The organism is Agrobacterium leguminum (genome assembly GCF_015704895.1).
Lineage (GTDB): Bacteria > Pseudomonadota > Alphaproteobacteria > Rhizobiales > Rhizobiaceae > Agrobacterium > Agrobacterium leguminum.
This window is the reverse complement of the sequence record NZ_JADQWB010000026.1, coordinates 1-55169: the sequence shown is the minus strand read 5'-3', so window position 1 is coordinate 55169 and position 55169 is coordinate 1. Positions and strand designations below refer to the sequence as shown.

Here is a 55169-nt window from a genome sequence, read left to right as displayed (position 1 = left end):
GGATGGGGGAGACGAGATTGATGACGGGAAGATCTTTTGCGATAACGGCCTGAAATTCCTTGAAGAAGGCGGCGCGTTTTTCGATATCCGGCTCCACCGCCGCCGCTTCCAGCAGCCGGTCCACTTCCGGATTGGCGTAGTGGCTGGCATTGGAGAAGGGCAGGCCGATCTTGAAGTTCTTGCTCCAATAGACGCGCTGCACGCCCGCTGTCGGATCGAAGGTGTTGGAGAGGGATTCCACCGAAAGGTCCCAGGCGCGGTCGGTATAGACCACCTTCACATAGGTGCCGAAATCGAATTTCTGGATATCCGCCTCGATGCCGATCTTCGACAGCGCCTGCGCGATGAAATCCGAATAGGTCTGCGGATTGAACGGGTTGGTGGTAACCCGGAGCTTGAAGCGCTTGCCGCCATCCTTGCGCGGGAAACCGGCCTCATCCAGCAGTTTTTCAGCCTGTGCGACATCGAACTTGGCAAACCCGATATCGGGATTGTGGAACTTCGCAAGGCCGGGGCTGATCGGCGTCGGCGATGGCACGGCGTAACCATAAAGCACGGTATCGATGAGCGCCGGAACATCGATGGCATGGGCGATGGCCTGCCTGACCTTCAATTCCTTGAGATATTCGTTCTCGAGGTTGATCACCAGCTGGTTCTGCTGGCCGGCATAGGCATAGATGCGGTCATCCACCTTCAATGTGGGAATGGATTTCAGCCGCTCCAGATCGGCAAGCGCCACAGGGTTCGGACCAATATCGCCTTCCCCGGTTTCCAGCGCCGCCGCCCGTGCGCCCGCATCGTTGATGAGGCGGATGATGACGCGGTCGAGATAGGGGCGCGGCGCATCCCAGTAGTCCGCATTCTTCTCCAGAAGAATATGACTGCCCGGCACCCATTCCTTGAGCACAAAGGGGCCGCTGCCGATGATCTGGGCGGGTTTTGGATTATCGGTCGGCTTGAAGGTCTCGAAGATGTGCTTCGGCACAATTGGCGATTCCGACGAGGCGAGCGCTGTGATCAGGCCCGGCGCCGGCTTGGAAAGCTTCACTTTCGCGACCAGCGGATCGGAGGTATCGACACTTTCAACATGCGAGAAAGTAGCGCGGCCGCGCGGATGCGCTTCCTTCAGCCGCAGAATGGAAAATTCCACATCTGCCGATGTCACCGGTTTGCCATCGTGAAACTTCGCCTTGGGCTGCAGGTGGAAGACATATTCCAGCCCATCGGCCGAAACGCTCCATTCCTTTGCGAGGCTCGGCTTGGGCGAAAGCTCGTAATCGTAGGTCAAAAGCCCGTCGTAAATCTTCGAGCCGATAAACTGCGGACCGCCCGCACTGGTATTGATCGCCACGAGCTGGGTCGGCTCGGGAAAATAAACGATCTTGAGCGTACCGCCCGAAACCGGCTCTTCGGCAGCGGCAAAGGAACCGCCCGGAAGCGCGACGAACGCCCCGGCGGCGAGTGCAATCTTGTGAAACTGGCGTCTGGAAATGGTCATGTCTGTCTCCGAAAAAGTCCGATAGCGGGCGCGGCAACTCAGTGCAGCTGCGGGAACCCGTGGCGCTCGGCGAGGATTTGCAAAATGCGTTTGGTGTCCTGAATGAAATGTGTCTCGCCCTTGGCCGTAGCATCGCTGGGCGCATCGCCTGCGAAGATGAACAGCGGCAGCGACTGGTTTTCCTCACCCACGGCGGCGATGACAGCCTCACGCGGGCGCTGGAAACCGACACGGCGGATATCGATCCCGGCGGCAAGATCCGGAAAGGCGGCAAGCAGACCTTCGATCTGGTTGCAATGCGGGCAGACGAAGCGGACACCGGGGTGCTTGGGGTCTTCAAAACCGGGGGCGATCAAAAAAAGCGTATCCTTGGCCATGGCATCCATCATGTGAGGGTGAGATTTCCAGCTCACAGTGCAGGCGGCCAGAGCGCGGGTCCAGAAAGCAATTCTTGCTTCGCGGCGAAGAATTGCTTTGTGCTAAATTATTGATGAAACTTATTTTTTCGAAATTTTCACGGCTGGCACCGCTGTTTCGCCCGATCTGTTTCACGCGCAAAGTTTTTCCCTGAAACGGGCCTGCCGCGCGAAGGTGCAAACCGGATGGAAGGCGGATTTCGGCAATAAAAAACCCGGCAGAATTGCCGGGTTAGTGTTACTGATCGCAGACCCCTCCTCCGTCATGCCGGGCTTGACCCGGCATCCAGCCACGGCGCGTCTGCGCCGTGAGACGAGTCTCTCGCGATCAAGGACTTGATCGCGCTGGACCCCGGATCCAGTCCGGGGTGACGGAGTTTGGATGAACCCGCTTTGCCAAACGCTCACTCGTTCTTCCAGGCCGTCGCCAGATCGCCATAGGCAATGTCGATGGTCGTCACGAGCGATTTCAGGCTGGTATTGCGCAAAATGACGGTCGGCAAAGCGACGATGGAGAAATTCGGCAGGTCATCGCCGGTGATCTTCTGGATATCGTGGAACTGCCCCGCCCGTTTCGTTTCATCCACTTCAATCGCGGCCGCACGGAAAAGATCATCGACCTTTGGATTATTGTAGTGAGCGGCGTTGACATAGGGCGCGGGTTTCTTGATGCCGTCGGACCAATAGAGGCGTTGCACGCCTGCCGTCGGATCGAACAGCCGGCTGATGCCGTTCACCGTAAGGTCAAAACCGCGCTCGGTATAGACCCGCTTGATGAAGGTGGCGAGATCGCCTTCCACAATATCCACCTTCACGCCGAGTTTGCCGAAGGATGAGCGGAGATATTCGGAGGTTTTGCGAAAGACGTCGGAAGGCAGGAAGGCCAGCCGCAGCGAAAACCGGGTGCCATCCGCGCCCTTCGGGTAGCCCGCTTTGTCCAGCAGCTCATTCGCTTTGGCGAGATCAAAGGGATAGGTGAAAGGCTTTTCGTCATTATAGGCGGTGAAGACAGCCGGGATGTTCGAACCGGCCGGTTTTGCCGTCCCGAAGAAAATGGCATCGTTGATGAAATCGCGGTCGATGGCATGGGCCAAAGCGTGCCTGACTTCCTTTTTCGCAAGGATCGGATTTTCGAGATTGAATTCGAAGACGGCGGCATTGTTGAGATAGGAGTCGGTATAGACCTCCACCGCAAGCTTCGGATTTTGCCGCAGACGCTCCAGATCGCTATAGGACACATCGGCGGTATAATCCGCCTCGCCGGTTTCCACGGAAATGGTGGTGGAAGCCGAATCCGCGACGAAACGGGCCACGAAACCGTCGAGATAGGGAAGATCGGCCTGCCAGTAGTTCGGGTTCTTTTTCAGCTTCACATAGCTGCCGCGCTTCCATTCCTCGAAGACGAAGGGGCCGGTGCCGACTGGCGCGTTACCATTCGGGCTTTCATTGTAATTTTCCGAAGCATAGGCATGGGCCGGCAGGATGGGCGTTTCGCCGCCTGTCAGCGCCCGCAGGAGATAGGGCGCGGGCTTGGAAAGCACCACCACGGCCGTCAGCGGATCAGGCGTTTCGATATCGGCAACATTGGCGAAGGTGATGCGTCCGCGTGGACCGACCTTCTTGAAGGCCAGCAGCGAAAATTTGACGTCCTGCGACGTGAAATCCTTGCCGTCATGCCATTTGACACCCTTGCGCAGCTTGAAAGTGTGGCGCAGCCCGTCGGCCGATGTTTCCCAGCTTTCGGCCAGAACCGGATGCGGTTTGAACTCGCTGTCGAACCGCACCAGCCCTTCGAGGATTTTCGTGGAAATGGCGCGGGTGCGCGTATTGGAATCGGAAAGCGGCACCAGCGTCGTCGGCTCGCCGAGACCCGCAAGAGTGACGATCCCGCCCTTTTTCGGCGTTTCCGCCGCCAGAGCCGGCAGGGAGGGCAACAGCATTGCACCGGTTAGCGCCGCACTCAAAAGCAATGTCTTACGTCTTGTAATATCCATGGATGTTTCCTCTTGCAGGCTTGTTTTTAAATGTTCACGCGGGTTTCAGCCGGGTTTCCACCAGCCGGGCAAACACAGTGGCGCCGACGGGCAGAATGGCGTCGTCGACGATGAAACCGGGATTATGGGCGGGCACGGTGCCGGAATGGCCGAGGGTGAAAAACGCGCCGGGCGCGTGTTTCAGGAGATCGGCGAAATCCTCACTGCCCATGAAACGGCCGGGCTCGGTGGAAACGCGCTCGTCTCCCAGAACCTCGCGCGCCACGCCGGCGACGATCTCCACCGATGCATCGTCATTGGTGAGAACCGAGAATATGTCGCGAATATCCACCTCGGCGGTGAGGCCGTGAGCCGCAGCAATGTGATCGGAAATCGTGCGGATGCGCTCCCTTATGGTTTCGCGCACGCTGTCGGAAAAAGCCCGCACCGTCCCGGCAATCGCTGACGTTTCGGGAATGACGTTATAGGCCGATCCCGCCTCAATGCGGGTGATCGACAGGACGGCAGGATCGGTCGGCGACACATTGCGGCTGACGATGGTTTGCAGTGCCTGGATCAGTTCACCCGTCGCCGGCACCGGATCACGCGAAACATCGGGGTGAGCGGCGTGGGCACCCCTGCCCTTTAACCGGATATCGAAGAAATCCGCCCCCGCCAGAATGGTGCCGGGCGAAACCTTCAGATGATTGGGCGCAGCATGGGAGGAATTGTGCAACCCGTAAATCTCATCGACGGGGAAGTCCTTGAACAGCCCGTCGGCGATCATGGCGCGCGCCCCGCCGAGACCTTCCTCGGCCGGCTGGAAAATGAACACCACCGTGCCAGCAAAATCGCGGGTTTCCGCCAGATAACGGGCGGTGCCGAGCAGGATGGTGGTGTGCACATCATGCCCGCAGCCGTGGAATTTGCCGGGATAGACCGACGCATAGGGCAGACCGGTTTCCTCCGGCATCGGCAGGGCATCCATATCCGCCCTCAGCCCGATGGAGCGGTTGCCCGCATGGCTACCACGCAGCACGCCGACCACGCCAGTCTTGCCATAACCGCGATGCACCTCGATGCCCCAGGAGGCGAGCTTTTCGGCAACAATGCCGGAGGTGCGGACCTCCTCGAAACCGATTTCCGGATGCTGGTGCAGATCGTGGCGGATGGAGACGAGTTCGGGAACATAGGTCCCGATCCGATCCAGGATTTTAGGTGCAGGCGTTTTGACGGGATCGACGGCGATATTCACGGTATCTCCTCAGGGCAAAAAATATCGTTTTCGCAATCGGGCGATTGCGAAGTGTGGGTTTCGGAACTGGAAAATGCAGCGGGAGAGGCCTCAGAGCCTCAGGCCAGCCTCCTTTATCAAAGGCAGAATGCGCTCGGCGAAATAGTCGAGGTCCTCGCGGAAATCGTAGAAATTCAGCTGAACCCCATCGATCCCGGCCTTTTTCAGACCGACAAGCTGCTCGACCACCTGCTCCGGCGAACCGATGATCTCGATATTGCCGCCAAGATTGCGCCCCTGCTTGTGGCGCGCATCGCCGCGGCCGCGCCAGGCATGGGCGTCGCTGTCGTAATTATTGGTGGCGAAGGCGCGGGTGCCGGGCTGAGGTTTTCCGGCCTCGATGGCATCCGCATAGGCGATCGCCTCTTTCTCCGTATCGCGGCTGACGATGATCGGGTTGATGATCGTCTTCACCTGCCGGCCATAGGCCTTGGCGCGGTTCTTGATGGTCGCAACATGATCGGGAAGCGTTTCCAGCGCGCTGTCTATATGCGCGCCACCGGGCGAGGTGACGAAAACCAGATCGGAATGCCGGGCGGCGAAATCGATGCCTGCGGGCGAACCTGTCGCGGTCACCAGCGGCGGGCGTCCGAAAGCAGGCTTCGGCGTGATCCAGCCATTGTTGATCGCCCAGGGATTGAGCTTGCCTTCATAGGAAAAATTCTCGGTCTCACCCCAAAGGCGATGAAGAACATCGAACAATTCGCCGGCCATGTCGTAGCGCTTGTCGTGGTCGATACGCTGCCAGCCAAACATTTCATGCTCGATGGCGCGGTGGCCGGTGACGATGTTGATGCCCCAGCGTCCCTTGGCGATATGATCCAGCGTCGCGCCATATTTGGCCAGATGCAGCGGATGCAGCGGCCCATAAAGCACATGGATGGTGGAGATCAGCAGAATGTTCTTCGTGACCGCCGCCATGGCGCCAAGCGCGATGAAACTGTCGAGCGAGGATTCGCCATCATAACCGCCCTTGGGCAGCCATTGCGTGCGGCTGAAGGCGATTTCGAAACCAAGCTCTTCCGCGCGCTTCACCAGTTCGACATTGTAATCGAAGGTCCAGCTGTTGCTGGTCGGCAGGCTGGAGAAATTGATGTCCTGCAAATTGAGGAACAGGCCCAGCATCAGCGGCTGCTTCACCGCCCGGCTGAGCGGGCTGTCTTCGAAATCGGCCGGGCTTTTCAAGTCGAGATCTTTCAGCTCGGGACCTTCAGGCAGCGGAACAGTCAGCGCCATGTCTTTTCTCCCTCGGAATGATCCTGCGGGGTGGTTGCCAGCCGGACACGCAGATAGTCCTCCACGCTGCGGGGCGACCGGCCGGTAATCTGCTGGACGGTATTGTTGACGGACGCCGCAAGACCTTTGCGGATGAGTTGGCCGAATTCGCCGATCGCCTTCTGTTCAAACGCGCCTATATGTGGCGGCAAGGCCGGGGCGGTATTGTCCGAAATTCCCACGGGCCGATGCTGGATGCGCGCCGCGATGCGGGCGATTTCCAGCGCCGACAGGGCTTCGCCACCGGTCAGCACCAGGACGCCGGAAACAGGTGCGCTTGTGGTGAGCGCATGAACCGCGACATCGGCAATATCGTCCGCATCGATGAAGGAGACAGCCGCGTCGCCAAAGCGGGCGGGCACATCCTCCCCCTTGCGCAGCGCGGCGACAACGGGTTCCAGCGCAACCTGCATCCAGGCATTCGGCCGCAGCACGGTATACGCGATACCGCTTCCAGCCAGATGCGCTTCCACCTCGGCATGCGCCGCCCCCGAAATGGAATATCCGGCATTCTCAATGGTCCAGTCGGAGCCGGATATTTTCACGATCCGCGACGCACCGGCTGAGAGGGCGGCATCGATGACCGCATTCTGGTCCGCCACCAGCGTTTCACCAATGGGGGAAAGCAGAAAGACGGTCCCGATACCGCGCGAGGCCTCCTTCAGGCTGGCCGGGTCGGAGAAATTTCCCTCCGAGATATCGACCCTGTCGCCCCAGAGCTTGAGCGCATCCTCGCGCCTGCGGGTCAGCACCCGAACCTTCGCCTCTTTCTGCAAGAGACGGCTGACGACACGTCGGCCGAGCTTGCCGGTTGCGCCCGTTACAAGAATGGTGGCTGTCATGACGCCCTCACTTTCCCGCACTGCGTTGCGCAGCATCTTGCTCGAAAGAAAGGGCGCGTGGATCGGCCCAGTCCCGCACATCGAAATCTTCGGGGATAAATTTCCATTCCAGCAGGAAATCCTTGAAGTGGCTCAGCGCATCCAGCTCGTCCGGATCGAGATCGAGCCTCAGATTGCGGTGCACATCCGGGCCATTCGCAGCCAGAACCGCCTCCTCGCTGACGCCGATCTCACGAGCGATGAAACGCACGGCTTCCGCCGGATTGTCATTTGCCCATTGGGCAACCCGCTGTACGGTGGCGACGAGTTCCGCCACCAGATCGGGCCGCTCATCGGCAAAGGTGGCGTCCACCGTCAAGGGGCGCGGGGTGCCGTTGTTGATGCGGATTTTTGGATCAGGGTGGAAGCCTGTCGACACCACGACCTGCGCACCGATGAGATTGGCGACGGTGACGCCTTCCGCACCCTTGACGAAAAACGCATCGATCTGGCCCCGATGCAGCGCTGCAATCTCCTCGCCATAAGGAAACCGCCGGCGCAGACCATGGAACCTGTCGTCAGAGGGATCGAGCAACACCGGCTCTTTCGCCGTGAGATCGACAAGCTCGACATCCGCAACGGCGAGGCCCGAGACCGTCAGCGCCGACACGATGCCCTTTAAGGATGTCGCACGCTGGAAATCGATGGTTTCATTCGGGCGCTTCGGCAGGCCGATGCGCCGCCCCTTCAGGTCACTGCCCTTGCTTATTCCGCTTGCCGGCAAAGCGATGACGGCCTGAAACTCGTCAGTTCTCGTCAGCCCAACCAGCCGTGTTTTCCGGCCGCCTGATTTCGCCCAGATCGGCGGAATATTGCCGCCCTGACGGAAGGACCAGTCCAGACGGTGATCGAAATGGCTCTGGCGAATGGCCGGATCGGCCGCGTCGCGAATGGAGGAAACAGAGATTCCATGGGTGGAGAAACGTTCCTCGATCCAGCCCAGTTGCGCCGCGATGGAAAGCGGCGTGGGCGCCGGGCAGCGTGTGTACCACACGGTTACGGGTTGGGTTATCTGGCGAAGGGCGGCATCAGCCATGGCGTTCGTCCTCGAAATTGCGATCTGGACGGCACGCTACACGCCATAAGATATTTTCTATAGATAAAGTGTACTATTTCAGGCGCGATTGGGGAAATTCGTTTCCATCTTGTGAGCGCTTCGCCAAGACGACGGAATATCCTTTCGAGAATGGCAAGATTTCGGGTCGGTTTCCCCAGCCTGCCTCACTCATCTCTCACATTCGACCGCCGCTTGGGTGCTGTCACGGATGAAAGTTTTTCTTCTCCGTGCAGCAAGGATTTTTAACTCGCGACCGGACCCCCGGCTGTTACGCTTCCCGCAATTGCGCCGGTCATACGGGCCGGCAATCCAACAGACCTGAAAGAAACGTGGCAGCATGAGCAAGACCAAACGCCGGCTTAATCTCAATGTCGGCATCAACACCACCGGATACCTCGCCAATGCCTGGAAATACCGGAGCGGAGACCGGCACGACATCAACGACATAGGCTATTACCGACGGCTGACGGAACTGGCCCACAAAGGCCGGTTCGACGCCGTTTTCCTTTCCGACCACCCGGCATTGCTGACCGACCCGGCAAGCCGCCCGTTTCACACCATCGATCCGCTCATTCTCTCGACATCGCTTGCCGCGCAGGTGCCGGATATCGGCTTTGTGGCAACGGTGTCCTCCACCTATAATTCGCCCTATAACTTCGCCAGACGGACGCAATCCATCGACCTCGTCACCGGCGGCCGGCTGATCGTCAATATCGTTTCTTCCTTCAATCCCAATGTCGCCGCCAATTTCGGCAACGATCCGCTGCCGCCGCGTAGCGAGAGATATGCCAAGGCCACCGAATTTCTCGACGTGGCGAAAAAACTATGGTCGAGCTGGGATCCACGCCGCGAAGGCGAGGTGCCGGAAGAGCGTTTCTGGGATGCGGCGACAGCCGAGACCATCGATCATGAGGGGCAATATTTCCATGTGAAAGGCCCGCTCAACGTTCCGCGCGGGCCGCAGGGGCATCCCGTCATCGCGCAGGCCGGCGCCTCCGAAGGCGGCATCGATCTGGCGGCACGCCATGGCGAGATCATCTATTGCAACATCCTGTCCCGCCCGGCGGGCCAGGCCTTCGGCAAGAAGGTCCGCGACCGCGCCATCTCCCTCGGTCGCGATCCCTCCGGCATCCGCATCGTTCCCGGCCTTGTCGTCATTCTCGGCGAGACCCGTGAGGAAGCGCTGCGCAAGCATGAACTCTTCAGCGGGACAGGCTCGGAAGACGGGCTTCTGGTGCGTTTCGCCAAAGAAAACGGCATTGATCCGCGCGACTTCAACCCGGATATAAAACTCGATGGCGAGCGCTTCATTCCCGACCAGAACCGGCAATGGGCCGTTGGCATGGGGCTTGGCCTTTCCGAACTGCTGACCCACGAAAAGCTCACCGCCCGTGAGGCCGTGCGCCGCTCCGAGGGGCACCACCGGCTGCTGCTTGGCACGCCGGAAGAGGTGGCGGATGGCATTATCGATCTCTGGCAGGACGGCACGGTGGATGGTTACACCCTGCAGCCGCCACGAGCACCCGACGACATTGCTGAATTCGTCGAGAAGGTCGTGCCGGTGCTGCAGGATCGCGGTGTTTACCCGCGCGAATATGAAGGCGCGACAATACGTGACCGCTATGGCCTGCCTTATCCAGATTGAACGGCAGATACGGCACTATTGAAGATGTCCTCCCGCCCTTCCCGCTGGAAACGGGAATGGCGGGAACGGGACATATTATTGGCCCGTCGCCACTTTCAAAACCGGCCGCCCGCCGGAAAGCTGCGGCAGGACGGCGGCGAAATCCGTGACGATCTGGCGATAATCTTCCGGCTGGAATTCATAGGGCAGTTCCAGACGGAATTCCGAGACGTGCGGCAAAACGGGATCGCGCGAAAGCTTCTCCAGAATCTCGTCCGTCGTCCCAACGATATCGGGCAGGAAAAGCGTGCGGCGCGCGCCATGCGGCGTGGTCGTGCGCTTGTCACGCTCGGCGGCGAATTCCTGATAACGGCGGCGGGTCGCAGGGCTGGCGCTATCTGTCGGCAGGATCACGCGGCCAAGAGCGACACGCGGCTGGCGCTCATGCGCCCATTCCTGCCGGAAGCGACTGACCAGTGCCGCCTGCGCGGTCAGAAAATCATCGGTATTTTCGCCGCTGACGATATTCCCTGTCAGAAGATTGAACCCTGCCTTCCCCGCCCAGCGCGCGGAATTCTGCGATCCGCCGCCATACCACAGCCTGTCCGTCAGCCCCTCGGCGACTGGCCGCAGGCGCGGCACCTGCGCACCCGCCGCATTGCCCGCTTCCGTCTCGCCGGATAGCGGTTCCGATCTCAAGGCCCTCGCCAGCTTCTCGGCGCGGGCGTGGCTGTAATTCGCATCGTGAACCGTATCGACATAATCCGAAATGAGATGGGCGAAGGGCGGCGCGCCCACCGAAACCCCGACATTCAACCGCCCACGCGACAGGACATCCACGGTGGCCAGATCTTCCGCCAGCCTGAAGGGATTTTCATAACCAAGCTGAATGACGGCGGTGCCGAGGCCGATCCGTTTCGTGCGCTGCGATGCCGCCGCGAGGAAAGTCGCCGCCGAGGACACGCCCCGTTCCAGATGGCGCTGGCGGACCCAGGCGCTGTGATAACCCAGCGCCTCCCCGGTCTCGAAAAGCTGCAGGGTTTCTTCCAGCCCCCGTGCCGGATCGTCGTCCTGATAATTGCCGGGAACGAGAAAGGCAAAATGGGAGATATGGGAAAGGGGCATGGCTGTACATCCGGAAACGAGTGTTGAAGCTCAGCAGCGAAGATGCGGCCATCCCCGTTCCGGACAGCCGTTCAATGCGGCGCATACCCATGCAGAATGCATGATGAGGGGCACGGCTGGCACGGCATGTTCGTTTATAGTCCCGGCCTTTGTTGAAAGATCATTGCGCGATTCAATAGTCTACTAAAATTATGGATTACTGTACCTCTCCTTTGAATAGGCCGCGCTCACGCCTCCAGTCAGATTTTCTTTTCCGAAGAGGCAAATATCCCCAGTTGCCCTCTCACATTGAAGAGCTGTGCAACACGATGCGCAAATGGCCTTGATTTTCCGCACCAACATGTAATACAGATTACCATACATGTTGACAAATAACGCATACATGTATGACATTGCAGCAATCACAAACGCTGCCATACCTGCATGAGGGAGGAATTATGATCATCACCGACGTCGAGGTCCGTGTTTTCCGCACGACGACCCGTCGGCACTCGGACAGTGCCGGTCACGCGCATCCGGGTCCGGCGCATCAGGTGGAACAGGCCATGCTGACCATCCGCACCGAGGACGGTCAGGAAGGTCACTCCTTCACCGCGCCGGAGATCGTTCGCCCGCATGTCATCGAAAAATTCGTCAAGAAAGTCCTGATCGGTGAGGACCATCGCGACCGCGAACGGCTATGGCAGGACCTTGCCCATTGGCAGCGCGGATCGGCCGCGCAGCTGACCGACCGCACATTGGCGGTGGTGGACTGCGCGCTGTGGGACCTTGCCGGCCGCTCGCTCAACCAACCTGTATACAAGTTGATCGGCAGCTATCGCGACAAGGTGCTCGCCTATGGCTCCATCATGTGCGGTGACGAGCTTGAAGGCGGGCTGGCGACGCCGGAAGATTACGGCCGCTTTGCCGAAACGCTGGTGAAGCGCGGCTATAAGGGCATCAAGCTGCACACCTGGATGCCGCCCGTCAGCTGGGCGCCGGATGTGAAGATGGACCTCAAGGCCTGCGCGGCCGTGCGCGAGGCGGTCGGCCCCGATATTCGCCTGATGATCGACGCCTTCCACTGGTATTCCCGCACCGATGCGCTGGCGCTTGGGCGTGGCCTCGAAAAACTCGGCTTCGACTGGATCGAAGAGCCGATGGATGAGCAATCTCTGTCCTCCTACAAATGGCTTTCCGACAATCTCGATATTCCGGTCGTCGGCCCGGAAAGTGCGGCCGGCAAGCACTGGCACCGGGCCGAATGGATCAAATCCGGCGCCTGCGATATTCTGCGCACCGGCGTCAATGATGTCGGCGGCATCACTCCGGCGCTGAAGACCATGCATCTTGCTGAAGCCTTCGGCATGGAATGCGAGGTGCATGGCAACACGGCCATGAACCTGCACGTTGTCGCCGCCACCAAGAATTGCCGCTGGTATGAGCGCGGCCTTTTGCACCCCTTCCTCGAATATGATGACGGCCACGATTATCTGAAGTCGCTGTCCGACCCGATGGATCGCGACGGCTTCGTCCATGTCCCTGATCGGCCGGGCCTTGGCGAGGACATCGATTTTACCTTCATCGACAACAACCGGGTGAGGTAACGGGCGATGAAAACGGTGCTCGCCTTCGGAGACAGCCTCACCTGGGGCGCGGACCCGGCAACGGGTCTGCGGCACCCCGCCGAACACCGCTGGCCGGAGGTGCTGGAGGCCGCGCTTGCCGGGAAGGCTAAGGTTCACCCCGAGGGGCTTGGCGGGCGCACCACCTGTTACGACGACCATGCCGGCCCGGCCTGCCGCAATGGCGCACGGGCGCTGGAGATCGCGCTGTCCTGCCACATGCCGCTCGATCTCGTCATCATCATGCTCGGCACCAACGACATCAAGCCGGTGCATGGCGGGCGGGCGGAAGCGGCCGTTTCCGGCATGCGGCGGCTGGCGCAGATCGTCGAGACCTTCATCTACAAACCGCGCGAGGCCGTGCCGAAACTGCTGATTGTCTCCCCGCCGCCCTGCGTCGCAGGCCCGGGCGGAGAACCGGCAGGCGGGCGGGACATCGGGCAATCGCTCAGGCTTGCGCCGCTTTACCGCAAACTCGCCGTCGAACTCGGACATGCCTTTTTCGATGCCGGATCGGTCGCCAGCGCCTCACCGGTGGATGGCGTGCATCTGGATGCGCCGGCAACGGCGGCAATCGGCCGGGCGCTCGCAGCTCCGGTCAGAGAGATTCTTGGCTGATCCTGCAACACCCGAGGAGGAACCGGGCGTGTGGATCAAAACGTGGAAAGGCCGTATGCACCGGCCGTATTGGGAGGAAAGATGAAACATTTTCTTGCAACCGCAGCACTTGGCGCCCTGCTGATCGGCGCCATGCCGCTCAGCGCCTTTGCCGAAACGCCGAAGGACCAGCTCATCGTCGCCACGACCATGAGCAATATCCTCACCCTCGATCCCGCCGCCATTACCGGCCGCGAGACCGTGCAGGTTCTGAACAACGTCTATGACACGCTCGTCGTGCTTTCCCCGAAAGACCGCAGCGTTCAGCCACGCCTTGCTGAACGCTGGGAAATTGCCGAGGACCGGAAATCCATCCGTTTCCATCTGCGCGGCGATGCCAAATTCGCTTCCGGCAACGCCGTGACGGCAAAGGACGTGGCGTGGAGCTTGAAGCGGCTGCTTGCCCGCAACCTGGCGCAATCGTCCTTCCTGAAAACCCGTGGTTTCAAGCTGGAGGAAGCCGACAAGCTGTTCGTTGCCGAAAACGACCAGACCTTCGTGCTGAATATCCCGAAGCCCGACGACCCGAACCTGCTGCTCATGATCCTCGCACAGAACGGTCCCGGCTCGATCATCGACAGCAAGACGGCGCTTGAGAACGAGAAGGACGGCGATCTGGGCGGCGCATGGCTGACGCTGAATTCCGCCGGCTCCGGTCCGTTCAAGCTGACGCAATGGAAATCCAACGAATATATCATCCTCACCCGCAACGACGATTATTGGGGTGAGAAGGCAAAGATGAAGCGCATCCTGATGCGCCATCTGCCGGAATCGCAGTCGCAGCGGCTGATGCTGGAAAAAGGCGATATCGACGTTGCCTATTCCCTGCAGGCCCCGGACCTGAAATCGCTCGAGGCCGACAAGGCCGTCACCATCGAATCCACACCCGGCTCCGGTTTTTATTACCTCAGCGTTTCGATGAAGGATGAGAAGTTCGCAAACAAGAAGGTACGCGAAGCCCTGCGTTACCTGATCGACTACGACGGTCTCGACAAGGCGGTCATGCCCTATTACGGCAAGCTGCATCAGCGCTCCCTCAGCACCGGCGTGATGGGTGCGCTGCCGGATCAGGGCTACAAGCTCGACATCGAAAAAGCCAAGGCGCTTCTGGCCGAGGCCGGTTATCCGAACGGTTTCAAGACCACGCTGCGCGTTCTCTCTGAAGACCCCTTTATGAAGGCGGCAACGGCGATCCAGAACACGCTGGCGCAGGCCGGCATTCAGGCCGAGCTGATCAGCGGCTCCGGCGACCAGATCTACGGCGCCATGCGCGAGCGGAATTTCGAACTGCTGCTCGGCCGCGGCGGCGGCGGCCAGCAGCCGCATCCGGACAACAACCTGCGCTCCATCGCCTATAACCCCAACAATGCCGATGACGCCAAGCTCACCAATTACCAGAGCTGGCGCACCAGCTTCTTCGATGAGAAGCTGAACAAGATGATCGAAGAAGCGCTGGTCGAGCGCGACGTGGCGAAACAGACGAAGCTTTATGAGGACCTGCAGGGTTATATGGACGAGACCGTCATGTCCATTCAGCCCTTCTCCGAAGTCATCGACACCGCCGCCTTCCGCAGCGACGTCAAGGGCATGATCGTCAGCCCCTGGCTTTCGCGGTTTGAAGAGGTGAGCAAGGAGCGGTGAGCCCGCTGCGTATGCTCGAACAAGAAAAGGCGCGGCTAACCCCGCGCCTTTTTGCTTTAACAAAGCCCCACTCACCCAAGGTGTTAGGCGCAAGCGAAGCCTCCGCACTCCGTCACCCCGGACTAGATCCGGGGTCTAGTGCGATCAAGTCCTTGATCGCGAGAGAGTCCGTTCACGGCGCAGACACTCCGTGGCTGGATGCCGGATCTAGTCCGGCATGACGGAAGGAGGGGCTCGCACTATGTCAGCAGCCGAGGCGCAGTTGGCGGCCCGCCATCCCCGCCGTAGCCATCCCAAAAAAATGCCCGACAGGGGGGCCGGGCAAGGAAGGAGGATGTTATTATCCGTGACGCCCCGGAGGAGGACGGTCACGTTCTTGGAGCCCTCACGCGCCTTCATATTCCAACGAGGCGCCGATCAATTCGCGCGCATAGGGATGCGTCGCGCCATTGCCGGCGATGGCGTCGCGCGGCAGGATTTCGGTGATTTTGCCGCGCAGCATCACCGCGAAACGGTCGCACATGTGATCGACCACGGCGAGATCGTGGGTCACCATTATGTAAGTGAAGCCGCGCTCTTCCCGCAGGCGCTGGAGGAGGTTGAGGATTTCCGCCTGTACCGAGACATCGAGCGCCGAGGTCGGCTCATCGAGCAGCAACAGTGACGGTTCGAGGATCAGCGCCCGGGCAATCGCCACGCGCTGCCGCTGGCCGCCGGAAAGCTGGTGCGGGAAGCGATCCAGAAAGGCGACGGGCAGGCCGACATCCGTGATGACCTTGCGCATGCGCTCTTCCCGGTCGCCGAGCTTGTGGATCGCAAGCGATTCCGAGAGCACGGTGCGCACCGACTGGCGCGGATGCAGCGACCCGTAGGGGTCCTGAAACACCATCTGCAGCATGCGGCACCGCTCGATCAGCGGCATATCGCGCACCGACCTGCCATCGATGAGAATATCGCCGGTCCAGAAATCGTTGAGCATGGAGACGCAACGAAGCACGGTGGATTTGCCCGAGCCGCTTTCGCCGACCAGCCCGAAACACTCGCCCGGCTCGACGCGGAAGGATACGGAAGGCAGCACTTTCAGCGCGGTATGGCCGCTGCCGAAGGTGATGGAGAGATCGCGGGTTTCAACGGAAACGGCCATTATACGTTCTCCTCCAGCCATTCGGGGCGGCGATCCAGCACCGCAAGCGGAGCACGCGTGCCGCCGATGCGCGGCTGCGCCGCCAGAAGGCCGCGCGTATAGGGGTGCTGCGCCTGATCGAGATCGCGTGCGGCGAGCGTTTCCACCACCCGGCCGGAATACATGATGAGCACCCGGTCGCAGAAATTGCGCACGAGATTGAGATCATGGCTGATCATGATGAGGCCGATGCCGCGATCGCGCACCAGACCGTCGAGAATATTCAGCACCTGCAGCCGCACCGTCACATCGAGCGCCGAGGTCGGCTCATCCGCAATGACGAGATCGGGATCGGCAAGCAGCATCATGGCGATCATGACACGTTGACCCATGCCGCCGGAAATCTCATGCGGATATTGCTCATAGACACGTTCGGCATCGCGAATCTTCACCGCATCGAGCATGGCCAGCGCCTTTTCCTTGGCCTCGGCTTTCGACGCCTTGAAGTGGCGCAGATAGGTCTCCGTCACCTGATCGCCGACCCGGCGGATGGGGTTAAGGGAGAATTTCGGATCCTGAAGGATCATCGACATGCGCCGACCGCGGACCTTCAGCATCTCCTTCTCATCGAGCGAAAGAAGATCGAGGCCATCGAAATCCAGCCTGTCGGCGGTGATTGTCGCCGACGGCAGAAGGCGCAGCAGGGCGCGGCCGACGGTGGACTTGCCCGAGCCGCTTTCGCCGACGATGCCGAGCCGTTCCCGGCCAAGGGTGAAGGAGATGCCGCGCACGGCCTCGGTGGGCGAGCCGCCATAACGGATGCGGAGATTTTCGACGTCGAGGATTGGTTTTTCCATGGCCCTATCTCCGGTTCATCTGCTTCGGATCGAGCGCATCCCGCAGGCCATCACCCAGAAGATTGAAGGCGAGGCTGACGGAGAGGATCGCAATGCCGGGGAAGGTGACGAGCCACCAGCTATCCAGCATGTAACGCCGGCCGGTGGCGATCATCGCTCCCCATTCCGGCAAGGGCGGCTGCGCGCCGAGACCAAGAAAGCCGAGGCCGGCGGCGGTGAGAATGACGGTCGCCATGTTCAGCGTCAGGCGGATGAGGACCGAAGGCAGGCACATGGGCATGATCGACTTGACGATGATGCGTAGCGGCGATGCGCCCTGAAGCCGTGCGGCGGCAATGTAATCCGCCTTGCGGAAAGTCATGGCTTCGGCACGGGCAAGGCGCGCAATCGGCGGCCAGGAGGTGAGCGCAATCGCGATGATCGCATTGTTGAGGCTCGGGCCGAGCGCTGCGACGAAGGCGAGCGACAGGATGAGGCTCGGGAAGGACAGGAAAATATCCGTGATGCGCATCATCACCGTATCGAACTTGCCGCCGAGATAACCGGAAGCCGTGCCGACCAGAAGGCCGACGGGACCGACGATGATCGAGACCAGCGAGATGATGGTGAGCGTGATGCGTGCGCCCCAGAGAAGGCGGCTGTAGATATCGCGTCCCAGCTCATCCGTGCCGAAGACGTGGCCATTACCCGGCGCCTGCAGCGTATTGGCGAGATCCTGCGCGTAGGGGTCATGCGTCGCAAGCCAGGGCGCGAAAATCGCGGCGATGACCAGAAGCAGCAACACAGCCAGACCGAAGGCCGATGTCGGACTTTTCAGGAGGAAAACGACGATGTTCTTCAGCGCGTTCAAGGGCACCGGAAGGCGGAAGGGGGTTTCTGTACGGGCCGTCATCAGCGGGTCCTCGGATCGAAAAAGCGGTAGAGAATGTCGGACAGGAGATTGAGCCCGATGAAGATGACGCCGACGATGAGCACGCAGGTCATCACCGCATTCATGTCGCCGATGATAAGATTGCTGGTGAGATATTGCCCGAAACCCGGCCAGGCGAAGACTGTCTCGATTAGAACCGCCCCTTCCAGCAGCGAGCCGTAAGCAAGCGCAATGATGGTGACGAGCTGCACGCGGATATTGCCGAAGGCATGCAGCCACACCGTCTGTCGCTGCGACAGGCCTTTAACGCGGGCGGTCGTCACATATTCCTGGCCCAGCTGGTCCAGCATGAAGCTGCGCGTCATGCGGGTGATATAGGCCGAGGAGGAATAACCGAGCAAAGCGGCGGGAAGGATGAGGTGGTTGATGGCCGACCAGAAGACCTCCATGTCACCCGCAAGCAGACTGTCAATCAACAGAAAGCCCGTCCGCTCCTCGACCAGACCGATATAGAACTGATCCATGCGTCCGCCGCCGCCGACAAGGCCGAGATGGGCGTAAAAAACGATCAGCGCGATCATGCCGGTCCAGAAGATCGGCATGGAATGGCCGAACAGGCTGAGCACCCGCACCAGATGATCCTGCCAGCGATCCTTGTTAACGGCGGCATAAACGCCCATGGGAATGCCGAGGCCGGCACCGATCAGGATCGCGAAGGTCGCCAGCTCCATCGTCGCCGGCATGACCCTGATGATATCCTCGATGACCGGACGCCCGGTGCGGATCGAGGTTCCGAAGTCGCCGGTGAACACATCTCCCAGATAATAGAAGAACTGTTGCCACAGCGGACGGTCGAAACCGAGCGCGTGATAGACCTGTTCATAGGTTTCGCGCGTCGCATCCTCGCCCACAATCGCGCGCACGGGATCGGCGGGCATCAGGCGGCCGATAAAAAAGGTCAGCAGCAGCAATCCAAGCAGCGTAACCGCAATACTTCCGATCTGGCCGGACAGGCCATACAGCGAAAGGCGTCTTTTTGACATGATTCCTCCCTTGCCAGAGATCGACCGCGCAAGTGACCAAGGCGCAATCCTGTCTGACAACTATCTGCAAGTTGTCACAGGTGTTGGAAGCTGTCAAGCGCATGCCAGCGAAATCCGCATTGGCCGGGGTTCCGAAATATGTGTCCGGGGTGGAAATTTCAGACCGGGCTCACCCCGCTTTCGTTTTTGTTTTGGGGAAAGGTGCCTGCGTTGCCGCAACCGCAAAAGCCTGTATTCTCCGTCTTGCAGAATGCGCGGATACCTGTCCCCCGGCTATGATGCCGATGACGTCCGTGCCTTCAGGGTGAGGAAAATATGGCTGAGATGACGCTTCTGGCATTTGCCGTCGTCGCCTTTATTGGCATTGCGACACCCGGCCCCACCGTTTTGCTGGCGCTTGCCAATGGCTCGAGATTCGGAATACGCCGCGCCATGATCGGCATGGCCGGCGCTGTTCTCTCGGATTTCGTCCTGATCGGCGCGGTTGCACTGGGATTGGGCGCCCTGCTCGCGGCCTCCGAATTCTGGTTCGGCGTCGTCAAATGGGTGGGCGTCTGTTATCTTGCCTTCCTCGGCCTCATGCTTTTGCGCTCCAGAGGCACGCTCGATGGCGCCCTTCAACCGGCAGAAGCCAGCGGTGCCGCCTCCGCCCGCTCGATTTTCCTCAAGAGCTTTCTCGTGGCGGTGACCAACCCCAAGGGATATCTGTTCTTTTCGGCTTTCCTGCCGCAATTCATCGATCCCGCCGCACCGCAGCTCCAGCAATATGCGGCGCTTGCGCTGATCTTCGCCGGCATCGATTTCATCGTGATGTTCGGATATGCCCTGCTCGGCTCGCAGGCCGTCCGGCTGTTGCGGAAATCCGGAGCCCTGTGGCTCGACCGGATTTGCGGCGGCGCGCTTCTGACGCTCGCCGCCTCGCTGGCCTTCTATCGGCGGGCAACTGCGTAAACCATTGGCCTATAGGCCATTTCCGGATCACTCCACCGCGGTGCGGGAGCGCAGAAGCACCTTGTAGCGCTCAAGACTGCCGCGCAGATGTGCCGCCATATATTGGCGGGCGCCATCGGCATCGCCTTCGATGATGGCGTCGACGATCTTCGCATGCTCCTCCTGGAGATGCAGGTTGTAGTCCTTGGGACGCGACCCGGGTGCCGCACCCTGCAATTCGCCGCGGGGAATGATGCCGGAGCGAATGAGCTGAAGGAATTCCGGGAAACGCCTGTTCTGCGTCGCCTGTGCAATGGCCAGATGGAACTCGAAATCGGCGTCCCGCGTCGGCAGGCCGGCGGCGAGACAATCACCGACGCGCCGGTGCGCGTCCACAATCGCCTCCACCTGCACGGCGGAACGGCGCGATGCCGCAAGCCCGGCGGATTCGACCTCGAAAACGGTGCGCAATTCCAGCAATTCGATCACCGAGGAAATTCGCCCCACGGCCAGATCGTTAAAGGGCAGCTCCTTGGCCGGTTTTACTTCGACGGCAAAAACGCCCGCACCCTTGCGGGCTTCAACGAGGCCATCGGCGCGCAGAATGGCGATGGCCTCGCGCACCACCGTTCGGCTGACGGAATATTCACGCGTCAGTTCGCTTTCGCTCGGAAGACGGTCGCCGGGGCGGAACACACCCTCCGACAGATCCCGCCGCAATGCCGAACTGATTTTCGCCGCGAGCGATACCCCCTGCTTCGTGCTGCTCTCAACGTCCATTCCGGCCCACCTGTTTTAAACTTGTCTGGCATGTTAGCAAACACCCGCCACATTGCAAGGGCCGGGCCTCTGCCCCCCCGGCCGATTGGCCGCCCTCACGCCGCAGCCATGGCCGAACTGCTGGAAAAGCGGCTTCTATATTCACCCGGTGAGAGGCCGAGAATGCGGTGAAACACCCGGCGAAAGGCGGCTGAATCCTCATAACCCACCGACCAGGCGATCTGATCGACCGAACGGCGGGTGAATTCCAGCAATTCGCGCGCCTTGCCGACCCGCAGATGCTGGACATATTCGATGGGCTTCATGCCGGTCGCCGCCTTGAAGCGGCGCAGGAAGGTCCGCTCCTCCAGCCCGGCATGGCCGGCCATGTCGGTAACGCTCGTCGCCCGCCCGGCGCGGGCCTGCAGCCAGTGCTGCACCTTCAGGATCGGCTCATCGCCATGCGTCAGCCTCGGGGCGAAACTGCTATAATGGCGCTGTTCACGCCCCGAAGGGTCGATCAGCAGGAACTTTCCGGTCTCGATCATCACCGAAGGTCCGAGCAGCCGGTCGACGATGCGCAGGCCAAGATCGGTCCACGCCATCAGCCCGCCAGCCGTGATGATATCGCCATCCTCGATGACGATCTTGTCGATCTCCAGCCGGATATCGGGAAAGCGGTCACGGAACCGCTCGGCAAACAGCCAGTGGGTGGTGGCCGGGCGGCCGGACAAAAGACCCGTTGCGGCGATGATGAAGGAACCGCCGCAACTGGCGGCCAGCGTCGCGCCCTGTGCATGCCGATCCAGCAGCCAGCGGGCGTAGGGCTCCGCCTCGTCGATTTCAGCAGGCCCGGTCAACCGGCCGGGTACGACGAAAATGTCGGGATGTCCCGGCCTGTTGGGCTCGGTGTCATGGCAGCGGGAAAATTCACCGCCCTCGCCCATGCTCCAGTGGCTGACCCGCAATTTCGGTCCGCCGCGATCCTGTGAAAATACCGACGCGATGGCAAAAAGATCGGTGATGCCATGCACCATGGCGACCTGACAGTCCCGATAGAGAACCAGACCGACTTCAATCGCGCTTCCCGTTACACCTGCCATGCGCCCCACACCCCGTTTTGTCAGTTTCGGCTCGTTTTCTGTCAGAAGCGCCAATCCAACCCCGGCGGCCTCCAGAGTATCTCTATTCCCACGGGACGCAAGCAAGCTCCCTGCAACAGGAGAGAGAGCCATGACAACGATCACCACCAGAGACGGAACGCATATTTTCTACAAGGACTGGGGCCCGAAAGACGGACAGCCCATCATCTTTTCCCATGGCTGGCCGCTCAGCGCCGATACATGGGATGCGCAGATGGTGTTCTTCGCCAATCACGGTTTCCGCACCATCGCCCATGACCGCCGCAGCCACGGCCGCTCCGATCAGGTCTGGCATAACAATACCATGGATCAATATGCCGACGATCTGGCCGAGCTGATCGAACAGCTCGATCTTCACGACATCATTCTGGTCGGCCATTCCACCGGCGGCGGCGAGGTCACCCGCTATATCGGCCGCCACGGCACGGCCCGCGTCGCGAAAATCGCCCTCATCGGCGCGGTGCCGCCGCTGATGCTGAAGACGGAAAGCAATGCCATCGGCCTGCCGATCGATGTTTTCGACGGCATTCGCAAGGGCACCTATGACAATCGCAGCCAGTTCTTCAAAGACCTGACCATTCCCTTCTACGGCTACAACCGCGAAGGTGCCGTGATATCCGAAGGCATCCGCGACGAATTCTGGCGGCAGGGCATGATGGGCGGCCTGAAAGGTCAGCTCGACAGCATTCGCGCCTTTTCGGAAAGCGACTTCCATCAGGATTTGAAGGCCTTCGACAAACCGACGCTGGTTCTGCACGGCGATGACGACCAGATCGTGCCGGTCGGCGCTTCCGCGCTTTCCACGGTCAAAATCGTCAAACATGCGGTCCTCAAAATCTACGAGGGCGCCGACCATGGCCTGACGCAGACCCATCAGGACCGCTTCAACACCGACCTTCTCGCCTTCATCAACGCCTGAAACCGCCGCACAAAGGAGACACGGACATGACACAGAATACATTTCTCATCACCGGCGCATCGGATGGCATCGGCGCGGTCTATGCCGAACGTCTGGCAAAACGCGGCCATGATCTCATTCTCGTGGCGCGGCGTGCCGAAAAGCTGAAGGCGCTCGCCGCACAGCTGGAAAAGGATCATCACATCGCGGTCGAGGTTCTCTCCGCCGATCTTTCCAGGGCGGAAGACCTCGAAAAGGTAGAGGCACGACTGCGTGACGACCGGCGGATTACCGGCCTCGTCAACAATGCCGGCATTGCCGGCGAGGGCGTGATCACCACGCTGGACCCGGCCTATGTGACGACGATGATCAACCTCAACATTCTTGCCGTCACCCGGCTTGCGGCGGCCATCGCACCGCGCCTTGCCGCCGATGGCAAGGGTACGATCATCAACATCACTTCGGTCACGGCGCTGATGCCGGCGGCGTTCACCGCTGTCTACCCGGCCACCAAGGCCTTCGTGCTTGCCTTCACCGAGGCGCTGCAGGCGCAGCTTTCGCCTTCCGGCGTGCGGGTTCAGGCCGTCCTGCCCGGCATCACCCGCACGGCGATCTGGGAAGAGGAACGGCTCGACGCCATTCCGGCCGCCATGGTCATGGATGTTTACGAGATGGTGGATGCGGCCCTTGCCGGCCTCGACCTCGGCGAAGCACTGACCATTCCTTCCCTGCCGGATACGGCCGATCTCGAAAATTTCCTTGCAGCGCGCGCGGCGTTAAGGCCCAATCTGTCGCATGCACTTGCCGCCAGCCGGTATCGTGCAGCCAAAACCGAATAGAGGGAGACGTATCATGATCCTCGGACTGACCATTCCCCAATTCACGGCATTGCATGTGGGCTTAAGCTTCATCGGCATTGCCACCGGACTGATCGCCCTGCCCGCTTATGCGGCAGGGCGGTGGATGCCCCGCATGATGGCGATTTTCCTCGTCACCACGCTCGCCACCACGCTTACCGGCTTCCTGTTTCCAATCGGAAATTTCACACCGGCACTCGGCGTCGGCATAATCTCGACCCTCGTTCTGGCGATCGCACTGGTTGCACTTTATGGATACGGTCTGAATGGCAGGGCGCGCATCATTTATACGATCACCGCCACGATCAGCCTTTATCTCAATATGTTCGTGTTGATCGTTCAGGCTTTTCTCAAGGTCGAAACACTCAACAACCTGGCGCCGAACGGCAACGAACCGCCCTTCGTGGTCGCCCAGACGGTTCTGCTTGTTGCGGCCATCTGTCTTGGCTGGAAGGCGACGCGCCGCAGGCTCGCGGTCTGAAGCGAGCCTGAATTCGAACCGCTTTTCGCGAAAATGCCTTGTGCCCCAATATTTCGGGCGCAAGGCATGTTTTTGCATGTCAAATACAGGCAATCTCCGCCCACCCGTCACAAAACGAAGAAATCCCGCCTCTAGGATTTCCTTCCGAACCTTTCCTGAAAATGCAGCAGGAGACATTCGGAAACGAGGGCAGTTCGCGCCCTTGCAAACATACAATATACATTATATGATAATATATATTAAATTATTACAATAGGAGATGCCGATGAATGCCGTGAAGATCAACGAGCGTCTGACAGTTGCGGGCCAGCCGATGATCGCCGATTTCCCATCGCTCTCCGCCCAGGGTTATAAAAGCATCATCAACGCCCGGCCTGATGGTGAAGAGCCCGGTCAGCCGGGCAATGCGCAGGAAAAAAGCGCCGCCAGCGCGGCGGGCATGGATTATGGTTTCATCCCGGTCAGCGGTCCTACCATTACCGAAGCCGATATCCGCGCCTTCCAGCAGAAAATGGCGGAAGCGGAAGGCCCCGTTTTTGCCCATTGCAAGGGCGGCACCCGCGCGCTCACGCTTCATGTTCTCGGGGAAGCGCTGGATGGGCGCATCGAAAGGGACGATATTGAGGCTTTCGGCAAGGCGCATGGCTTTGACCTTTCCGGCGCCGCCCGCTGGCTGGAACGGCGCGCAGCGACGGTTCCGCACGTCAAGGCATTCTTCGATCCACGCACATGGAGCGTGCAATATGTCGTGTCCGATCCCTCGACCGGGCGCTGCGCCATTATCGACCCGGTCTATGATTTCGATGAGAAATCCGGCGCAACCGGAACGATGAATGCCGACGCCATTCTGGACTATGTGGAGAGCCAAGGCCTGTCGGTGGAATGGATTCTCGATACCCATCCGCATGCCGACCATTTTTCCGCCGCCCACTATCTGAAGCAGAAGACCGGCGCGCAGACGGCCATCGGCGCGAAAGTCACCGGTGTACAAAAGCTCTGGCAGGAGAAATACAACTGGCCGGATCTCGAAACCGACGGCTCGCAATGGGACCGACTGTTCGAGGCGGGCGACAGGTTCAATATCGGCTCCCTTGAAGCGCGCGTGCTGTTTTCGCCCGGCCACACGCTCGCCTCCGTGACCTATGTGGTAGGTAATGCCGCCTTTGTGCACGATACGCTTTTCATGCCCGATTCCGGCACCGCGCGCGCCGATTTCCCCGGCGGTAGCGCCAGGGAACTCTGGGCGTCGATCCAGGACATTCTCGCCCTTCCCGACGAAACACGGCTTTTCACCGGCCACGATTATCAACCCGGTGGCCGCGCGCCTAAATGGGAAAGCACGGTCGGCGAACAGAAACGCAGCAATCCGCATCTTGCCGGCATGACGGAGGAGGGCTTCATCCGCCTCAGAGAAGCGCGGGATCGCACATTGCCGATGCCGAAGCTCATTCTCCATGCCTTGCAGGTCAATATTCGCGGCGGCCGCCTGCCGGAGCCGGAAGCGAATGGCAAGCGTTACCTGAAATTCCCGCTCGACGTGCTGGAGGGCAGCATATGGTAAAGGAAAACACGCTGGAAAAGCCCCCGCATATTGCAGAAATCCCTCTCCCCGCCATGGAAGAGCGGGCTGTTGAGGTCGCGCTGCTTCTGAAAACGCTTGCCCATCCCGCGCGGCTGATGCTCGCCTGCACGCTGGCGCAGGGGGAATTTTCCGTTGGTGAGCTGGAGGTCAAGCTGGATATTCGCCAGCCGACGCTTTCCCAGCAGCTGGGCGTCCTGCGGGAAGCCGGTGTGGTCGAAACCCGGCGCGACGCCAAGCAAATCTTCTACCAACTGAGCGAAGCGAAAGCGGCGCAACTGATCGAGGCCCTTTACACCATATTCTGCGCGCCGGAGGAGGAGACCCCGTGAGCCCCTACTGGCCCTCTCTTTTCGGTGGCATGCTGCTCGGTCTTGCCAGCATTCTGCTGTTTCTTTTCAACGGCCGCATTGCCGGCATCAGCGGGATCATGGGAAAAATGCTCGGCAGGGAGCGGCGTGCTGCCGATTTCGCCTTCGTCGCCGGCTTGCTGGCCGGGCCTTATATCCATGCCGCCGCATTCGGCCGGCTGCCTGCCGTCACCATAGTTTCACCATGGCCGCTCATCCTCATTGCCGGCCTGCTGGTGGGTTTCGGCACGCGCATGGGCTCCGGCTGCACGTCCGGCCATGGCATTATGGGGCTGGCGCGATTTTCCCGGCGCTCGATTGCCGCGACCGCCACCTTCCTGATCACCGGCATTTGCGCCGCGACGATAACAGGAGCCCTGTCATGAAAAATCCAGCCGTGGCGCGTGTTGTCCTGGCATTGGCCGCGGGAGCGCTGTTCGGCTTCGGCCTCTCGCTCTCCGGCATGGTCGATCCGGCTCGCGTTTCCGGCTTTCTCGACGTGGCGAGCAGCCATTGGGACCCGAGCCTGATGTTCGTCCTCGGCGGCGCGGTGATGGTCGCCGTGCCGGGTGTGCTGCTCAGCCGACGTCTCGCCAAACCGGTCCTCGCAGAGGATTTCAGTCTTCCCGCAAAAACCCGCATCGACCGGCCGCTCATAACAGGCTCGGCCATTTTCGGCGTCGGCTGGGGGCTTGCCGGTTTCTGCCCCGGCCCGGCACTATCGGCTCTCGCCCTCGGGCTGATGCCGGTCGTTCTTTTCGTCAGCGCCATGATTGCCGGGATGCTGGTCCACGACCGCCTCTATTTAAAGCAGCCATAACGCAAACGCTCGTTCGGCGCGCGAGGAACGGGCCGTCGCGCGGGGCTGAAACGCTCCCGCGCGACGGCGTGTGATTAGAGGTCGATCAGGCTCTTGCCCGTCATTTCCGGCGGCAGCGGCACATTCATCAGTTGCAGCAGGGTGGGCGCGACATCGGCAAGAATGCCGTCATGCAGCTTCGCACCTTCAGGGCCACCCAAAAGGATCACCGGCACCGGATTGGTGGTGTGCGCCGTATGCGGGCCACCGGTCACCGGGTCGACCATGGTTTCGCAATTGCCGTGGTCGGCAATGACAAGCATCGCGCCACCCACTTTTTCGAGAGCGGCAACGACCGCACCAAGCCCACGATCCACGGCTTCACAGGCCTTGATTGCGGCCTGCAGATCGCCGGTATGACCGACCATATCGGGGTTGGCGTAGTTGGTGACGATCAGATCGTAACCCTTGCCGATTGCCTCGACGAATTTTTCCGTCACTTCCGGCGCGCTCATCTCCGGCTGCAGATCGTAGGTCGCAACCTTCGGGGATTTTGGCATGAAGCGGTCTTCGCCGACTTCCGGCTCTTCCTTGCCGCCATTCAGGAAGAAGGTGACATGCGGGTATTTTTCGGTCTCGGCAAGGCGGAACTGCGTGAGCCCCTGCTTCGCTACCCATTCGCCCAGCGTATTGACGATATCGCGCTTGGGATAGGCCGTGGTCATGAAATCATTGTGCCGGGAGGAATATTCCACCATGCCGAGCAGCGCCGAAAGGACCGGCTTTTCGCGCGAAAAACCGTCGAAATCGTCCGCCCCGATGGCGAGCAGGATTTCACGGGCACGGTCGGCGCGGAAATTCAGGCAGAACAGGCCGTCGCCGGCCTTGAAGCCCTCATAGCCGTCGATCACCGTCGGCAGGATGAATTCGTCGGTGACGTTGTTTTTGTAGCTCTGGGCAACGGCGCTCACCGCATCCCGCGCGTGCTCGCCTTTCGCCAGAACCATGGCGTCATAGGCTTTTTCGACGCGCTCCCAGCGATTGTCGCGATCCATCGCATAATAGCGGCCGATCACCGTGCCGATGCTTGCCCCCTGCGGCAGGCTTGCCACCAGCGCCGCCACAAATTCTTCAGCCGATTGCGGCGCGACATCGCGGCCGTCGGTGATGGCATGTACCACGACCTTCAGACCGTGGCTGATCATCAGCCTCACCGCCGCCTGGCCGTGGAGGATATGGCCATGAACGCCGCCATCGGAAACGACGCACATCAGATGCGCCACACCGCCCGCGGCCTTCACCGTGGCGGCGAAATCAAGCATCGCCGCGTTGCGGAAAAAGCTGCCATCCTCAATCGCCAGATCGATCTGGCCGAGATCCATGGCGACGATGCGGCCGGCGCCGATATTGGTGTGGCCGACTTCCGAATTGCCCATCTGCCCGGTGGGCAGACCGACATTCGGGCCGAATGTGGTGAGCCTCGCATTCGGGCAGCTGGCGAAAAGCCGGTCCATGGTAGGCGTATTCGCCAGCACCGGCGCATTGCTGGATGTGTCCTCGTTCAGCCCCCAGCCATCGAGAATAGTCAGGACAACGGGTTTGGGAGTGCGCATGGGAGGACCTTCTTCTTCATTCGGTTGCCGGCGGAGGGCGGACCGCCGGGCGCCGGAGCGCCCTCTTCCGCCACTATGATCATGATGAGAAAACATGCTTCTCGTTCTTCTCTTCTATACCCGAAGATGACGAACGCAAGCCTATACCGACAGCGAAACAGTTCCGTGAAGGTTGAAAACGCGAGCTAAGAAATGCGGTCATGACACGCATAAGCCCTCATTCCTGTGCTCGTCACAGGAATCCAGCCGACGCGCGCCTGCGCGGTGGAGAGAGTCCTTTCAGCCCAAAGACTTCGGCTGGCTGGATCCCTGTGACGAGCACAGGGATGAGGGAGCACGGATCGCCTTCACTCGATGAAAATAAGCGCGGGCTTCTCCAGCAATGCCTTGACGGCCTCGATGAAGACCGCCGCATCCCACCCATCGACAACCCGGTGATCGAAGCTCGATGAGAGGTTCATCATCTTGCGCGGCACGAAGCGCGTCCCATCCCAGACCGGACGTGTCATGATCTTGTTGACACCGATGATCGCCACCTCCGGGTAATTGATGATGGGTGTCGAGACCACACCGCCCAAGGCTCCCAGCGAACTGATGGTGATGGTGGAGCCCATCAATTCTTCCCGATGCGCCGTGCCTGTGCGGGCGGCTTCGGCGACGCGTGCGACTTCGTCCGCGCATTCCCAAAGACCGAGCGTTTCCGAGTGGCGCACGACCGGAACGGTGAGGCCCGACGGCGTCTGCGTGGCGATGCCGATATGAACCGCTTCATAGTGGCTGACGACCCCTTTGTCGTCGTCGAAGGTGGCATTCATGCCGGGATGATCGGCAACGGCTTTCACCAGCGCGCGCATCAGGAACGGCAGGATCGTCAGCTTCGGTTGCCCGGAACGGCGATTGCCGTTCATGGTCGCGCGCAAATCCTCCAGATCGGTCACGTCGACTTCCTCGACATAGGTGATGTGGGGAATGCGGAAGGCGGAAAGCACCATCTTCTCGGCAATCTTGCGCCTGAGCCCGGTCACCTTCACCTCCTCGACAGCGCTATCGTGCGGCGCTATCGGCTCGGGGCGTTCCGGCCATCCCCGCACGGTTAAAAACCCGTCGAGATCGGCATGGGTGATATGCCCGTCCGGCCCCGTTCCCTTGACCTTGGTGAGATCGATATCGAGATCGTCGGCGCGCTGGCGAACGGCGGGAGACGCCAGCGGTTTATGATGCGGTTCGGCGGCGGGCGCCGGCGGCGCCTCCTCGGTCTCTCGCGCCGTCGGCTGGGCTTCAACAGGTGGCGGCGTGTCCGTCATGTCGGCAGGCGCTTCCGCTTCCGGCACGCTGCCATTGGGAGCGGCGGCCGCGACATCGGTTTCGATGCGCAGAAGCGGCGCCTTCACCGGCACGGTGTTTCCAACCGTCACGGCGAGCCAGGTGACGACGCCCGCCACCGGGGATGGGATTTCCACCGTCGCCTTGTCGGTCATCACCGCGGCCAGCACCATGTCCTCATGGACGAGATCGCCCGGTTTGACGTTCCATTCCACCAGTTCGGCTTCCGCCACACCTTCACCGACATCGGGCATCGTGAGAACAAATTCCGCCATAATCAGGCCTCCATGACTTCGACAAGGGCGCGCCCGACACGGGCAGGTCCCGGAAAATAGTCCCACTCCTGCGCATGGGGATAAGGCGTATCCCAGCCCGCAACGCGGACGACGGGGGCCTCGAGGTGATAAAAACAATGTTCCTGCACCAGCGACACGACTTCGGCCCCGAAGCCGGAGGTCAGCGTCGCCTCATGCACCATGACGCAGCGGCCGGTCTTGGAGACGGACTTCACGATGGTATCGAGATCGAGCGGCAGCAGGCTGCGCAGATCGATGATCTCGGCATCCACACCCGTCTCTTCCGCCGCCGCCAGCGCCACATGCACCATGGTGCCATAAGCGATGACGGTGACAGCGTTTCCGGGACGGCGTATCTCGGCCTTGCCGATGGGAATGGTGTAGTGCCCTTCCGGCACCTCCCCCATCTCATGCTTGGACCAGGGCGTTACCGGCCGGTCGTGATGCCCGTCGAAGGGACCGTTATAAAGCCGCTTCGGCTCCAGAAACATCACGGGGTCGGGGTCTTCGATGGATGCGATCAGCAGTCCCTTGGCGTCATAGGGATTGGAAGGGACGACCACCTTCAGCCCGCAGACATGGGTGAAGAGCGCTTCCGGGCTCTGGCTGTGCGTCTGCCCGCCGAAAATGCCCCCGCCTGTCGGCATTCTGAGAACGATGGGGCAGGTGAAATCGCCATTCGAGCGATAGCGGATACGCGCCGCCTCCTGGGTGATCTGATCATAGGCGGGATACATGTAATCGGCGAACTGGATTTCGACACAGGGGCGCAGGCCATAAGCGGCCATGCCGATGGCGGTTCCGACAATGCCGGATTCGCTGATCGGCGCATCGAAACAGCGGGTCTTGCCGTATTTTCCCTGCAACCCCTGCGTGGCGCGGAACACGCCGCCGAAATAGCCCACATCCTCGCCGAACACCACCACGTCGTCGCTGCGCTCCATGGACACATCCATGGCGCTGCGGACGGCTTCGATCATCGTCATTCTTGCCATGGTCACCACCCTGCCTTCTGGCGCTGGCGGGCGAGATGCGGCGGCATCTCGGCGTAGACGCCTTCGAAAATATCCTTCTTCGGCGGTTTGCCGCCCTCATGCAGCGTGCCGTGGCTTTCCGCCTCGCGCTGCGCCTCAAGCACCTCATCGGCAATTTCCGCTTCCGTCTGCCGGTGCCGTTCCTCCGACCAGACGCCGCGCAGGATGAGGTGTTTTTTGAGCCTCAAAACCGGGTCGCCCAGCGGCCATGCCTCGGACTCTGTCTTGGGGCGATAGGCGCTCGGATCGTCCGACGTGGAATGGGCGCCGACACGATAGGTCACATATTCGATCAGCGTCGGGCCGAGATTGCGGCGCGCCCGTTCCACCGCCCAGCGCGCCACGGCATAAACGGCGAGATAATCATTGCCGTCGACCCGGAGCGCGGGAATGCCGAAGCCCAGGCCACGCGCCGCAAAGGTGCCGGAGCCGCCGCGCGCAATGCCCTGAAAGGTGGAAATCGCCCATTGGTTATTGACGATGTTGAGAACGACCGGAGCCTTGTAGGTGGAGGCAAAGACCATCGCCGAGTGAAAATCCGACTCCGCCGTCGAGCCGTCACCGATCCATGCTGCGGCGATCTTCGTATCGCCCTTGATGGCCGACGCCATCGCCCAGCCGACCGCCTGCACATATTGCGTGGCGAGATTGCCGGAGACGGTGAAGAAACCATGCTCCTTCGAGGAATAAAGCACCGGCAACTGCCGCCCATGCAGCGGATCCAGTTCGTTGGAATAGATCTGGTTCATCATGGTGACGAGCGGGTAATCATCGGCGATCAGCAGACCCGCCTGCCGGTAGGTCGGGAAATTCATGTCGCCTTTGGAAAGCGCCTTGCGGAAGGCGCAACTGACCGCCTCCTCGCCCAGATGCTGCATATAAAAGGAGGTCTTGCCCTGCCGCTGCGCCATCAGCATGCGCGCATCGAAAGCCCGAAGCCGCATCATGTTTTTGAGGCCCACCAGCAAGTCTTCATCCGAAAGCAGCCCGGCCCAGGGTCCGACGGCCTCGCCCTGGTGGTTGAGGACACGGATGATCGAATAGGCGAGATCGCGCATGCTTTCCGGCGCGGCGTCAACCTCCGGGCGCGGCACCGAGCCGGCCTTGGGTATTTTCACATTGGAGAAATCCGGCTCCCCGCCGGGCCGCACCGCAGGTTCGGGAACATGCAGGCTGAGACGTGGCGTTTCGGTTATATCCATTCTACTCCTCCCGTCGCGGTCTCCTCCAGACCGCGAAACAACTCTCAAAGGTTCCGCGCGATCACCATCCGCTGGACATCGCTGGTTCCCTCGTAAATCTGGCAGATGCGCACATCGCGATAGATCCGCTCCACCGGATAATCCGCCATGTAGCCGTAACCGCCGTGAATCTGGATGGCGTCCGAGCAGACGCGCTCGGCCATTTCGGAAGCAAAGAGCTTCGCCATCGAGGCCTCCGAAAGACAGGGCTCACCCGCTTCCTTCAGCGCCGCCGCATGCAGCACAAGCTGCCGCGCCGCCTCAATGCGCGTCGCCATGTCCGCGAGGCGAAACGCCACCGCCTGATGCTCCACGATTGCCTGCCCGAAAGCCTTGCGCTCGCGGGCATAATCCCGCGCCGCCTCGAAGGCGGCCTGCGCCATGCCGACCGCCTGCGCGGCGATGCCGATGCGCCCGCCTTCCAGATTGGCGAGCGCGATACGATAACCCTGCCCCTCTTCGCCAAGCCGCAATTCGGCTGGGACCGCCATGTCGGTAAAGGCAATCTGGCAGGTATCCGAAGAATGCAGCCCGAGCTTTTCCTCGACCCGGATGACCTCGTAACCCGGCGTATCGGTCGGCACGATGAAGGCGGTGATGCCTTTCTTGCCCGCCGCTGCATCGGTGACGGCAAAAACGATGACGACATCGCCATTTTTGCCCGAGGTGATGAACTGCTTCGCTCCGTCGAGAATATATCGGTCGCCATCGCGCCGGGCTCGGGTCTTGAGGTTGGACGCATCTGAACCGGCCTGCGGTTCGGTCAGCGCAAAACCGCCGATCCATCCGCCGGAGGCCAGTTTCGGCAGGAAACGCTGCTTCTGGTCTTCGGTCCCGAATTTGAGGATCGGCACGCAGCCGACTGAATTATGCACACTCATGATGGTGGAACAGGCCCCGTCGCCGGCAGCGATTTCCTCCAGCGCCAAAGCATAGGCCACAGCGCCGGTTTCCGACCCGCCATAGTCCTCGGAGACAAGCATGCCAAGGAAGCCGAGGTCTCCCATCTCCTTCAGTTCGTCTTTCGGAAACCGGCTTTCCCGATCACGTGAAGCAGCCCCGGGGGCAAGCCGCTCCCGGGCGAAATCGCGGGCCATGTCCCTGATCTGCTGCTGAGCTTCGTTCAGGATCATTGCCGCCTCCCCTTAATATCGCTCTATGCCGAGCGCGGTTGCTTCACCGCCGCCGATGCAGACGGCAGCCACGCCGCGTTTCAGCCCGTGACGCTGCAAAGCGGCCAGCAAGGTGACGACGATCCTCGCGCCGGAAGCGCCGATCGGATGGCCGAGCGCACAGGCGCCGCCATGCACATTCACCTTGTCATGCGGCAGATCGAGATCGCGCATCGCCGCCATCGCCACCACGGCAAAGGCCTCGTTGATTTCGAAGAGATCGACATCCTTCGCCGCCCAGCCGGTTTTTTCAAACAGCTTTTTCATCGCGCCGATGGGAGCCGTTGGATATCCGGCGGGTGCATCCGCATGGGAGGCCTGACCGATAATGGTCGCCAGCGGTGAAAGGCCCCGCCTCTCCGCTTCGGAGCGAGGCATGAGAACGAGAGCGGCCGCACCATCGGAAATCGAACTGGAATTGGCGGCCGTCACCGTTCCGCCATCGCGGAAGGCGGGTTTCAGCTGCGGGATTTTCTCCGGCTTCGCCTTGCCCGGCTGCTCATCCACCGAGATATCCCCGACGGGCGCTATTTCCGCTTCGAACGCACCTTCCGCTATGGCGCGTCGCGCTCGTTCCAGCGAAGTCAGCGCAAAATCATCCTGCATAGCGCGGGTGAACTGGTAAGCTTCAGCGCAATCTTCAGCGAAAGTACCCATCAGCCGGCCCTTGTCATAGGCGTCCTCGAGGCCATCCAGAAACATGTGGTCGGTGAGTTTGCCGTGGCCGAGACGATAGCCGTTCCGGGCGCGGTCCAGGAGATAGGGCGCATTGCTCATGCTTTCCATGCCGCCCGCAAGCACGATGGAAGAGCTTCCCGCCGCAATCTGGTCATGCCCCAGCATGATCGCTTTCATGCCAGAGCCGCACATCTTGTTGATGGTCGTCGCGCCAATCGAATTGGGAATGCCGGCAGCAATGGCCGCCTGTCTGGCCGGGGCCTGCCCCTGCCCGGCCGTAAGCACGCAGCCCATCAGCACATCGTCAATATCAGAAGGCGGAACCGCAGCCCGCTCGACAGCCGCGCGGATCGCAGCCGCACCGAGATCGGGCGCGGCCACCGATTTGAATTCGCCCTGGAACCCACCCATAGCAGTACGGGCGGCCCCGACGATCACGACAGGGTCATGCACAGCCAAATTCACCTCCCTTTGGCCGCACTCCGCTTGAGAGAACGACCAACAGCCACCATCTCCTCCAGACCGCGACTAATGTGAACGCTATCACTATCTCGAATTCATTTCAAAGCTATTTTGATTGACAGTTTTTTGATTGGCGATATCTTTGATCCAATAAATAGTCATATCATAGAGCAAATGATCCATGATTGAGCTCGACAGTTTCGACCGGAAGATTCTGCATGTGCTCGGCGATGACGGGCGGGTGAGCTGGCGTGACCTGGCAGCGCGAATCGGTCTTTCCTTCACACCGACGCTGCGACGCGTGCGCAAGCTGGAAGAGGAAGGCATCATTCGTGGTTATACCGCCGTGTTCGATGAGAACCGGCTGCTCGGCAATATGGGCGTCTTCATTTCCGTCACGCTGGAACGGCAGATCAAAGAGGCGCTGACGACTTTCGAGCACCATGTCGCTTCCATTCCGGAAGTCGTCGGCGGTTATCAGACCAGCGGCAGCTCGGATTATCTGATCCATGCCATGGTGCGGGATCTGCCGCATTATCAGGAACTTCTGGATTTCCTGACCACGGTTCCCGGCGTGTCGCGCATCCAGTCCAATTTCGCCATCAAGACATTCGTGCGCCGTTCCGCCGCCTTCACCGGGGGTGACGCGCCGTAATCGAGGGTTGCCGGCGCGGAGGAGGTGCCGGCTGCTGACAAAAGGGACGGTGGCAAAGGCCGTCCGGAGGAGGAGACGCGATGAGTTTGAACCTCGCCGCCATTTTCGATGCCGATCTCGGCCCGGAAATCGCAGCATTGCGCGACAGCGCAAGCGCATTCGCAGATGATAAAATCGCGCCGCTGGCGGCGGAGATCGACCGCGACGACCGTTTTCCACGTAAGCTCTGGCCGCAAATGGGTGAACTCGGCCTGCACGGCATCACCGTTTCGGAAGAATTCGGCGGTGCCGACATGGGCTATCTCGCCCATTGCGTCGCGATGGAGGAGATAAGCCGGGCTTCCGCTTCCATCGGCCTTTCCTACGGCGCCCATTCGAACCTCTGCATCAACCAGATTCACCGCTGGGGAACGCAAGAGCAGAAGCACAGATATCTGCCGAAACTCGTCTCCGGCGAACATGTCGGCTCGCTCGCCATGAGCGAAACGGAGGCCGGTTCGGATGTCGTGTCGATGCGGCTGAAGGCGGAGCGCAGAGGCGACCGCTATGTGCTGAACGGCGCGAAGATGTGGATCACCAATGGCCATGAGGCCGATACGCTGGTGGTCTACGCCAAGACGGATATGTCCGCCGGCCCGCGCGGCATCACCGCCTTCCTGATCGAAAAAGGCTTCAAGGGGTTTCGCCCAGCCCAGAAACTCGACAAGCTCGGCATGCGCGGCTCCCCCACCTCGGAACTGGTTTTCGAGGATTGCGAGGTGCCGGAAGAGAACATTCTCGGCCGCCTCAATGACGGCGTGACGGTGCTGATGAGCGGGCTGGATTACGAGCGCGCCGTGCTGGCCGCAGGCCCGGTCGGCATCATGCAGGCGGCTATCGATCTGGTGTTGCCCTATGCCCGCGAGCGCAAGCAGTTCGGCAAGCCGATCGGCGAATTCCAGCTGGTGCAGGGCAAACTCGCCGATATTTATTCGGCCATGAATGCATCGCGCGCCTATGTCTATGCCGTTGCCCGCGCCTGTGACAACGGCCGCATCACGAGGCAAGATGCGGCGGGCGCGATACTCTTCGCCGCCGAACGGGCGACACAGGTGGCGCTGGATGCCATCCAGCTTCTCGGCGGTTCCGGCTATGTCAATGAAAGCCCGGCCGGACGGCTGCTGCGCGACGCCAAGCTCTATGAAATCGGCGCGGGCACCAGCGAAATCCGCCGGATGCTGATCGGCCGCGAACTGGTCAAGGGCAACGGGTGAGGACACGCGATGAAGCTAACATCCAGTCTGAACCGCGATCCAACCTTTGCCGCCAATGTCGATTTCATGTCGGGTCTGGTGGATGACCTGCGGCAGCACGTCGAAAAAATCTCCAGAGGCGGCGGCGACAAGGCCCGTGAACGGCATCTTTCCCGCGGCAAATTGCTGGCGCGCGACCGGATCGAAGCCCTTCTCGATCCCGGCAGTCCATTTCTCGAATTTTCGCAATTCGCAGCCTACGAAGTCTATGACGAACCCGTCCCCGCCGCCGGCATCGTCACTGGCATCGGCCGGGTCTCGGGCCGGGAATGTGTGATCGTCGCCAATGATGCGACGGTGAAAGGCGGCACTTACTATCCGCTGACGGTGAAGAAACATCTGCGCGCGCAGGAAATCGCCACGGAGAACCGGCTGCCCTGCATCTATCTGGTGGATTCCGGCGGCGCGAATCTGCCCAATCAGGACGAGGTGTTTCCCGACCGTGATCATTTCGGCCGCATCTTCTATAATCAGGCGAATATGTCGGCGGAAGGCATCGCCCAGATTGCCGTGGTGATGGGCAGTTGCACGGCGGGCGGGGCCTATGTGCCCGCCATGAGCGACCAGTCCGTGATCGTCAAAAATCAGGGCACGATCTTCCTCGGCGGCCCGCCGCTGGTGAAGGCCGCGACCGGCGAGGTGGTGAGCGCGGAAGAACTTGGCGGCGCGGATGTGCACTCCCGCCAATCCGGCGTTACCGATCACTACGCCAATAACGACCGCCACGCGCTGGCGCTGACCCGGCGGATCGTCTCCACCCTCAATCGCCGCAAACAGGTGGAGCTGGATATTCGCGAGCCGACGGAGCCGCTTTATCCGGCTGAAGAGCTTTATGGCATCGTTCCCGCCGATACGAGAAAACCCTTCGACGTGCGGGAGATCATCGCGCGTCTGGTGGACGGTTCCGAATTCGATGAGTTCAAGGCGCTTTACGGCACGACTTTGGTCTGCGGTTTCGCCCATATCCATGGCTATCCGGTTGGCATCGTCGCCAATAACGGCATTCTTTTCTCGGAATCAGCGCTCAAAGGCGCACATTTCATCGAACTCTGCTGCCAGCGCGGTATTCCCCTCGTTTTCCTGCAAAACATCACCGGTTTCATGGTCGGCAAGGCCTATGAGGCGGGCGGCATCGCCAAGGATGGCGCCAAGCTCGTTACCGCCGTCGCATCGGCTAAAGTGCCGAAATTCACCGTCATCATCGGCGGCTCCTTCGGGGCCGGCAATTACGGCATGTGCGGCCGCGCCTATTCACCGCGCTTTTTGTGGATGTGGCCCAATGCCCGTATTTCCGTGATGGGCGGCGAACAGGCGGCATCGGTTCTGGCGCAAATCCGCCGCGACGGCATCGAGGCCGATGGCCGCCACTGGTCGAAGGAAGGGGAAGAGGCGTTCAAACAGCCGATCCGGGAAAAATACGAGCGGGAGGGACATCCCTATTATGCCAGCGCCAGACTTTGGGACGACGGCATCATAGACCCGAAGGATACACGCCTCGTACTTGGCCTCGGTCTCTCCGCCGCACTCAATGCACCGATTGAACCCACCCGTTTCGGCATATTCAGGATGTGAGGCGACCATGTTCTCAAAAATACTGATCGCCAACAGGGGCGAGATCGCCTGCCGCATCATCCGCACCGCCGCCAAGATGGGTATCCGCACCGTCGCAGTCTATTCGGATGCCGACCGTGACGCCATGCATGTGGCGCTTGCCGACGAGGCCATCGCCATTGGCGCAGCACCCGCGCGAGCCTCCTATCTCGACGGCGAAAAAATCATCGCCGCCGCAAAAGCCTGCGGCGCGCAAGCCATTCATCCGGGCTACGGTTTCCTTTCGGAAAATGCCGGTTTCGCCGAAGCCTGCGCCGCCGCCGATCTCGTTTTCATTGGCCCGCCGGCAGCGGCAATCCGCGCCATGGGCGGGAAAAGCGAGGCAAAGGCGCTGATGGCAAAGGCCGGCGTTCCGGTCGTTCCCGGCTATCACGGTAAGGATCAGGCGCAGGAACGGCTGGGCAACGAAGCGGACGCCATAGGTTATCCCGTTCTGCTCAAGGCCTCAGCCGGCGGCGGCGGCAAGGGCATGCGTATCGTCCGGCAAAAGCGCGACTTCGCAGCGGAGCTTGCGGGCGCAAAACGCGAAGCGCTGGCCGCCTTCGGCAATGACCGCATGCTGATCGAAAAATATCTCGAGCGGCCGCGCCATGTGGAAGTGCAGGTTTTTGCCGATGGCCAGGGCAATTGTGTTTCGCTTTTCGAGCGCGATTGCTCGATTCAGCGCCGGCACCAGAAGGTCATAGAGGAAGCCCCTGCCCCCGGCCTGCCCGATGCGCTTCGCCAGCGCATGTATGAAGCGGCGGTCGCCGCCGCCCGCGCCATCGATTATCGCGGCGCGGGAACCGTAGAATTTCTGCTAGACCCTTCCGGCGACTTCTATTTCATGGAAATGAATACGAGGCTCCAGGTCGAACATCCGGTGACGGAATATATTACCGGTCTCGATCTCGTCGAATGGCAGATCCGCGTCGCCAACGGAGAGCCCCTGCCGGAAGATTGGACCGGTCTCAGCATAAACGGCCACGCCATCGAGGCACGGATTTATGCCGAAGACCCGGCGCATGATTTCCTGCCTTCGATCGGCACCATCAGCCATCTTGTTTTTCCCGATCATGGCCCTCATGTCAGGATCGACAGCGGCATACGCGCCGGCGACGCCATCACCGTGCATTACGATCCGATGATCGCCAAGCTGATCGTCTGGGACCGTGATCGCCCATCGGCGGTGCGGCGTCTGCGGTTGGCGCTCGAAAATCTGGCGATCTGCGGTGTCACCAACAATGCCGCCTTTCTGACGCGGCTTGCGGGACTGGCGGCCTTCGCGAACGCCGATCTCGACACCGATTTCATCGCCCGTAACGAAGCGGCGCTGTTTGCTCCGGCAGCAACGGACCGGAACGAGGTAGCCATGGCCGCGCTTGGCCTGCTGCTTGCGCGGCAGAAAAACGGAAAGCCGGGTTCGCAGGCCGATCCCCATAGCCCGTGGAACACGACGGCCGCCTTCCGCCTCAACGCGCCGGCAAGGGAAACGCTGTATTTCGTGTTTGACAACCAGCCGCTTGGCGTCGGCGTCACGCATAAGGCGGATGGTTTTTCGCTGGAGATCGACGGACGGGCGATCCGTGCCCATGGCATCCTCTCGGATGACGGTAAATTCCGTGCGACCGTGGAAGGCAGGAAAAGGCAGGGCCATTTCTTTGCGGAGGATGGCCGGTACGCGCTTTTTCTGGATGGCGAGCATTATCGCATCAGCCAGCCAGACCCCGTCGATAGTGCGGATTCCGCTACCCATACCGGCGGTCTGGAAGCACCCATGCCCGGCGTCATCCGCGCCTTGCTGAGCAGCAAAGGCGCCGCGGTTGAGGCCGGCGAGGCGCTTGTGGTGATGGAGGCGATGAAAATGGAGCACACGATCCGCGCGCCGGCGAAAGGCACCGTCACGGCCATCAATTGCATTGAGGGCGATATGGTCGCCGCCGGTGCGGTGCTGGTGGATTTCGAGTCGGAGGGCGGCTGAGATGAGCTGGCCCCGAAGGGTAAAAATCGTCGAAGTGGGCGCGCGTGACGGCTTGCAGAACGAAAGCGTCGAGGTTCCAGCCGCCATCAAGATCGAGCTGATCGAACGGCTGGCCGCAGCCGGATTGACAGCGGTGGAAGCGGGTGCTTTCGTCTCACCCAAAAAAGTGCCGCAAATGGCGGGTTCGAAAGAGGTGTTCCAGGGTCTCGAACGGCGACCCGGCACCACCTATCCGGCGCTCGTTCCCAATATGAAAGGTTTCGAGGCCGCCCTTGATGCCGGCGTGACGGAAATCGCCGTTTTCGTCTCCGCATCCGAAGGGTTCAGCCAGCACAATATCGGCTGCTCGCGCGCCGAAAGCCTCGAGCGCCTGCACGATGTCGCATCAGCCGCGGCCGGCCGGAACATCCTCATGCGCGGTTACGTCTCCTGCATAGCCGGCTGCCCCTATGACGGTAAGGTTGCACCCGATGACGTGGCGGCGATGGCCGAAGCGCTCATCGCGCTTGGCTGTTACGAAATTTCGCTCGGCGATACGATCGGCGTCGGCACGGCGGACCAGATTCGCAATCTCATCAAGCGGGTGTCTGCCCGCATCCCGCGTGAAAAACTCGCCATGCATTTCCATGATACCTATGGGCAGGGCGTCGCCAATGTGCTTGCCTCGCTGGATGAAGGCATCTCCGTCTTCGACAGTTCGGTGGCCGGGCTGGGCGGCTGCCCCTTTGCGCCGGGCGCCAGCGGCAACGTCGCCACTGAAGACGTCGTTTATCTGCTGCAAGGGCTTGGCATTAAAACCGGTATCGACCTGATGGCGGTGGCGAAAACCGGAGACTGGATCAGCCGGCATCTCGGCAGACCGAATGCAGCCCGCGCCGGCAAGGCGCTGCTTGCGGCAAGACAGGAGGGTGACGCGCATGGCGGATGATTTGCTGAGCGAAAGGCGGAAGGACGTTCTGTGGCTGACGCTCAACCGGCCGGAGGTGCACAATGCCTTGAATGCCGCGATGACGGACGCCCTGACGACGGCCATCCGCGCGGCATCCGGTGATGGCGGCTTGCGCGCCGTGGTGATAACGGCTGCGGGAGACCGCAGCTTCTGCTCCGGGGCCGATCTGAAGGAAAGCGCCGGCGGCATGTTCCTCTCGCGGGATGGAACCAACCCCATTGCCGATGTGATGCGTGCCATCGAGGGCTGCGACAGGCCCGTCATCGCCCGCATCAACGGCCGGGTTCTGGCCGGCGGGCTTGGCCTCGTCGCCGCCTGCGATCTCGCCTATGCCGCCGACCATGCCGAATTCGGTCTGCCGGAAGTCCGTGTCGGGCTTTTCCCGGCCATGGTGGCGACGAAGCTTCTGGCGAAGATACCCTTGAGCCAGCTTCAGGAAATGGCCTATCTCGGGGCCGCGATAAACGCCGCTGATGCGGAGCGCCTTGGCCTCGTCAATCGGGCCGTCCCTTCGGCCGAACTCGATGGCGTGGTCGAGGATGTTCTCACCCGGTTGCGGCAGAATGCACCGGGCGCCATCGCGGCCGGAAAGGCGGCGTTGCTGAAGATGCGCGATATGCCCTCCGGCGAGCGGCTCGCCTTTGCCGAAAGCGTCATCGCCACGATCAGCGGCAGCAACGAGGCGCGGGAGGGGCGATTGGCCTTTGCCGAAAAAAGGAAACCGCTCTGGGTGGAGTGATCGCCGCCATCTGTTCGAGCACCGGTTTTCTTAAAAGTCGTCATAGGGTTAATCGATATAATCCCGATGCGTCCGTTGACCCCGTTCGGCAAATCGAGTTCTATCCAGCACCTTTCGCCGGGCGGTGATCGGGGAAGCCGGAGGAGACCCATGCAGCTTGTAAAAACCGTCGCCGAGTTGCGCGGTCTGACCACCACGTTTCGCCGCGATGGCAAGACCGTCGGCTTCGTGCCGACCATGGGTTTTTTGCATATCGGCCATCTGACGCTGGTTGCCAGAGCGAAAGCGGAGAACGACGTGACGGTGGTCTCGATCTTCGTCAATCCGCTGCAATTCGGAGCCAATGAGGATCTTGCCCGTTACCCCCGCGATCTCGCCCGCGATAGCGCGCTGCTGGAAGAGGCAGGTGTCGACATTGTTTTCGCACCCGAGGTTACGGAGATGTATCCGCGCCCGATGCAGACCGTGGTGGATGTGCCAAAACTGGGCAGCCAGCTGGAAGGCGCGGTGCGCCCGGGGCATTTCGCCGGCGTTACCACCGTCGTGACCAAGCTGTTTAATCTCGTGCAGCCGGATGCCGCCTATTTCGGAGAAAAGGACTACCAGCAGGTAACGCTGATCCGGCGCATGGTGGACGATCTCGCCCAGCCAGTCCGCGTCGTTCCCGTCGCCACCGTACGTGAGGCGGATGGGCTCGCCTGCTCCTCGCGCAATGTCTACCTGAGCCTTGAAGAGCGTGCCGCCGCCGTAATTGTGCCGCGCGCGCTTGATGAGGCCGAGCGGCTGTACAATGAGGGCTGCGACGACCCGGCCACTTTAGAAGCGGCGATAGAAAAATTCATTGCCAAGGAGAAGCTGGCGTTGCCCGAAGTCGTGGCGGTGCGCGATCCCGACACGCTGGCCCCCGTGGCTTCGCTGCAGGCGGGGCCTGTGCTGGTGGCACTGTTCGTGCGGGTCGGCAACACCCGCCTTCTCGACAACCGCGTCATCGGACGTAATAAAACCGGCAAACAGGAGGCTGCACGATGAGCACGCACGCGAAACAGAAGCGGCTGACGACAGCCTCCATCAAGCAAATGAAAGGCGGTGCGCGCATCGTCTGCCTCACCGCCTATACGACGCCGATTGCCCGCCTGCTCGATCCGCATTGCGATCTGCTCCTGGTCGGCGATTCCCTCGGCATGGTGCTTTACGGCATGGACACGACGGTCGGCGTCACGCTGGATATGATGATCGCCCATGGCCGCGCCGTCATGCGTGGCGTCGAACATGCCTGCGTCATCGTCGATCTTCCCTTCGGCACCTATCAGGAATCCAAGGAACAGGCGTTCCGCAATGCCGTGCGGCTGATGCAGGAAACCGGCTGCGACGGCGTGAAGCTGGAAGGTGGCGAGGAAATGGCCGAAACCATCGCCTTTCTGGTGGCGCGCGGCATTCCGGTGTTCGGCCACGTCGGGCTCATGCCGCAGCTGGTGCACACCGCCGGCGGCTTCCGCTCGCTCGGGCATTCGGATGCGGAAACGCAAAAAATCTGGCGTGACGCGATTGCGGTCGATCAGGCGGGCGTCTTCGCCATCGTCGTGGAAGGCACCGTCGAGCCACTCGCCCGCGAACTGACCGAAAAACTCGCCGCACCCACGGTTGGCATCGGCGCATCGCCGGCCTGCGACGGGCAGGTGCTCGTTTCCGACGACATGCTTGGCCTTTTCACCGATTTCAAACCGAAATTCGTCAAGCGTTTCGCCGATCTGGGCCCGGCGGTCTCGGAAGCAGCCGCCGCCTATGCCGATGAAGTCCGCTCGGGGGCGTTTCCCGGGCCGGAGCACACGTTTCAGGTGCGCCGGCAATCGCCTTCGGGGAAGTGACACTATATTTCCGTCATGCCGGACTCGATCCGGCATCCAGCCACGGCGCGTCTGCGCCGTGAAAGACTCTTGCGCGATCAAGGACTTGACCGCACTGGACCCCGGATCAAGTCCGGGGTGACGGGTGTGGAGGACGTCCCCAAAAAAAACAACGCCCCTATACAATCCCGCCGCTGCCGCCAACCGAAGCCGGGCGCTTCGCCGCAACATGGCTGCGATAGCCGCTCGCACGATAAGTCGCGACCGGATCGATAGCGCCGCCCGCCAATTGCCGCGCCTGGGCAAGAATCGGTTCGACATCGGTGCGATAGGCCCGCTTCAGCATATCGGAGGCCATCAGCGCATCATTGTCCTGCTGGTAGCCGTCGAGAGCCGCGCGATCCACCAGCAGCGCCTGCGCATAGGCGCGGCGGATTTCGTTGGCGCTGGAGATCAGACTTTCGATCGGGTCCGTCACATTGTGCGACTGGTCGATCATATGGGCGGGATGGAAACCCTTCACACCGCGATGTTCGGCATCCACCAGCTCGTTGAAAACGAGGAACAGGCGGTATGGCTCGATTGAACCGGCATCCAGATCGTCATCGCCATATTTGCTGTCGTTGAAATGGAAACCGCCGAGCTTGCCGAACTGGATGAGCCGGGCGACGATCATCTCGATATTGGTGTTCGGCGCATGGTGGCCGAGATCGACGAGGCAGAAGGCCTTTTCGCCGAGCGTATTGGCGATGAGATAATTGGTGCCCCAGTCCTGCACGACGGTCGAATAGAAGGCCGGCTCGTACATCTTGTGTTCGGAAAAGATGCGCCAGTCATCCGGCAGCGCCTTGTAGATATCGGCCATGGCGGCGAGATAGCGCTCGAAACTTCTGGTGAAATTGCTCTGGCCGGGGAAGTTCGAACCATCACCCACCCAAACCGTCAGCGCCTTCGAGCCGATGGCATTGCCGATCTCGATACATTCGATGTTGTGCTCGACGGCCTGCTGGCGCGTGGCGGCGTCCGTGTGGCTGAGCGAACCGTATTTGTAGGAATGGCTCTGGCCCGGCGCATCCGAAAACGTGTTGGAATTCATGGCGTCGAAGCCGAGACCCAGCGCATCGGCATGGGCTTTCAATCGCTTCGGGTCTTCCTTGTCCCACGGAATATGCAGGGAAACGTTGGGCGTCGCCCGTGTCAGCTGGTTGATGACGGCGCAATCATCCAGCTTGTCGAAAATGCCGCGCGGCTCGCCCGTGCCGGGAAAACGGGCAAAGCGGGTGCCGCCAGTGCCAACGCCCCAGGAGGGCACGGCGACGAAAAATTCCGCGACCTTGGCCGTAACGGCCTCGATATCGATGTTGCGACGCGCAAGCTGGTTGCCCAGCGCCTCGTAGTCGTCCTTCAGCGCCGCGGCGCGTTTGTCGTTTTCGGCCGCGATCACATCGGCGGCGATTTTCGTCTCGGTCATCTCTTCCTCCCGGGCAATGAACATAACAGGTGCTTCGACCCGCGACGCCACCACCCCGTCATTCCGGCCTTGAGCCGGAATCCAGCCAGCCCAAGTCTTTGGGCTGAGAAGACTCTCTCGCCGCGCAGACGCGCGGCTGCTGGATTCCGGCTCAAGGCCGGAATGACGGAGGTGGGACTTTCGCCACTTCCCAAAGCATCGTGTCTTTTTATATGTCGGTATCCACCGACACCCTAACGCGTAAAACTCTGCGCATTACCAGCATCGACATTGATGATGTTGCCGGTCGACTTGGCGGAGGCGTCGGACGCCAGGAAGTAGATCGCCTCGGCGATATCTTCCGGGAAGACATTGAGCTTCAGCATCGAGCGCTTGCGGTAATGTTCCTCAAGATCGGTCACTTCGATCTTGGATGAGGCCGCGCGCTGTTCGCGCCACTCGCCGCTCCAGATTTTCGAACCGCGCAGCACGGCATCGGGATTGACGGTATTGACGCGAATGCCCGCTTCCGCCCCTTCGAGGGCGAGGCAACGAGCCAGATGAATTTCCGCAGCCTTCGCCGTGCAATAGGCGGAGGCATTGGGCGAGGAAGCGAGACCGTTTTTCGAGGCGACGAAAACGACGTTGCCGCCGAGATTCTGACGCCGCAGCAGCCGGAATGCTTCCCGCGAGACGAGGAAATAGCCGGTGGCGAGAATGTCGATATTTTTGTTCCACATGGCAAGCGTCGTATCTTCCACCGGCGCGGAGGAAGCGATGCCAGCATTGGAAACGAGGATATCCACGCCGCCGAATTCCACGCTCGCTTCCGCGAAGGCCGCGATGACGGCATCCTCTTTCGTCACATCCAGCTTCACGCTGCGCACCGCGTCAGCGCTGTAACGCTTGACGAAATCGCCCTTGGCAGCTTCCAACGCCGCTTCGTCAATATCAGCCAGCACAACGCAGGCGCCCTCGCTCGCCAGCCTTTCCGCCGTCGCCCGGCCGATACCGCCAGCACCGCCGGTGACGAATGCCACCCGGCCGGCAAGGCTCTTCGGCTTTGGCATGCGCTGCAGCTTTGCCTCTTCCAGCAGCCAATATTCGATATCGAAGGCTTCCTGTTCGGGGAGGCCCTGATATTCGGACACGGTGGAAGCACCACGCATGACGTTGATGGCGTTGACGTAAAATTCGCCGGCAATGCGGGCGGTGGCCTTGTCCTTGGCGAAGGACAACATGCCAACGCCGGGGATCAGGAAAATCACCGGATTCGGATCGCGCATCTTCGGCGAATTATCGTGGCGGCAGGCTTCATAGTAGCGGGTATAATCGGCGCGGTAAGCTTCAAGCGCCTTGTCGAGGCCGGCCGTTAGCGCATCCACATCGGGATTGGCCGTATCGAGATCGAGGATCAGCGGGCGAATTTTGGTGCGCAGGAAATGATCCGGGCAGGATGTGCCGAGATGTCCGAGCGGTTTCAGATCCTTGGAGTTGACGAATTCGAGAACCGCATCCTGATCGTCGAAATGGCCGAGCTTGCGTTCCTCACGGCCGATGCGGCCACGGATTTCCGGCATCAGCCGGGCTGCGATGGCACGGCGTTCGGCAACCGGCAAGCTCTTCGCCACCGCGCCGCCGAAAATCGTCTTGCCTTCGGTCTTGGCCGCAAACCATTCGATCGCCTTGTTGATGATGGCAAGCGTCAGCTCGTAACACGCCTTGGCGTCATTATCCCAGGTGAACAGGCCGTGGCTTTCCAGCACGACACCTTTGGCCTTTGGGTTGGCCTTGACGAAAGCTTCGAGATCGAGACCGAGCTGGAAACCGGGGCGACGCCAGGGCAGCCAGCCAATATCGTCACCGAAAATCTGCTGTGTCAGCTCTTTCGAATTATTCGAGGCAGCAATGGCGATGATCGCGTCCGGATGCATGTGGTCGACATGATCGTAAGGCACGAAACCGTGCAGCGGCGTATCGATGGAAGCCGCGCGCGGATTGAGATTGAAGGTGCAATGCGGCAGGAAGCCGACCATGCGGTCTTCATCCGCAACGCCCTTGTAAATGCCCTTCAGCGCGTCCAGCTTGTCGAGATAAAGCGTTGCAAAACCATCGAGCTTGATGGTGCCGACATCGCCGCCGGAGCCCTTCACCCACATGACGCGGACCTTCTCGCCCGTCAGCGGATCGGTCTCAAGCACCTTTGCGGATGTATTGCCGCCGCCATAGTTGGTGATGCGCTTGTCGGCGCCGAGCAGATTGGAGCGATAAAGCAGCTTGCCCGGCTCATCGAGCGTTTTGGCATAGGCATCGTCCCAACGGCTTTCGAGAAGGCGGGATTTTCCCGTCATGTCTTCCTCCCAATATCTGTCTGCATTCGCGGAGCCGATACCGGCCCGCCTCCTTTGATGGCAGATATCGCGCATCCAAAAGCATAATGTCAATCAAAAACGATCATAAATTTTCATGTTGCAGCGCGATATTGATTAATTTGATCGTTCTTGATTGACAACGTAAAGAGATTGCGAATAATCACGATCAGGAGGACCCCATGCACGAACGCGAACGCCATCGCATCATCTTGAGCGCCACGCAGGAAAAAGCTGTCGTGACGGTGCAGGATATTGCCGAACTGACGGATGCGTCGGAAGCGACGATCCGCCGGGATATCGCGTCCCTGCATGTTCAGGGCAAGTTGCGCCGCGTGCGCGGCGGGGCGGAAGCGGTGCATCCGCCGCAGCTCGGCAATCTCGCCGCCCGGCCGTTCCGCGTGTCCGAATCGGTCAATATCGACAAGAAACGCGCAATTGCGCGCAAAGCGGTCGATCTCTGCAACGATGGCGACGCGATCATTCTGAATGGCGGCACGACGACATTCCAGATGGTGCATTACATGGCGGCGCGCCGCCTGCAGGTGATGACCAATTCTTTCGCCATCGCCGAGCATCTGGTCAAGCATTCCAAATGCAATGTCAGCGTGCCGGGCGGCGCGATCTATCGCGACCAGAGCCTTATCCTGTCGCCTTTCGAGAACGATGCGATCCGCAATTTTTATGCGCGGCGGATTTTTCTCGGTGCGCAGGGCGTGGGCGCGCTCGGCATCATGGAATCCGACGCGCTGGTTATCCAGAGCGAGCAGAAGCTGATGCGACAGGCGGAAGAGCTGATCGTGATGGTCGATTCATCGAAATTCAGAAAGCGATCCAGCCTCATTTTATGCCCGCTCGAAAATGTCTCGACCATCATCACCGATGACGGGATTTCCGATGAGGCGGCGAGGATGGTGGAAGATGCCGGCGTGGAATTGCTGGTCGTCGGCGCTGTGAGGGATGGCAAGACAGCCGCCCCTCCGGATGATGAGGATTCTTCTTCGGTCGCCTGAGGAGCACCGGAGGGAGGAAAAGGTTCAAAACGGGAGGAAAAGGGACATGAAACTTACACGCAGAACATTGACGAGCGCTCTGGCGCTTGGCGCGGCGCTCTCCGTCGCAGGGCTGGGCAGCGTTGCCCAGGCCGCCGATGTGAAGATCGCACTGGTGGTCAAATCGCTCGGCAACGGCTTTTTCGAAGCCGCCAACAAGGGCGCGCAGGAGGCCGCAAAGGACCTCGGCGGCGTCGAGATCATCTATACCGGCCCGACCAGCACCACGGCGGAAGGTCAGATCGAAGTCATCAATTCGCTGATCGCGCAGGGCGTCGATGCCATCGCCATTTCCGCCAATGACCCCGACGCCGTGGTTCCGGCGCTGAAAAAGGCGGCCCAGCGCGGCATCAAGGTCATCTCCTGGGATTCCGGCGTGGCGCCGGAAGGCCGCATTCTCCAGCTCAATCCCTCTTCCAACGCACTGATCGGCAAGATGTGCCTGCAGCTCGCCGCATCGCATCTGGAAGGCGGCAAGGGCGATTTCGCCATTCTTTCGGCCACCACCACCTCCACGAACCAGAATATCTGGATCGACGAGATGAAGAAGCAGCTGAAGGATTTCCCCGGCCTCAACCTCGTCACCACGGTTTACGGCGACGATCTTGCCGACAAGAGCTACCGCGAAGCGCAGGGCCTGCTCTCCTCGCAGCCGAATGTGAAGGTCATCGTCGCGCCGACAACGGTTGGCGTTCTCGCCGCCTCGCAGGCCGTGAAAGATGCGGGCAAGATCGGTCAGGTCTATGTGACCGGCCTTGGCCTGCCGTCTGAAATGGCCGGCGCCATCAAGTCGGGCGCAACCAAGGAATTCGCCATCTGGAACCCGATCGACCTCGGCTACTCCGCCACCCAGATCGCCTATCGCCTGGTGAAGGGCGAAACCGATGGCAAGCCGGGCTCGGAAATCGAAGCCGGCCGCATGGGCAAGATCAAGGTTGGCGAAAACAGCGAAGCGGCGATGGCCGATCCGTTTGTTTATGATGCGAAGAATATCGATCAGTTCTCGAAGATTTTTTGATCTGAGTAGTGGCTGACGGCGGGTGGAGGGTTACCCCCCTCTGCCCTGCCGGGCATCTCCCCCTCAAGGGGGGAGATCAGCCAGACGATAATACTCGCTCACTCTCAACTTTAGTGATGGCCTCAACGGTGCCGCATATCGATCTCCCCCCTTGAGGGGGAGATGCCCGGCAGGGCAGAGGGGGGTGCCCTTCACCGCTTCAATCAAACTGACCGGTAAGACGGATGATGCGTATCGAAACGAAAATTTTAGATGTCGTCGAGGCTTCAAATTCAACGCCCATTCTCGAAATGCGCGGCATCAGCCAGATATTCCCCGGCGTCAAAGCGCTGGATGGCGTCGATATCGCGCTTTACCCCGGCAAGGTCACCGCGCTGATCGGCGAGAACGGTGCGGGCAAATCCACGCTCGTCAAAATCCTCACCGGCATCTATCGCCCGAACGAGGGCGAAATCCTTCTTGATGGCCAGCCCGTCCATTTTCACAGCGCGCAGGACGCCATCGATGCCGGCGTAACCGCCATTCATCAGGAAACCGTGCTGTTCGACGAGCTTTCCGTCGGCGAAAACATCTTCCTCGGCCATGCGCCGAAGGGGCGTTTCGGCCTGATCGACTGGAAGACCATCAACACACGCGCCAGAACCCTGCTGGAACAACTCGAAAGCACCATCGATCCGACGATCCGGCTGAAGGACCTGTCCATCGCCCAACGCCATCTCGTCGCAATCGCCCGCGCGCTGTCGGTCGAGGCGCGCATCGTCATCATGGACGAGCCGACGGCCGCCCTTTCCCGCAAGGAGATCGACGATCTCTTTCGCATCGTCGAAAACCTGAAGCGGCAGGGCAAGGCAATCCTCTTCATCAGCCACAAGTTCGATGAAGTCTATGAAATCGCGGAGAATTACGCCGTGTTCCGCGACGGGAAAATGGTCGGTGCGGGCAATCTTGCGGCCACGCCGCAGGACGAGATTGTACGGCTGATGGTCGGTCGCGACGTGACGAACGCCTTTCCCAAGCAGGCCGTCGCCCTTGGTCCGACGGTTCTTTCGGTGCGCGATTATTCGCATCAGACGGAATTCCGCGATATTTCGCTCGAGCTGCGCAAGGGCGAGATTCTCGGCCTTTACGGGCTGATCGGCGCGGGCCGCTCCGAGCTTTGCCAGTCGCTTTTCGGCATTACCCGGCCGGCTTCAGGGCAGGTATCGCTGGAAGGCCAGCCGCTTTCCATCCGCTCACCGGAAGACGCGATCCGCGCCGGCATCGTTTATGTGCCGGAGGAGCGCGGCCGCCACGGGCTGGCGCTCGACATGCCGATCTACCAGAACATGTCGCTGCCATCGCTCACGCGCACCTCGCGCAAGGGGTTTCTCGCCGCCGCCAATGAATTCGCGCTGGCGCGCAAATACGCCTCGCGGCTCGATCTGCGCGCGGCCGCCCTTTCGGTGCCGGTCGGCACGCTTTCAGGCGGCAACCAGCAGAAGGTGGTGATCGGCAAATGGCTCGCCACCCAGCCCAAGGTCATCATTCTCGATGAACCGACCAAGGGTATCGATATCGGCTCCAAGGCCGCCGTGCATGGTTTCATCAGCGAGCTTGCCGCCGAGGGGCTTTCGATCATCATGATTTCATCCGAACTTCCCGAAATCCTCGGCATGTCCGACCGCGCCATCGTCATGCGCGAAGGCCTGATGGCGGGCCAGTTCGAACGCGCCGATTTTTCTCCGGAAAAGCTGGTGCGCGCCGCCACCGGCAATGCCTGAGAGGGGCAAAACCATGCAACGTCTACTTAAAAATCGCGAATGGCTGCTGGCGGGCATCATTATCGTCATGATCGCCGGTTTCGCGCTGCGCGCCCCCGGCTTCGGCCGGCCCGGCAATCTCGTCAATATCTTCAACGATACCTCCATCCTCATCATTCTGGCGCTTGGCCAGATGGCGGTCATTCTCACCAAATCCATCGATCTTTCGGTTGCCGCCAATCTCGCCTTCACCGGCATGGCGGTGGCGATGACCAATGCCGCCTTCCCGGGCATTCCCTTGCCGCTTCTCATCGTCATGGCGGTCGGCATCGGCGCATTTCTCGGCTCGCTCAACGGCGTGCTGGTCTGGTGGCTCGGCATTCCGCCGATCGTCGTCACACTCGGCACGCTCACCATCTATCGCGGCATGGCTTTCGTTCTGTCCGGCGGCGGCTGGGTGAATGCGCACCAGCTTTCGCCGACCTTCCTCAACGTGCCGCGCACCATGATCCTCGGCATGCCGGTTCTTTCATGGGTCGCCATCCTCATCATCGCCGGTGCTTGGCTGGTTCTCAGCCGCACCTCCTTCGGCCGCTCGGCCTATGCGTCGGGCGGTAATCCGAGTGCCGCCGTCTATGCAGGCATCGATGTCGGCCGCACGCGCTTCTTCGCCTTCGTGCTGTCAGGCGCACTTGCCGGTCTCGCCAGCTATCTCTGGGTATCGCGTTATGCGGTTGCCTATGTCGACATCGCCGCCGGTTTCGAACTGGACAGCGTGGCGGCGAATGTGATCGGCGGCATCTCGATTGCCGGCGGCATCGGCTCGGTCGCGGGTGCGGTGCTCGGCGCGTTGTTCCTCGGCGTCATCAAGAACGCCCTGCCCGTCATCGGCATTTCGCCCTTCGCGCAGATGGCGATTTCCGGCGTGGTGATCGTACTCGCCGTCGTCTTCAACGCCCGTGCCGAAGCTCGAAAAGGCCGTATCATCCTGCGTGACCGCGCAGCAAGCGATCAGGCCAGGGAGGCCGCAGCATGAGCACGCCATCTCAACCGACACTTAGCCCACGCGTCATTCCAGACAAGCTCGGCACGCCGCTACGCCGCATCATGGCCAGCTGGGAAGTGCTGCTGCTCGGCGTTGCGATCCTCATCTTCATCGCCAATTCGCTGGCCTCGCCCTATTTCCTCAATGCGTGGAACCTGTCGGATGCGACCTTCAATTTCACGGAAAAGGCGATCATCGCCTTCGCCATGGCGCTGCTGATCATCGCTGGCGAAATTGATCTGTCCGTCGCCGCCATCATCGCGCTCGCCTCCACCGCCATGGGTGCGGCAGTTCAGATGGGGGTAGGCACGCCCGGCCTCGTCGCCATCGGCATCGGCACCGGGCTTTTGTGCGGGGCCTTCAACGGCTTTCTGGTCGCAGGGCTGAAGCTGCCGTCCATCGTCGTCACCATCGGCACGATGAGCCTGTTTCGCGGCATTTCCTATATGGTGCTGGGCGATCAGGCCTATGGCAAATATCCCGCCGATTTTGCCTATTTCGGTCAGGGTTACGTTTTCTGGGTGATATCTTTCGAATTCGTGCTGTTCATCGCCATGGCCATCCTCTTCGCCATTCTGCTGCACGCCACCAATTTCGGCCGGCAGGTCTATGTGATCGGCAATAACCCCTTCGCCGCCCGTTTCTCGGGCATTCCGGTGGAGCGGGTGAAGTTCATCCTGTTCCTGCTCACTGGCCTGATGAGCGGCATCGCTGCCGTCTGCCTCACGTCGCGGTTGGGCTCCACGCGCCCGTCCATCGCTCAAGGGTGGGAGCTTGAGGTGGTGACAATGGTAGTGCTGGGCGGTGTCTCCATCCTCGGCGGCTCCGGCACCATCGCAGGCGTTGTCATCGCCGCTTTCGTCATGGGCCTCGTCACCTTCGGGCTCGGTCTTCTGAATGTGCCTGGTATCGTCATGTCGATCTTCGTCGGTCTGCTGCTCATCGTCACCATCGCCATCCCCATCGTCGTCCGTCGCCTTCGGGCCATGAGAAGTTAAGCCATGCCGGAACTTGAAAAACACGCCTTCAAGATGAAACTCTTTGCCGGAAAAGAGGCCGAATATAAAAAGCGCCATGACGAGATATGGCCCGAACTGGTGACACTGCTGCACGAGGCGGGTGTGAGCGATTACTCCATCCATCTCGACCCGGAAACCAACATCCTGTTCGGCGTACTGACGCGCCCGAAGAACCACGGCATGGCGGCCTTGCCCGATCACCCCGTGATGAAGAAGTGGTGGGCGCACATGGCCGATATCATGGAGAGCAATCCCGATAATTCGCCGGCCGCAAAAGATCTGGTAACGGTGTTCCATCTGCCATGAGCGAGAGCATCAGACCGGGCCGCGTCGCGGTCATCGATATCGGCAAGACCAATGCCAAGGTCGTCGTCATCGACACCGGCAGCGGCGAGGAGATTGCCGGCGAAAAACAGGCGAACCCCGTCCTTCGCGATGGAATTTATCCGCATTACGATGTGGAAATGCTCTGGCGCTTCATTCTCTCCGCGCTTCAGCGGTTCGGCCAGAAGCCCGGTTTCGATGCGATTTCCATCACCACCCATGGCGCTTCGGCAGCACTTCTCGATGGAAACGGCGATCTCGCCATGCCGGTGCTCGATTATGAACACGGCTATCCCGCAGCCATTGAAGAAGCCTATCGCGGCATCAGGCCCGATTTTGCCGAGACCGGCTCACCGCAGCTTCCCGTCGGGCTGAACCTTGGCGCGCAAATCCATTTCCAGAAAACGGCCTTTCCGGACGACTTCTCCAGAGTTCGCAGCATCGTCACCTATGCGCAATATTGGGCGGGACGGCTGACGGGCATTCAGGCGACCGAAACGACCTCGCTCGGCTGCCATACCGATCTATGGAACCCACGGCGGAGAAGTTTCTCCTCGCTCGTCGCGTGTCTCGGCATCGAGCAGTTGATGGCGCCGGTGCGCTCCGCTTTCGATGTTCTGGGAACAATCCGCCCGTCGCTGGCAATGGAAACAGGTCTTTCACCGCATATGCCGGTCTATTGTGGCATCCACGATTCCAACGCATCGCTCCTGCCGCATCTTCTACGCCGGGAGGGTGATTTTTCGGTCGTCTCCACCGGCACCTGGGTGGTGAATTTCGCCATCGGCGGCGCGGCGGGCACGCTCGATCCCACCCGTGACACACTCTTGAATGTCGATGCTTTCGGCCGTCCCGTTCCCTCGTCCCGCTTCATGGGCGGCAGGGAATATGAAATGCTGGCGCAGCAATTCGGGCATGCCCCGGAGGAGGCAATCGAGGCCGCGTTCAAAAGCGTGATTGCCAAAGGCATGATGCTGTTGCCCAGCATTGTCAGCGGTTCCGGCCCCTTCCACGATAAAACAGCGTGCTGGATAGGCGACGACAATGCCACTGTCGCCGAGAGACACGCGGCGGCGGCGCTTTATCTTGCCCTGATGACGGAGTTCAGTCTTTCACTTATCGGGCGAAAAGGTCCAGCGCTCGTTGAAGGCCCCTTCGCCAGCAACACCCTTTATCTGAAGGCGCTAGCGGGTTTTGCCGATACGGAAGTGATCGCAGTCAGCGGTTCCACCGGCACCAGCGCCGGTGCCGCTCTCCTTACCGGCACCAAGCCGCTAGGAGGCCGCGAGCGTCATTTCGCCCCCGGCGTCATTGAAGGACTTGGTTCTTATCACGAGGCTTGGAAGGCAAAGCTCGTCTGATGACATGATGCGGGAAGTACCTCCGTCCGTCTCCCCACACGCAACGTCATCCTCGGGCTTGATGTAAAGACCGGAGACATCCCTGACATGTGTTCGGAGACATCCCTGACAGTCAGAGTTTATCTTCGAGATTGATCTTTGCGATTTGAGTTGCCCCGAAGAAAACGCCGAAGAGACCTGAGCTATTGA

General features: G+C 60.8%; 49 protein-coding genes. 27 read left to right on the top strand and 22 right to left on the bottom strand.

Annotated features, from left to right (window positions below; all coding sequences use genetic code 11):
• The 7 genes from I3J13_RS24060 to I3J13_RS24030 all read right to left on the bottom strand — a co-directional run.
• A partial coding sequence (locus I3J13_RS24060) for an ABC transporter substrate-binding protein (protein WP_196380509.1) occupies nt 1-1498 on the bottom strand: 1498 nt, incomplete at its 3' end.
• A gap of 38 nt (nt 1499-1536) precedes the next feature.
• Entirely contained in the window at nt 1537-1887 is a 351-nt protein-coding gene (locus I3J13_RS24055) for a DUF3088 domain-containing protein (RefSeq protein WP_031234500.1), read from the bottom strand.
• 431 nt (nt 1888-2318) lie between these two features.
• Complete coding sequence (locus I3J13_RS24050; protein WP_196380508.1) at nt 2319-3908, bottom strand: ABC transporter substrate-binding protein; 1590 nt, start codon at nt 3906-3908, stop codon at nt 2319-2321.
• A 34-nt stretch (nt 3909-3942) separates the two neighbouring features.
• Complete coding sequence (locus I3J13_RS24045; RefSeq protein ID WP_196380507.1) at nt 3943-5142, bottom strand: amidohydrolase; 1200 nt, start codon at nt 5140-5142, stop codon at nt 3943-3945.
• Nucleotides 5143-5232: 90 nt separating this feature from the next.
• On the bottom strand, nt 5233-6417 hold the full coding sequence (locus tag I3J13_RS24040; RefSeq protein WP_196380506.1) for an LLM class flavin-dependent oxidoreductase: 1185 nt from the start codon (nt 6415-6417) through the stop codon (nt 5233-5235).
• Nucleotides 6408-7298 carry an NmrA family NAD(P)-binding protein gene (locus I3J13_RS24035; protein ID WP_196380505.1) on the bottom strand — a complete coding sequence of 297 codons (891 nt, stop codon included), beginning with the start codon at nt 7296-7298 and terminating at the stop codon, nt 6408-6410. The genes I3J13_RS24040 and I3J13_RS24035 overlap by 10 nt, the downstream gene beginning before the upstream one ends.
• Before the next feature lie 7 nt (nt 7299-7305).
• Complete coding sequence (locus I3J13_RS24030) at nt 7306-8373, bottom strand: ABC transporter substrate-binding protein (protein WP_196380504.1); 1068 nt, start codon at nt 8371-8373, stop codon at nt 7306-7308.
• A gap of 358 nt (nt 8374-8731) precedes the next feature.
• Here I3J13_RS24030 and I3J13_RS24025 point away from each other — a divergent pair, with 358 nt between their 5' ends.
• Nucleotides 8732-10039 carry an NtaA/DmoA family FMN-dependent monooxygenase gene (locus tag I3J13_RS24025; RefSeq protein ID WP_196380503.1) on the top strand — a complete coding sequence of 436 codons (1308 nt, stop codon included), beginning with the start codon at nt 8732-8734 and terminating at the stop codon, nt 10037-10039.
• 75 nt (nt 10040-10114) lie between these two features.
• On the opposite strand, the gene I3J13_RS24020 is transcribed toward I3J13_RS24025, so the two are convergent.
• The gene (locus I3J13_RS24020; protein WP_196380502.1) at nt 10115-11143 is read right to left on the bottom strand and encodes an LLM class flavin-dependent oxidoreductase; all 1029 of its coding nucleotides are present in this window, start codon (nt 11141-11143) and stop codon (nt 10115-10117) included.
• Between the two features lie 437 nt (nt 11144-11580).
• Here I3J13_RS24020 and I3J13_RS24015 point away from each other — a divergent pair, with 437 nt between their 5' ends.
• The 3 genes from I3J13_RS24015 (at nt 11581) to I3J13_RS24005 (ending at nt 15045) form a co-directional block, all read left to right on the top strand.
• Nucleotides 11581-12729 carry a mandelate racemase family protein gene (locus I3J13_RS24015; protein ID WP_196380501.1) on the top strand — a complete coding sequence of 383 codons (1149 nt, stop codon included), beginning with the start codon at nt 11581-11583 and terminating at the stop codon, nt 12727-12729.
• 6 nt (nt 12730-12735) lie between these two features.
• Entirely contained in the window at nt 12736-13365 is a 630-nt protein-coding gene (locus I3J13_RS24010) for an SGNH/GDSL hydrolase family protein (protein ID WP_196380500.1), read from the top strand.
• Between the two features lie 81 nt (nt 13366-13446).
• Nucleotides 13447-15045 carry an ABC transporter substrate-binding protein gene (locus tag I3J13_RS24005; RefSeq protein WP_196380499.1) on the top strand — a complete coding sequence of 533 codons (1599 nt, stop codon included), beginning with the start codon at nt 13447-13449 and terminating at the stop codon, nt 15043-15045.
• A gap of 385 nt (nt 15046-15430) precedes the next feature.
• Here I3J13_RS24005 and I3J13_RS24000 read toward each other — a convergent pair whose 3' ends face one another.
• Genes I3J13_RS24000 through I3J13_RS23985 form a run of 4 tightly spaced genes read right to left on the bottom strand, consistent with a single transcriptional unit; the run spans nt 15431 to nt 18939 of the window.
• Entirely contained in the window at nt 15431-16189 is a 759-nt protein-coding gene (locus I3J13_RS24000) for an ABC transporter ATP-binding protein (protein ID WP_196380498.1), read from the bottom strand.
• On the bottom strand, nt 16189-17025 hold the full coding sequence (locus tag I3J13_RS23995; RefSeq protein ID WP_196380497.1) for an ABC transporter ATP-binding protein: 837 nt from the start codon (nt 17023-17025) through the stop codon (nt 16189-16191). Before I3J13_RS23995 ends, I3J13_RS24000 begins: the two co-directional genes overlap by 1 nt.
• A gap of 4 nt (nt 17026-17029) precedes the next feature.
• Entirely contained in the window at nt 17030-17917 is an 888-nt protein-coding gene (locus I3J13_RS23990) for an ABC transporter permease (protein ID WP_196380496.1), read from the bottom strand.
• Entirely contained in the window at nt 17917-18939 is a 1023-nt protein-coding gene (locus tag I3J13_RS23985; protein WP_020813122.1) for an ABC transporter permease, read from the bottom strand. The genes I3J13_RS23990 and I3J13_RS23985 overlap by 1 nt, the downstream gene beginning before the upstream one ends.
• Before the next feature lie 315 nt (nt 18940-19254).
• Here I3J13_RS23985 and I3J13_RS23980 point away from each other — a divergent pair, with 315 nt between their 5' ends.
• Nucleotides 19255-19890, top strand: a complete 636-nt coding sequence (locus I3J13_RS23980; protein WP_196380495.1) for a LysE family translocator — start codon at nt 19255-19257, stop codon at nt 19888-19890.
• A 27-nt stretch (nt 19891-19917) separates the two neighbouring features.
• Here I3J13_RS23980 and I3J13_RS23975 read toward each other — a convergent pair whose 3' ends face one another.
• Together I3J13_RS23975 and I3J13_RS23970 are read right to left on the bottom strand one after the other, a co-directional pair.
• Nucleotides 19918-20649, bottom strand: a complete 732-nt coding sequence (locus tag I3J13_RS23975; RefSeq protein WP_196380494.1) for a FadR/GntR family transcriptional regulator — start codon at nt 20647-20649, stop codon at nt 19918-19920.
• Between the two features lie 95 nt (nt 20650-20744).
• The gene (locus I3J13_RS23970; protein WP_196380510.1) at nt 20745-21731 is read right to left on the bottom strand and encodes a GlxA family transcriptional regulator; all 987 of its coding nucleotides are present in this window, start codon (nt 21729-21731) and stop codon (nt 20745-20747) included.
• 130 nt (nt 21732-21861) lie between these two features.
• On the opposite strand from I3J13_RS23970, the gene I3J13_RS23965 reads away from it, so the two are divergent.
• The 7 genes from I3J13_RS23965 to I3J13_RS23935 all read left to right on the top strand — a co-directional run bounded on the left by I3J13_RS23965 (nt 21862) and on the right by I3J13_RS23935 (nt 26755).
• Nucleotides 21862-22689, top strand: a complete 828-nt coding sequence (locus tag I3J13_RS23965; protein WP_196380493.1) for an alpha/beta fold hydrolase — start codon at nt 21862-21864, stop codon at nt 22687-22689.
• A gap of 26 nt (nt 22690-22715) precedes the next feature.
• The gene (locus I3J13_RS23960) at nt 22716-23507 is read left to right on the top strand and encodes an SDR family NAD(P)-dependent oxidoreductase (protein ID WP_196380492.1); all 792 of its coding nucleotides are present in this window, start codon (nt 22716-22718) and stop codon (nt 23505-23507) included.
• 13 nt (nt 23508-23520) lie between these two features.
• Nucleotides 23521-24006 (top strand): hypothetical protein, encoded by a 486-nt coding sequence (locus I3J13_RS23955; protein ID WP_003524730.1) that lies wholly within the window; start codon nt 23521-23523, stop codon nt 24004-24006.
• 265 nt (nt 24007-24271) lie between these two features.
• Nucleotides 24272-25567, top strand: coding sequence for a bifunctional sulfur transferase/dioxygenase Blh (blh, locus tag I3J13_RS23950; protein WP_196380491.1), 1296 nt, complete (start codon nt 24272-24274; stop codon nt 25565-25567).
• Nucleotides 25561-25917 (top strand): sulfite-sensing transcriptional repressor BigR, encoded by a 357-nt coding sequence (gene bigR, locus I3J13_RS23945; protein ID WP_196380490.1) that lies wholly within the window; start codon nt 25561-25563, stop codon nt 25915-25917. Before blh ends, bigR begins: the two co-directional genes overlap by 7 nt.
• Nucleotides 25914-26321 (top strand): YeeE/YedE thiosulfate transporter family protein, encoded by a 408-nt coding sequence (locus I3J13_RS23940; RefSeq protein ID WP_196380489.1) that lies wholly within the window; start codon nt 25914-25916, stop codon nt 26319-26321. The genes bigR and I3J13_RS23940 overlap by 4 nt, the downstream gene beginning before the upstream one ends.
• Nucleotides 26318-26755 carry a YeeE/YedE family protein gene (locus tag I3J13_RS23935; RefSeq protein ID WP_196380488.1) on the top strand — a complete coding sequence of 146 codons (438 nt, stop codon included), beginning with the start codon at nt 26318-26320 and terminating at the stop codon, nt 26753-26755. Before I3J13_RS23940 ends, I3J13_RS23935 begins: the two co-directional genes overlap by 4 nt.
• A 74-nt stretch (nt 26756-26829) precedes the next feature.
• Here I3J13_RS23935 and gpmI read toward each other — a convergent pair whose 3' ends face one another.
• The 6 genes from gpmI to I3J13_RS23905 form a co-directional block, all read right to left on the bottom strand.
• Nucleotides 26830-28347 (bottom strand): 2,3-bisphosphoglycerate-independent phosphoglycerate mutase, encoded by a 1518-nt coding sequence (gpmI, locus tag I3J13_RS23930; RefSeq protein WP_196380487.1) that lies wholly within the window; start codon nt 28345-28347, stop codon nt 26830-26832.
• A 347-nt stretch (nt 28348-28694) separates the two neighbouring features.
• On the bottom strand, nt 28695-29945 hold the full coding sequence (locus I3J13_RS23925; RefSeq protein ID WP_196380486.1) for a dihydrolipoamide acetyltransferase family protein: 1251 nt from the start codon (nt 29943-29945) through the stop codon (nt 28695-28697).
• 2 nt (nt 29946-29947) lie between these two features.
• Nucleotides 29948-30961: an alpha-ketoacid dehydrogenase subunit beta gene (locus I3J13_RS23920; protein WP_059753514.1), complete on the bottom strand. Its 1014-nt coding sequence runs from the start codon at nt 30959-30961 to the stop codon at nt 29948-29950.
• Nucleotides 30962-30963: 2 nt separating this feature from the next.
• The gene (locus I3J13_RS23915) at nt 30964-32202 is read right to left on the bottom strand and encodes a 3-methyl-2-oxobutanoate dehydrogenase (2-methylpropanoyl-transferring) subunit alpha (protein WP_059753516.1); all 1239 of its coding nucleotides are present in this window, start codon (nt 32200-32202) and stop codon (nt 30964-30966) included.
• A 44-nt stretch (nt 32203-32246) separates the two neighbouring features.
• Nucleotides 32247-33374 (bottom strand): acyl-CoA dehydrogenase family protein, encoded by a 1128-nt coding sequence (locus I3J13_RS23910; protein ID WP_196380485.1) that lies wholly within the window; start codon nt 33372-33374, stop codon nt 32247-32249.
• Nucleotides 33375-33386: 12 nt separating this feature from the next.
• Nucleotides 33387-34502, bottom strand: coding sequence for an acetyl-CoA C-acyltransferase (locus I3J13_RS23905; RefSeq protein ID WP_236001139.1), 1116 nt, complete (start codon nt 34500-34502; stop codon nt 33387-33389).
• Between the two features lie 232 nt (nt 34503-34734).
• Between I3J13_RS23905 and I3J13_RS23900 the strand changes: the two genes are divergently transcribed.
• The 8 genes from I3J13_RS23900 to panB all read left to right on the top strand — a co-directional run bounded on the left by I3J13_RS23900 (nt 34735) and on the right by panB (nt 43624).
• On the top strand, nt 34735-35208 hold the full coding sequence (locus I3J13_RS23900) for an Lrp/AsnC family transcriptional regulator (RefSeq protein ID WP_035221263.1): 474 nt from the start codon (nt 34735-34737) through the stop codon (nt 35206-35208).
• 80 nt (nt 35209-35288) lie between these two features.
• Nucleotides 35289-36461 (top strand): isovaleryl-CoA dehydrogenase, encoded by a 1173-nt coding sequence (locus I3J13_RS23895; protein WP_196380483.1) that lies wholly within the window; start codon nt 35289-35291, stop codon nt 36459-36461.
• Between the two features lie 9 nt (nt 36462-36470).
• Nucleotides 36471-38072 carry a carboxyl transferase domain-containing protein gene (locus I3J13_RS23890; RefSeq protein ID WP_196380482.1) on the top strand — a complete coding sequence of 534 codons (1602 nt, stop codon included), beginning with the start codon at nt 36471-36473 and terminating at the stop codon, nt 38070-38072.
• A 7-nt stretch (nt 38073-38079) separates the two neighbouring features.
• Nucleotides 38080-40071: an acetyl/propionyl/methylcrotonyl-CoA carboxylase subunit alpha gene (locus I3J13_RS23885; RefSeq protein ID WP_196380481.1), complete on the top strand. Its 1992-nt coding sequence runs from the start codon at nt 38080-38082 to the stop codon at nt 40069-40071.
• A 1-nt stretch (nt 40072) separates the two neighbouring features.
• Nucleotides 40073-40999, top strand: coding sequence for a hydroxymethylglutaryl-CoA lyase (locus tag I3J13_RS23880; protein ID WP_196380480.1), 927 nt, complete (start codon nt 40073-40075; stop codon nt 40997-40999).
• A complete protein-coding gene (locus tag I3J13_RS23875) occupies nt 40989-41759 on the top strand; it encodes an enoyl-CoA hydratase-related protein (RefSeq protein ID WP_196380479.1) in 771 nt (256 codons plus the stop codon). Before I3J13_RS23880 ends, I3J13_RS23875 begins: the two co-directional genes overlap by 11 nt.
• A 150-nt stretch (nt 41760-41909) precedes the next feature.
• Nucleotides 41910-42788, top strand: a complete 879-nt coding sequence (gene panC / locus I3J13_RS23870) for a pantoate--beta-alanine ligase (RefSeq protein ID WP_196380478.1) — start codon at nt 41910-41912, stop codon at nt 42786-42788.
• Nucleotides 42785-43624: a 3-methyl-2-oxobutanoate hydroxymethyltransferase gene (gene panB, locus I3J13_RS23865; RefSeq protein ID WP_196380477.1), complete on the top strand. Its 840-nt coding sequence runs from the start codon at nt 42785-42787 to the stop codon at nt 43622-43624. Before panC ends, panB begins: the two co-directional genes overlap by 4 nt.
• Nucleotides 43625-43781: 157 nt before the next feature.
• Here the strand turns inward: panB and rhaI are convergent, their stop codons facing one another.
• Both rhaI and I3J13_RS23855 read right to left on the bottom strand, forming a co-directional pair.
• A complete protein-coding gene (gene rhaI, locus I3J13_RS23860; RefSeq protein ID WP_196380476.1) occupies nt 43782-45074 on the bottom strand; it encodes an L-rhamnose catabolism isomerase in 1293 nt (430 codons plus the stop codon).
• A 233-nt stretch (nt 45075-45307) separates the two neighbouring features.
• The gene (locus I3J13_RS23855) at nt 45308-47404 is read right to left on the bottom strand and encodes a bifunctional rhamnulose-1-phosphate aldolase/short-chain dehydrogenase (protein WP_196380475.1); all 2097 of its coding nucleotides are present in this window, start codon (nt 47402-47404) and stop codon (nt 45308-45310) included.
• Between the two features lie 200 nt (nt 47405-47604).
• Between I3J13_RS23855 and I3J13_RS23850 the strand changes: the two genes are divergently transcribed.
• From I3J13_RS23850 to I3J13_RS23820, 7 genes are all read left to right on the top strand, one after another.
• Nucleotides 47605-48435: a DeoR/GlpR family DNA-binding transcription regulator gene (locus tag I3J13_RS23850; RefSeq protein ID WP_196380474.1), complete on the top strand. Its 831-nt coding sequence runs from the start codon at nt 47605-47607 to the stop codon at nt 48433-48435.
• A gap of 46 nt (nt 48436-48481) precedes the next feature.
• Nucleotides 48482-49492, top strand: a complete 1011-nt coding sequence (rhaS, locus tag I3J13_RS23845) for a rhamnose ABC transporter substrate-binding protein (protein ID WP_142780569.1) — start codon at nt 48482-48484, stop codon at nt 49490-49492.
• A 224-nt stretch (nt 49493-49716) separates the two neighbouring features.
• Complete coding sequence (locus tag I3J13_RS23840; RefSeq protein WP_196380473.1) at nt 49717-51252, top strand: sugar ABC transporter ATP-binding protein; 1536 nt, start codon at nt 49717-49719, stop codon at nt 51250-51252.
• A gap of 13 nt (nt 51253-51265) precedes the next feature.
• Nucleotides 51266-52267, top strand: a complete 1002-nt coding sequence (locus I3J13_RS23835; protein WP_196380472.1) for an ABC transporter permease — start codon at nt 51266-51268, stop codon at nt 52265-52267.
• Nucleotides 52264-53274: an ABC transporter permease gene (locus tag I3J13_RS23830; RefSeq protein ID WP_196380471.1), complete on the top strand. Its 1011-nt coding sequence runs from the start codon at nt 52264-52266 to the stop codon at nt 53272-53274. Before I3J13_RS23835 ends, I3J13_RS23830 begins: the two co-directional genes overlap by 4 nt.
• Before the next feature lie 3 nt (nt 53275-53277).
• Nucleotides 53278-53601, top strand: coding sequence for an L-rhamnose mutarotase (rhaM, locus tag I3J13_RS23825; RefSeq protein ID WP_196380470.1), 324 nt, complete (start codon nt 53278-53280; stop codon nt 53599-53601).
• Entirely contained in the window at nt 53598-54980 is a 1383-nt protein-coding gene (locus I3J13_RS23820) for an FGGY-family carbohydrate kinase (RefSeq protein WP_196380469.1), read from the top strand. The genes rhaM and I3J13_RS23820 overlap by 4 nt, the downstream gene beginning before the upstream one ends.
• Nucleotides 54981-55169 lie beyond the last annotated feature (189 nt).

What these genes read in the sequence shown, in the direction of transcription:
- I3J13_RS24035 (WP_196380505.1), bottom strand. Translation starts at nt 7,298, where the DNA reads ATGACAGCCACCATTCTTGTAACGGGCGCAACCGGCAAGCTCGGCCGA.
- I3J13_RS23995 (WP_196380497.1), bottom strand. Translation starts at nt 17,025, where the DNA reads ATGGAAAAACCAATCCTCGACGTCGAAAATCTCCGCATCCGTTATGGC.
- I3J13_RS23840 (WP_196380473.1), top strand. Translation starts at nt 49,717, where the DNA reads ATGATGCGTATCGAAACGAAAATTTTAGATGTCGTCGAGGCTTCAAAT.
- I3J13_RS23920 (WP_059753514.1), bottom strand. Translation starts at nt 30,961, where the DNA reads ATGGCAAGAATGACGATGATCGAAGCCGTCCGCAGCGCCATGGATGTG.
- bigR (WP_196380490.1), top strand. Translation starts at nt 25,561, where the DNA reads ATGGTAAAGGAAAACACGCTGGAAAAGCCCCCGCATATTGCAGAAATC.
- panB (WP_196380477.1), top strand. Translation starts at nt 42,785, where the DNA reads ATGAGCACGCACGCGAAACAGAAGCGGCTGACGACAGCCTCCATCAAG.
- I3J13_RS23955 (WP_003524730.1), top strand. Translation starts at nt 23,521, where the DNA reads ATGATCCTCGGACTGACCATTCCCCAATTCACGGCATTGCATGTGGGC.
- I3J13_RS23895 (WP_196380483.1), top strand. Translation starts at nt 35,289, where the DNA reads ATGAGTTTGAACCTCGCCGCCATTTTCGATGCCGATCTCGGCCCGGAA.
- I3J13_RS23970 (WP_196380510.1), bottom strand. Translation starts at nt 21,731, where the DNA reads ATGGCAGGTGTAACGGGAAGCGCGATTGAAGTCGGTCTGGTTCTCTAT.
- I3J13_RS23855 (WP_196380475.1), bottom strand. Translation starts at nt 47,404, where the DNA reads ATGACGGGAAAATCCCGCCTTCTCGAAAGCCGTTGGGACGATGCCTAT.
- I3J13_RS23985 (WP_020813122.1), bottom strand. Translation starts at nt 18,939, where the DNA reads ATGTCAAAAAGACGCCTTTCGCTGTATGGCCTGTCCGGCCAGATCGGA.
- I3J13_RS23820 (WP_196380469.1), top strand. Translation starts at nt 53,598, where the DNA reads ATGAGCGAGAGCATCAGACCGGGCCGCGTCGCGGTCATCGATATCGGC.
- I3J13_RS23905 (WP_236001139.1), bottom strand. Translation starts at nt 34,502, where the DNA reads ATGGGTGGGTTCCAGGGCGAATTCAAATCGGTGGCCGCGCCCGATCTC.
- I3J13_RS24015 (WP_196380501.1), top strand. Translation starts at nt 11,581, where the DNA reads ATGATCATCACCGACGTCGAGGTCCGTGTTTTCCGCACGACGACCCGT.
- I3J13_RS23890 (WP_196380482.1), top strand. Translation starts at nt 36,471, where the DNA reads ATGAAGCTAACATCCAGTCTGAACCGCGATCCAACCTTTGCCGCCAAT.
- I3J13_RS23885 (WP_196380481.1), top strand. Translation starts at nt 38,080, where the DNA reads ATGTTCTCAAAAATACTGATCGCCAACAGGGGCGAGATCGCCTGCCGC.
- blh (WP_196380491.1), top strand. Translation starts at nt 24,272, where the DNA reads ATGAATGCCGTGAAGATCAACGAGCGTCTGACAGTTGCGGGCCAGCCG.
- rhaI (WP_196380476.1), bottom strand. Translation starts at nt 45,074, where the DNA reads ATGACCGAGACGAAAATCGCCGCCGATGTGATCGCGGCCGAAAACGAC.
- I3J13_RS23960 (WP_196380492.1), top strand. Translation starts at nt 22,716, where the DNA reads ATGACACAGAATACATTTCTCATCACCGGCGCATCGGATGGCATCGGC.
- I3J13_RS24050 (WP_196380508.1), bottom strand. Translation starts at nt 3,908, where the DNA reads ATGGATATTACAAGACGTAAGACATTGCTTTTGAGTGCGGCGCTAACC.
- I3J13_RS24005 (WP_196380499.1), top strand. Translation starts at nt 13,447, where the DNA reads ATGAAACATTTTCTTGCAACCGCAGCACTTGGCGCCCTGCTGATCGGC.
- I3J13_RS23990 (WP_196380496.1), bottom strand. Translation starts at nt 17,917, where the DNA reads ATGACGGCCCGTACAGAAACCCCCTTCCGCCTTCCGGTGCCCTTGAAC.
- I3J13_RS23900 (WP_035221263.1), top strand. Translation starts at nt 34,735, where the DNA reads ATGATTGAGCTCGACAGTTTCGACCGGAAGATTCTGCATGTGCTCGGC.
- I3J13_RS23980 (WP_196380495.1), top strand. Translation starts at nt 19,255, where the DNA reads ATGGCTGAGATGACGCTTCTGGCATTTGCCGTCGTCGCCTTTATTGGC.
- gpmI (WP_196380487.1), bottom strand. Translation starts at nt 28,347, where the DNA reads ATGCGCACTCCCAAACCCGTTGTCCTGACTATTCTCGATGGCTGGGGG.
- I3J13_RS24055 (WP_031234500.1), bottom strand. Translation starts at nt 1,887, where the DNA reads ATGATGGATGCCATGGCCAAGGATACGCTTTTTTTGATCGCCCCCGGT.
- I3J13_RS24025 (WP_196380503.1), top strand. Translation starts at nt 8,732, where the DNA reads ATGAGCAAGACCAAACGCCGGCTTAATCTCAATGTCGGCATCAACACC.
- I3J13_RS24020 (WP_196380502.1), bottom strand. Translation starts at nt 11,143, where the DNA reads ATGCCCCTTTCCCATATCTCCCATTTTGCCTTTCTCGTTCCCGGCAAT.
- I3J13_RS23975 (WP_196380494.1), bottom strand. Translation starts at nt 20,649, where the DNA reads ATGGACGTTGAGAGCAGCACGAAGCAGGGGGTATCGCTCGCGGCGAAA.
- rhaS (WP_142780569.1), top strand. Translation starts at nt 48,482, where the DNA reads ATGAAACTTACACGCAGAACATTGACGAGCGCTCTGGCGCTTGGCGCG.
- I3J13_RS23880 (WP_196380480.1), top strand. Translation starts at nt 40,073, where the DNA reads ATGAGCTGGCCCCGAAGGGTAAAAATCGTCGAAGTGGGCGCGCGTGAC.
- rhaM (WP_196380470.1), top strand. Translation starts at nt 53,278, where the DNA reads ATGCCGGAACTTGAAAAACACGCCTTCAAGATGAAACTCTTTGCCGGA.
- I3J13_RS23875 (WP_196380479.1), top strand. Translation starts at nt 40,989, where the DNA reads ATGGCGGATGATTTGCTGAGCGAAAGGCGGAAGGACGTTCTGTGGCTG.
- I3J13_RS23910 (WP_196380485.1), bottom strand. Translation starts at nt 33,374, where the DNA reads ATGATCCTGAACGAAGCTCAGCAGCAGATCAGGGACATGGCCCGCGAT.
- I3J13_RS23850 (WP_196380474.1), top strand. Translation starts at nt 47,605, where the DNA reads ATGCACGAACGCGAACGCCATCGCATCATCTTGAGCGCCACGCAGGAA.
- I3J13_RS23830 (WP_196380471.1), top strand. Translation starts at nt 52,264, where the DNA reads ATGAGCACGCCATCTCAACCGACACTTAGCCCACGCGTCATTCCAGAC.
- I3J13_RS23935 (WP_196380488.1), top strand. Translation starts at nt 26,318, where the DNA reads ATGAAAAATCCAGCCGTGGCGCGTGTTGTCCTGGCATTGGCCGCGGGA.
- I3J13_RS24040 (WP_196380506.1), bottom strand. Translation starts at nt 6,417, where the DNA reads ATGGCGCTGACTGTTCCGCTGCCTGAAGGTCCCGAGCTGAAAGATCTC.
- I3J13_RS24030 (WP_196380504.1), bottom strand. Translation starts at nt 8,373, where the DNA reads ATGGCTGATGCCGCCCTTCGCCAGATAACCCAACCCGTAACCGTGTGG.
- I3J13_RS23925 (WP_196380486.1), bottom strand. Translation starts at nt 29,945, where the DNA reads ATGGCGGAATTTGTTCTCACGATGCCCGATGTCGGTGAAGGTGTGGCG.
- I3J13_RS23965 (WP_196380493.1), top strand. Translation starts at nt 21,862, where the DNA reads ATGACAACGATCACCACCAGAGACGGAACGCATATTTTCTACAAGGAC.
- I3J13_RS23835 (WP_196380472.1), top strand. Translation starts at nt 51,266, where the DNA reads ATGCAACGTCTACTTAAAAATCGCGAATGGCTGCTGGCGGGCATCATT.
- I3J13_RS23915 (WP_059753516.1), bottom strand. Translation starts at nt 32,202, where the DNA reads ATGGATATAACCGAAACGCCACGTCTCAGCCTGCATGTTCCCGAACCT.
- panC (WP_196380478.1), top strand. Translation starts at nt 41,910, where the DNA reads ATGCAGCTTGTAAAAACCGTCGCCGAGTTGCGCGGTCTGACCACCACG.
- I3J13_RS24000 (WP_196380498.1), bottom strand. Translation starts at nt 16,189, where the DNA reads ATGGCCGTTTCCGTTGAAACCCGCGATCTCTCCATCACCTTCGGCAGC.
- I3J13_RS24010 (WP_196380500.1), top strand. Translation starts at nt 12,736, where the DNA reads ATGAAAACGGTGCTCGCCTTCGGAGACAGCCTCACCTGGGGCGCGGAC.